General features: G+C 54.7%; 51 protein-coding genes, 2 pseudogenes and 1 riboswitch (1 of these 54 only partly in view). Of the genes and pseudogenes, 21 read left to right on the top strand and 32 right to left on the bottom strand.

The window, feature by feature from the left end; all coding sequences use genetic code 11:
- The 3 genes from HX790_RS01150 to HX790_RS01140 all read right to left on the bottom strand — a co-directional run.
- On the bottom strand, positions 1-1,631 hold a 1,631-nt coding region (locus HX790_RS01150; RefSeq protein ID WP_256351447.1), incomplete at its 3' end, for a DUF6531 domain-containing protein.
- A gap of 158 nt (positions 1,632-1,789) precedes the next feature.
- Entirely contained in the window at positions 1,790-4,873 is a 3,084-nt protein-coding gene (locus HX790_RS01145) for an efflux RND transporter permease subunit (RefSeq protein WP_176991137.1), read from the bottom strand.
- Positions 4,874-4,875: 2 nt separating this feature from the next.
- Positions 4,876-5,982 carry an efflux RND transporter periplasmic adaptor subunit gene (locus HX790_RS01140; RefSeq protein ID WP_176991136.1) on the bottom strand — a complete coding sequence of 369 codons (1,107 nt, stop codon included), beginning with the start codon at positions 5,980-5,982 and terminating at the stop codon, positions 4,876-4,878.
- Between the two features lie 101 nt (positions 5,983-6,083).
- Here HX790_RS01140 and HX790_RS01135 point away from each other — a divergent pair, with 101 nt between their 5' ends.
- Positions 6,084-7,286 (top strand): multidrug effflux MFS transporter, encoded by a 1,203-nt coding sequence (locus HX790_RS01135; protein WP_176991135.1) that lies wholly within the window; start codon positions 6,084-6,086, stop codon positions 7,284-7,286.
- Between the two features lie 117 nt (positions 7,287-7,403).
- On the opposite strand, the gene HX790_RS01130 is transcribed toward HX790_RS01135, so the two are convergent.
- The gene (locus HX790_RS01130) at positions 7,404-8,309 is read right to left on the bottom strand and encodes a LysR family transcriptional regulator (RefSeq protein ID WP_369683600.1); all 906 of its coding nucleotides are present in this window, start codon (positions 8,307-8,309) and stop codon (positions 7,404-7,406) included.
- Between the two features lie 109 nt (positions 8,310-8,418).
- On the opposite strand from HX790_RS01130, the gene HX790_RS01125 reads away from it, so the two are divergent.
- The 3 genes from HX790_RS01125 (at position 8,419) to HX790_RS01115 (ending at position 11,674) form a co-directional block, all read left to right on the top strand.
- Complete coding sequence (locus HX790_RS01125; RefSeq protein ID WP_017139688.1) at positions 8,419-9,285, top strand: pirin family protein; 867 nt, start codon at positions 8,419-8,421, stop codon at positions 9,283-9,285.
- A gap of 85 nt (positions 9,286-9,370) precedes the next feature.
- Positions 9,371-9,997 (top strand): isochorismate family cysteine hydrolase YcaC, encoded by a 627-nt coding sequence (ycaC, locus tag HX790_RS01120; protein ID WP_170038544.1) that lies wholly within the window; start codon positions 9,371-9,373, stop codon positions 9,995-9,997.
- A gap of 231 nt (positions 9,998-10,228) precedes the next feature.
- Positions 10,229-11,674: a mechanosensitive ion channel domain-containing protein gene (locus tag HX790_RS01115; RefSeq protein ID WP_138453491.1), complete on the top strand. Its 1,446-nt coding sequence runs from the start codon at positions 10,229-10,231 to the stop codon at positions 11,672-11,674.
- A 190-nt stretch (positions 11,675-11,864) separates the two neighbouring features.
- Here the strand turns inward: HX790_RS01115 and HX790_RS01110 are convergent, their stop codons facing one another.
- On the bottom strand, positions 11,865-12,563 hold the full coding sequence (locus HX790_RS01110) for an SDR family oxidoreductase (RefSeq protein ID WP_099548724.1): 699 nt from the start codon (positions 12,561-12,563) through the stop codon (positions 11,865-11,867).
- 107 nt (positions 12,564-12,670) lie between these two features.
- Here HX790_RS01110 and HX790_RS01105 point away from each other — a divergent pair, with 107 nt between their 5' ends.
- Both HX790_RS01105 and HX790_RS01100 read left to right on the top strand, forming a co-directional pair.
- Positions 12,671-13,105 (top strand): helix-turn-helix domain-containing protein, encoded by a 435-nt coding sequence (locus HX790_RS01105; protein ID WP_138453489.1) that lies wholly within the window; start codon positions 12,671-12,673, stop codon positions 13,103-13,105.
- 219 nt (positions 13,106-13,324) lie between these two features.
- Entirely contained in the window at positions 13,325-13,912 is a 588-nt protein-coding gene (locus HX790_RS01100; protein ID WP_017139683.1) for a LysE family translocator, read from the top strand.
- Here the strand turns inward: HX790_RS01100 and HX790_RS01095 are convergent.
- The 5 genes from HX790_RS01095 to HX790_RS01075 form a co-directional block, all read right to left on the bottom strand.
- Positions 13,854-14,747 carry an AraC family transcriptional regulator gene (locus HX790_RS01095; protein ID WP_176991134.1) on the bottom strand — a complete coding sequence of 298 codons (894 nt, stop codon included), beginning with the start codon at positions 14,745-14,747 and terminating at the stop codon, positions 13,854-13,856. The two genes, HX790_RS01100 and HX790_RS01095, sit on opposite strands and share 59 nt — an antisense overlap.
- Before the next feature lie 63 nt (positions 14,748-14,810).
- Complete coding sequence (locus HX790_RS01090; protein ID WP_176991133.1) at positions 14,811-15,230, bottom strand: GNAT family N-acetyltransferase; 420 nt, start codon at positions 15,228-15,230, stop codon at positions 14,811-14,813.
- Between the two features lie 193 nt (positions 15,231-15,423).
- A complete protein-coding gene (locus HX790_RS01085; RefSeq protein ID WP_176991132.1) occupies positions 15,424-15,969 on the bottom strand; it encodes a hypothetical protein in 546 nt (181 codons plus the stop codon).
- 175 nt (positions 15,970-16,144) lie between these two features.
- Positions 16,145-16,636, bottom strand: a complete 492-nt coding sequence (locus tag HX790_RS01080) for a GNAT family N-acetyltransferase (RefSeq protein ID WP_017139679.1) — start codon at positions 16,634-16,636, stop codon at positions 16,145-16,147.
- Positions 16,637-17,083: 447 nt separating this feature from the next.
- Positions 17,084-17,341 (bottom strand): hypothetical protein, encoded by a 258-nt coding sequence (locus HX790_RS01075; protein ID WP_017139678.1) that lies wholly within the window; start codon positions 17,339-17,341, stop codon positions 17,084-17,086.
- Between the two features lie 511 nt (positions 17,342-17,852).
- Here HX790_RS01075 and HX790_RS01070 point away from each other — a divergent pair.
- Positions 17,853-18,145, top strand: a pseudogene (locus tag HX790_RS01070) (transposase); the annotation flags it as partial.
- 117 nt (positions 18,146-18,262) lie between these two features.
- Here HX790_RS01070 and HX790_RS29480 read toward each other — a convergent pair.
- Positions 18,263-19,303 carry a hypothetical protein gene (locus HX790_RS29480; RefSeq protein ID WP_012723149.1) on the bottom strand — a complete coding sequence of 347 codons (1,041 nt, stop codon included), beginning with the start codon at positions 19,301-19,303 and terminating at the stop codon, positions 18,263-18,265.
- Positions 19,304-19,415: 112 nt separating this feature from the next.
- Here HX790_RS29480 and HX790_RS01060 point away from each other — a divergent pair, with 112 nt between their 5' ends.
- The 3 genes from HX790_RS01060 to istB all read left to right on the top strand — a co-directional run bounded on the left by HX790_RS01060 (position 19,416) and on the right by istB (position 22,215).
- The gene (locus HX790_RS01060) at positions 19,416-19,679 is read left to right on the top strand and encodes a hypothetical protein (protein WP_012723150.1); all 264 of its coding nucleotides are present in this window, start codon (positions 19,416-19,418) and stop codon (positions 19,677-19,679) included.
- A gap of 239 nt (positions 19,680-19,918) precedes the next feature.
- A complete protein-coding gene (gene istA / locus HX790_RS01055; RefSeq protein ID WP_032657045.1) occupies positions 19,919-21,469 on the top strand; it encodes an IS21 family transposase in 1,551 nt (516 codons plus the stop codon).
- The gene (gene istB / locus HX790_RS01050) at positions 21,466-22,215 is read left to right on the top strand and encodes an IS21-like element helper ATPase IstB (protein ID WP_012723152.1); all 750 of its coding nucleotides are present in this window, start codon (positions 21,466-21,468) and stop codon (positions 22,213-22,215) included. Before istA ends, istB begins: the two co-directional genes overlap by 4 nt.
- Positions 22,216-22,419: 204 nt before the next feature.
- Here istB and HX790_RS29760 read toward each other — a convergent pair whose 3' ends face one another.
- The 10 genes from HX790_RS29760 to HX790_RS01000 all read right to left on the bottom strand — a co-directional run bounded on the left by HX790_RS29760 (position 22,420) and on the right by HX790_RS01000 (position 30,331).
- Complete coding sequence (locus HX790_RS29760) at positions 22,420-22,509, bottom strand: DUF4113 domain-containing protein (RefSeq protein WP_311138688.1); 90 nt, start codon at positions 22,507-22,509, stop codon at positions 22,420-22,422.
- Positions 22,510-22,678: 169 nt separating this feature from the next.
- Positions 22,679-23,059, bottom strand: a complete 381-nt coding sequence (locus HX790_RS01040; protein ID WP_012723153.1) for a hypothetical protein — start codon at positions 23,057-23,059, stop codon at positions 22,679-22,681.
- Between the two features lie 121 nt (positions 23,060-23,180).
- On the bottom strand, positions 23,181-23,375 hold the full coding sequence (locus tag HX790_RS01035) for a hypothetical protein (protein ID WP_032657047.1): 195 nt from the start codon (positions 23,373-23,375) through the stop codon (positions 23,181-23,183).
- Positions 23,376-23,378: 3 nt separating this feature from the next.
- Positions 23,379-24,668 carry a cbb3-type cytochrome c oxidase subunit II gene (locus tag HX790_RS01030; RefSeq protein WP_012723154.1) on the bottom strand — a complete coding sequence of 430 codons (1,290 nt, stop codon included), beginning with the start codon at positions 24,666-24,668 and terminating at the stop codon, positions 23,379-23,381.
- Positions 24,669-24,671: 3 nt separating this feature from the next.
- The gene (locus tag HX790_RS01025; protein ID WP_046722265.1) at positions 24,672-26,129 is read right to left on the bottom strand and encodes a cbb3-type cytochrome c oxidase subunit I; all 1,458 of its coding nucleotides are present in this window, start codon (positions 26,127-26,129) and stop codon (positions 24,672-24,674) included.
- A complete protein-coding gene (locus tag HX790_RS01020) occupies positions 26,122-26,628 on the bottom strand; it encodes a hypothetical protein (protein ID WP_012723156.1) in 507 nt (168 codons plus the stop codon). Before HX790_RS01020 ends, HX790_RS01025 begins: the two co-directional genes overlap by 8 nt.
- Positions 26,625-26,987: a hypothetical protein gene (locus HX790_RS01015; protein WP_224265906.1), complete on the bottom strand. Its 363-nt coding sequence runs from the start codon at positions 26,985-26,987 to the stop codon at positions 26,625-26,627. Before HX790_RS01015 ends, HX790_RS01020 begins: the two co-directional genes overlap by 4 nt.
- Before the next feature lies 1 nt (position 26,988).
- The gene (locus tag HX790_RS01010; RefSeq protein ID WP_103388956.1) at positions 26,989-28,224 is read right to left on the bottom strand and encodes a molybdopterin-dependent oxidoreductase; all 1,236 of its coding nucleotides are present in this window, start codon (positions 28,222-28,224) and stop codon (positions 26,989-26,991) included.
- Between the two features lie 59 nt (positions 28,225-28,283).
- The gene (locus HX790_RS01005) at positions 28,284-29,276 is read right to left on the bottom strand and encodes a beta-propeller fold lactonase family protein (protein WP_012723159.1); all 993 of its coding nucleotides are present in this window, start codon (positions 29,274-29,276) and stop codon (positions 28,284-28,286) included.
- Positions 29,277-29,434: 158 nt separating this feature from the next.
- Positions 29,435-30,331 (bottom strand): LysR family transcriptional regulator, encoded by an 897-nt coding sequence (locus HX790_RS01000; protein ID WP_012723160.1) that lies wholly within the window; start codon positions 30,329-30,331, stop codon positions 29,435-29,437.
- 115 nt (positions 30,332-30,446) lie between these two features.
- On the opposite strand from HX790_RS01000, the gene HX790_RS00995 reads away from it, so the two are divergent.
- The gene (locus HX790_RS00995) at positions 30,447-31,616 is read left to right on the top strand and encodes a TDT family transporter (protein WP_012723161.1); all 1,170 of its coding nucleotides are present in this window, start codon (positions 30,447-30,449) and stop codon (positions 31,614-31,616) included.
- A gap of 8 nt (positions 31,617-31,624) precedes the next feature.
- On the opposite strand, the gene HX790_RS00990 is transcribed toward HX790_RS00995, so the two are convergent.
- Positions 31,625-32,233, bottom strand: coding sequence for a uracil-DNA glycosylase (locus HX790_RS00990; RefSeq protein ID WP_012723162.1), 609 nt, complete (start codon positions 32,231-32,233; stop codon positions 31,625-31,627).
- Between the two features lie 45 nt (positions 32,234-32,278).
- Here HX790_RS00990 and HX790_RS00985 point away from each other — a divergent pair, with 45 nt between their 5' ends.
- Positions 32,279-33,706: a cytochrome ubiquinol oxidase subunit I gene (locus HX790_RS00985; protein WP_012723163.1), complete on the top strand. Its 1,428-nt coding sequence runs from the start codon at positions 32,279-32,281 to the stop codon at positions 33,704-33,706.
- A 3-nt stretch (positions 33,707-33,709) separates the two neighbouring features.
- Positions 33,710-34,717 carry a cytochrome d ubiquinol oxidase subunit II gene (cydB, locus tag HX790_RS00980; RefSeq protein WP_012723164.1) on the top strand — a complete coding sequence of 336 codons (1,008 nt, stop codon included), beginning with the start codon at positions 33,710-33,712 and terminating at the stop codon, positions 34,715-34,717.
- 131 nt (positions 34,718-34,848) lie between these two features.
- Here cydB and ppa read toward each other — a convergent pair whose 3' ends face one another.
- The 8 genes from ppa to HX790_RS00940 form a co-directional block, all read right to left on the bottom strand.
- On the bottom strand, positions 34,849-35,400 hold the full coding sequence (gene ppa / locus HX790_RS00975; protein ID WP_012723165.1) for an inorganic diphosphatase: 552 nt from the start codon (positions 35,398-35,400) through the stop codon (positions 34,849-34,851).
- Positions 35,401-35,514: 114 nt separating this feature from the next.
- Entirely contained in the window at positions 35,515-36,798 is a 1,284-nt protein-coding gene (gene eno, locus HX790_RS00970; protein WP_012723166.1) for a phosphopyruvate hydratase, read from the bottom strand.
- Between the two features lie 73 nt (positions 36,799-36,871).
- Positions 36,872-37,213, bottom strand: coding sequence for a hypothetical protein (locus tag HX790_RS00965; RefSeq protein WP_032657050.1), 342 nt, complete (start codon positions 37,211-37,213; stop codon positions 36,872-36,874).
- A gap of 103 nt (positions 37,214-37,316) precedes the next feature.
- Positions 37,317-37,583, bottom strand: coding sequence for a hypothetical protein (locus HX790_RS00960; RefSeq protein ID WP_012723168.1), 267 nt, complete (start codon positions 37,581-37,583; stop codon positions 37,317-37,319).
- 42 nt (positions 37,584-37,625) lie between these two features.
- Positions 37,626-37,949: a DUF190 domain-containing protein gene (locus HX790_RS00955; RefSeq protein WP_012723169.1), complete on the bottom strand. Its 324-nt coding sequence runs from the start codon at positions 37,947-37,949 to the stop codon at positions 37,626-37,628.
- 83 nt (positions 37,950-38,032) lie between these two features.
- Positions 38,033-38,398: a hypothetical protein gene (locus HX790_RS00950; RefSeq protein ID WP_012723170.1), complete on the bottom strand. Its 366-nt coding sequence runs from the start codon at positions 38,396-38,398 to the stop codon at positions 38,033-38,035.
- On the bottom strand, positions 38,395-39,741 hold the full coding sequence (locus HX790_RS00945; RefSeq protein WP_012723171.1) for a voltage-gated chloride channel family protein: 1,347 nt from the start codon (positions 39,739-39,741) through the stop codon (positions 38,395-38,397). The genes HX790_RS00950 and HX790_RS00945 overlap by 4 nt, the downstream gene beginning before the upstream one ends.
- An 80-nt stretch (positions 39,742-39,821) precedes the next feature.
- A riboswitch (Fluoride riboswitch) is annotated at positions 39,822-39,894 on the bottom strand.
- Between the two features lie 95 nt (positions 39,895-39,989).
- The gene (locus HX790_RS00940; protein WP_012723172.1) at positions 39,990-40,313 is read right to left on the bottom strand and encodes a DUF190 domain-containing protein; all 324 of its coding nucleotides are present in this window, start codon (positions 40,311-40,313) and stop codon (positions 39,990-39,992) included.
- 167 nt (positions 40,314-40,480) lie between these two features.
- Here HX790_RS00940 and HX790_RS00935 point away from each other — a divergent pair.
- From HX790_RS00935 to HX790_RS00920, 4 genes and pseudogenes are all read left to right on the top strand, one after another.
- Positions 40,481-41,356 (top strand): annotated as a pseudogene (locus HX790_RS00935) (IS3 family transposase); the annotation flags it as partial.
- Positions 41,357-41,734: 378 nt separating this feature from the next.
- On the top strand, positions 41,735-42,622 hold the full coding sequence (locus HX790_RS00930; protein WP_176991131.1) for a TIR domain-containing protein: 888 nt from the start codon (positions 41,735-41,737) through the stop codon (positions 42,620-42,622).
- A 35-nt stretch (positions 42,623-42,657) separates the two neighbouring features.
- Positions 42,658-44,319, top strand: a complete 1,662-nt coding sequence (locus HX790_RS00925; protein ID WP_176991130.1) for a P-loop ATPase, Sll1717 family — start codon at positions 42,658-42,660, stop codon at positions 44,317-44,319.
- Between the two features lie 79 nt (positions 44,320-44,398).
- Positions 44,399-45,271 (top strand): restriction endonuclease, encoded by an 873-nt coding sequence (locus tag HX790_RS00920; RefSeq protein ID WP_176991129.1) that lies wholly within the window; start codon positions 44,399-44,401, stop codon positions 45,269-45,271.
- Here the strand turns inward: HX790_RS00920 and HX790_RS00915 are convergent.
- Entirely contained in the window at positions 45,261-45,656 is a 396-nt protein-coding gene (locus HX790_RS00915; protein WP_218174635.1) for a site-specific integrase, read from the bottom strand. The genes HX790_RS00920 and HX790_RS00915 overlap by 11 nt on opposite strands.
- Positions 45,657-45,881: 225 nt before the next feature.
- Here HX790_RS00915 and HX790_RS00910 point away from each other — a divergent pair, with 225 nt between their 5' ends.
- The 4 genes from HX790_RS00910 (at position 45,882) to HX790_RS00895 (ending at position 49,389) form a co-directional block, all read left to right on the top strand.
- Positions 45,882-46,493, top strand: coding sequence for a DUF6037 family protein (locus HX790_RS00910; RefSeq protein WP_176991128.1), 612 nt, complete (start codon positions 45,882-45,884; stop codon positions 46,491-46,493).
- A 138-nt stretch (positions 46,494-46,631) separates the two neighbouring features.
- Positions 46,632-47,096, top strand: a complete 465-nt coding sequence (locus HX790_RS00905) for a hypothetical protein (RefSeq protein ID WP_176991127.1) — start codon at positions 46,632-46,634, stop codon at positions 47,094-47,096.
- A gap of 436 nt (positions 47,097-47,532) precedes the next feature.
- A complete protein-coding gene (locus HX790_RS00900) occupies positions 47,533-48,747 on the top strand; it encodes an aldose 1-epimerase family protein (protein WP_176991126.1) in 1,215 nt (404 codons plus the stop codon).
- 231 nt (positions 48,748-48,978) lie between these two features.
- Entirely contained in the window at positions 48,979-49,389 is a 411-nt protein-coding gene (locus HX790_RS00895; RefSeq protein WP_176991125.1) for an ester cyclase, read from the top strand.
- On the opposite strand, the gene HX790_RS00890 is transcribed toward HX790_RS00895, so the two are convergent.
- Positions 49,381-49,840 carry the 3' portion of a MarR family winged helix-turn-helix transcriptional regulator gene (locus HX790_RS00890; RefSeq protein ID WP_176991124.1) on the bottom strand. 26 nt of this gene lie beyond the right edge of the window, so only the last 460 of its 486 coding nucleotides appear in the window; the start codon falls outside the window, past its right edge — the gene reads right to left on this strand; the stop codon is at positions 49,381-49,383. The two genes, HX790_RS00895 and HX790_RS00890, sit on opposite strands and share 9 nt — an antisense overlap.

The following is a 49,840-nucleotide window of genomic DNA, read 5'->3' as shown; positions in this document are numbered from 1 at the left end:
ACCCGCAACCGGTTGTCATACGCATCGCTGATGGCGGTCAGCACACCCTCTTGAAAGTGGTAGAACAGCGACGCCTGGGCCAGCACCAGTTCATCGGGCAATTCACCCAAATAGATCGCCGCTTCAGCCAAGCTATTGGTAATCGCCGGTCGATTAGCGGTAGGCAGCACAAACTCAGTACGACGATTCTCATGATCCGTCCACACCACCGAATCACCGGAAACACAAAGCCGCTGCGCCAGCGAATGGCTCCAGCCAAACCCCAACCCGCCATCCACTTCCACCGCACTGGTGCGATACAGCCGTGTCCACTCAAACGGCAAAACCCCATCCAGCGTGCCGTCTGTGAGCGTCAGCAATTCCTCGCCGGTGACCATCGACACCGGGCAGCCGTTGGTAACGGTTCTGTCGGCCGGAGCCGCCGCATCGCCATTAAGGTTCTTGCCCGAAGCCGGCACATCATCCACAGGTTCCTGGCGCACCAACGCGGTCTGCTGCGTCTTGCTGCGCACCGCCGGCACCGGGTTGGCAACCAACTGGTCCCCAGCCTTCAGCGGCGCAACCGGCACGGTCTTGATCGGCGTCGGGGCACTGCCCAGCAAGATCGGCTTGGCCGCCTCGACATGCTCACCCAAGCGAGATTTACCAAATTGCCCGGCCAGTTGCTCCAACCACCGGCGCGCACGCCGAGACTTGATGCCGCCCAGCACCTGGGCGCTCATGCGTATCGCAATCCCCATGCCGCCCGTGGCCAGGGCCAGCACCAGGTTAATCAGCACGTCGGCGCTGATCTCACCCAGCAACTCGTTCATGTATGCAGGCGGCAACAACCGCATCCAACTGACCATGGCCGACAGGTAGATAAACAGCAGCGGCTCATCGCTGAGCACCAACAGGCCTTTTTCAAGCGCCTCGGCGCTGGCATTCAGCAGCTGTTCAAACTCGGCCTGGGACAGATAACTCAGCAGCTTTTCAGCGTTATCCAACGGGTGTGCAAGCCACTCAAACAGCTGCTTGAGGCTGTCCCATAGTGAGTACAGCGCCTCGCCAAACCCTTTGGCGTAAGCCTGGTCCAGCATGAGATAACGCTTGAGGACATTGGCCTCGGAGTAGTCCTGCCACAGTGGCGCAAATGTGCCGCTCCACTCGCTGCGCAGCCAGCCTTCCAGCGGTTCGATGACCGACTGATAGGAGGCATACAACGCCTTGAAATGCGCAGGCGAAACGTCGGGGTAAAAGTTGACCCGGTACTGCTGGTTGCGATCACATTCGGTGATTTCGAGAATGCCGCTGGGGCCAATAGTTTTGCGGATCGGCTCGCCCAGTGGGCCGCCATTGGGATCTACGCGTTGCAGCACCACCGGCGTATTGCCGATGGGCACAAAGCGTGTGCTCTGGAACATATGCACCAGGGTCAACGTGCCGCTGGCCTGGCAGGTGGCGACGGTGGTGCTGGGAATGATCGAGCGGTCGATCGGCGCGACCAGCGCCACTTCGTTGCCGACCTTGAACACCTGCTCGACGTCCAGCGCCGAAAAGCTCAAGAAGCTCTGCGCCCAGCTGTCGTATGAACTCAAGCAACGCCGGAAATCGCCAAGCACGGCCTCGACGTCCCGCGTCTTCGAATCCATGGCGGCTAGCACCAACAGGCCAATAGTCTGGCCGGTGGCGGCGATCAAAACCAAGCCCCGACAACCGAGGCCTTAACCAGAAAAACCATCTGCAATCCCTCGCACTGTGTGATCAGGCGAAGGACTTTGCAGAGATTTTCAGGACAACTCTGTAGAGCTTATCCGGCGTTTACGTGGGAAGTTTCAACGGCCTTCGTGCGCTCCCGCCCAAGCACCAGGCTGCACAGCGCCGGCAGGAACAACAGAGTCAACACGGTGCCTACCAGCACCCCGCCAATCAGCACGTAGGCCAGGGACGACCAGAACACCGACAGCGTCAACGGAATAAACGCCAGCGCCGCCGCCAATGCGGTCAGGATTACCGGCCGCGCCCGGCGCACGGTGGCTTCGATAATCGCCTCGCGCACCGCCATGCCATGGTCCTGGTTCTGGCGGATCTGGTCGGTAAAGATCAGCGTGTTGCGCATCAGAATGCCGCCGATGCCGATCAGGCCCAGAATCGCGTTGAACCCGAACGGCTGGTTGAACAGCAGCAAGGTCGGCACCGCGCCAATCAACCCGAGCGGCGCAGTGGCGAAGACCATGAACATCACGCCGAACGAACGCACCTGGAACATGATCACCGTGAGGGTCAGCAAAATCATGATCGGGAACAGTGCCGCCAGCGCCACGTTGGCCTTGGCGCTTTCTTCTACCGGGCCGCCGATCTCGATCTGGTAACCGTCGGGCAGCTTGGCGATCAAGGGTTGCAGGTCTTTGTACACGGCCATTTCCACGTCGGGCGGTTGCACGCCGTCGATGATGTCGGCGCGCACTTCCACGGTGCTTGCACGGTTGCGCCGCTTGAGGATCGGCTCTTCCATCACCGCCTGGAAGTGCCCGACCTGGGCCAGCGGCACCGAGGTGCCGGCGCTGTTGGTGAGGGTCATGTTGTTGAGGTTACCGAGGTTCTCGCGCTGGTTGCCCTGGGCACGCGCGACCACCGACACGGTGCGGTTGCCTTCGCGCACTTCGGTGATCGGGTTGCCACTGAGCAAGGCATTGAGCTGGGATTTGACCTCGTTGGGCGTGAAACCCAGCAGGCGCAGGCGGTCCTGGTCCAGCACCAGCCGATAACCGCTGGTGCGTTCGCCCCAGTCGAGGAAAGCGTCCCTGGTCAACGTGTTGGCCGCCACGACGCGGCGCACGTCTTCGGACACCCCGCGCAGCACATCCAGGTTCGGCCCGGACACACGAAACACCACCGGGAACGGCACCGGCGGGCCAAACAGCAATTGCGTGACGCGCACCCGCGCGGCTGGGAACTCACCGGCGGCAATGCGTTCACGCATGCGCAGTTTCAGCGCATCGCGGGCATGCGAGTCGGGGGTTTGCACAATCAGCTTGGCAAACGCCGGGTCGGGCAGTTCGGGGTTCAGCGACAGGAAAAAGCGTGGCGCACCGCCGCCCACATAGGTGTCGACCAGGCTGGTTTGCGGTTCTTGCAGCAAGGCTTTTTCCAGCTGCGCCGCCACCGCTTCGGTGCTTTTGAAGGCGCTGCCGGGCGGCATGTACACCTCAAGGATCAGCTCGGAACGGTCGGAGTTGGGGAAAAACTGCTTCTTCACCACGCCCATGCCCAGCACGCACAGTACAAAGGCACCGACCACCAGGCCAGTGACCAGCCAGCGTTGGCGCACACAGGCTTCGACCAGGCTGCGCAGTTTCTGGTAATAACGGCCGGCGTAAATCGCGTCATGACCGCCTGGCACCGGTTTGATCTGCGGCAGCAACTTCACGCCCAGGTACGGCGTGAACACCACGGCCACCAGCCAGGACGAGATCAGCGCAAAGCCGACGATCCAGAAGATATTGCCGGCATATTCGCCGGCGCCGGAGCGCGCAAAGCCCACCGGCAGAAAGCCGATGATGGTCACCAAGGTGCCGGTGAGCATCGGCGCCGCAGTGGAACTCCAGGCAAACGTGGCGGCGTGAATCCGGTCAAACCCTTCTTCGAGTTTTACCACCATCATCTCGATGGCGATGATCGCATCGTCCACCAGCAAACCCAGGGAAATAATCAGCGCGCCCAAGGTAATGCGGTCAAATTCACGCCCGGTGAGCAGCATGATCACAAACACCACCGACAAGGTCAGCGGCACCGCGGCGGCCACCACCAGCCCGACGCGAAAGCCCAGGGCCAACAGGCTGATTACCATCACTACGGCCAGGGCGACGAAGAATTTGAGCATGAACTCATTCACCGCCAGGCTGATGTTTTTCGCCTGGTCGGAGACCTTGGCGAAGTTCACGCCCAGCGGCAGGTCCGCCTGGATTCTGGCTTCCTGGGCCTTGAGGCTTTTGTCCAGTTCCAGGCCGTTCCAGTGCTTCTCCATGATCACGCCAAGCATCAGCGCCGGGTCGCCCTGATGGCGGATGCGATAGCTGGGCGGGTCTTCATAACCACGGCTCACGGTCGCCACATCGGCAATGCGCAGTACGCGGCCGTTGACTTCCAGCGGTACGTTTTCGATCAGCGCCAGGCTGTCGAAGGCGCCGTCGATGCGAATATAGGCACGCGCGCCAGCGGTTTCGACAAAGCCCGACGGCGCCACGGCGTTCTGTGCGGCGAGGGCGGCGAAGATCTGGTCCGGCTTGATGCCCAGCGTGGCCAGGCGCTCATAAGAGAACTCGACAAATATCCGCTGCGCCTGCTCGCCGAGGATATTGACCTTCTTCACGCCCGGCAGGTTGAGCAAGCCCTGGCGCAAGTCTTCGGCCATCTGCACTTGCTGGCGATGGGGCAGGTGCTCGGCTTCCAGCGCATACAGGGCGAAATACACATCGGAATATTCGTCATTGAAGAACGGCCCGATCACGCCTTTGGGCAGTTTCGCCGCTTCGTCGCTGAGCTTTTTGCGGGTCTGGTAAAACAGGTCCTGGATCTCACTGGGGCGCGTGGATTCCTTGTAGGTCATGCGCATCGACACAAAACCCGGCTGGGCGATGGTCTCGACGCGGTCGTAGTAGTCCAGTTCCTGCAGGCGCTTTTCCAGGCGGTCGGCGACTTGCTCCTGCATCTCCTGGGCGGTGGCGCCGGGCCAGGCGGCGGTGATGGTCATGACCTTGACGGTAAACGACGGGTCTTCAGCGCGCCCCAGCTTGCCGAACGAGAAGATCCCGGCGGCGAGGATCGCAATGATCAGAAACAGCGTGACGGTGCGGTGCTTTACCGCCAGTTCGGAGAGGTTGATGCCGCGCATGCTCAGTGGTCCTGTTTACGGTTGAGGGCCAGTGCCTGGGCCGGCAGCAGGCGCACCGTGTCGCCGCTGTGCAGCAAGTGCGCGCCGAGGGCGACGACGATTTGGCCGGGCGTTACGCCGCTGTCGAGCAGCGCGTCTTCCTGGCCAAGGCTGGCGACGTTGACGGGGGCGAAGCTGACCTTGTCGTCCGCGCCAATCACCCACACGCCGGTGCCTTGCCCCGCATCCTGCAACGCGCCGATGGGCACGCGGGTTTGCTGGGCCTGGCCATTGCCTTGCAGGCGTACGGTGATGGTGGAGCCGAGGGCAAAACGGTCGACGGCGCCATGCAGCACGTAGCGTGCGCGGTAGGTGCGGGTGGTGGGGTCGGCGCTGGCCGACAGCTCGCGCAGGGTGGCTGTCACGGCCTGGTCCTGTGCGCCGAACGGGAAGGCCAGGGCTTTTTGCGCGGCTTGGTCGCGCTGGTTTTCCGGCAGGTTGACGATGGCTTCGCGGGCGCCGTCGTGGGCCAGGCGCGCCACGATCTGGCCTTCGGCGACCACTTGGCCGCGATCCACGCGCACATCGGTGATGATGCCGTCGCCGTCGGCCTTGAGCACCGAGTAAGTGCGGCGGTTTTCGATCTGGCTGGCATCCGATTGCGCCGCGGCCAGTTCGGCTTCGGCCACGCGCAGGTTGGTCGCCGACTGGTCGAAGATCTGCCGTGACACGGCGCCGGTACTGGCCAGGCGCTGGTAGCGGTTTTCGTCATCACGGCGCTGGCGCAATTGCGCCTGTGCCGCGTTGACGCGGTTTTTGGCTGAGCGCAGGGCCAGTTCGAAGTCGCCGATGTCCAGTACCAGCAAGGTGTCACCACGGGCGACATGCTGGCCGGGGTCGACCTTGCGTTCGATGACTTTGCCGCTGACCCGGAAGCCCAAATCGCTTTCGGTGCGCGCCGCGACCACGCCGGTGTAGGCGCTTTGTTGGGTGCCGGCGGCTTCTACCTTGGCGGCCAGAACGGGACGCGGCAGCGGCACTTCGACGGCGGTGTCGGCCTTGCTGTTGCAGCCGCTGAGGATAATCAACAGGCCCAGGGGCGTGAGAAGACGCAGGGGAAGAGGGTGCATGACGGGCTCCAGGGGTGGCCAATGGATAAAAAATTATGGACATAATTTTTTGCTCATATTATGGTCGAAATATAAATTAATCCAGCCCCCGGATATTCCTTATGTCGAACGCCCCGGCCCCGTCGCGAAGCCTGTTGTTTTTACTGGTGGCGCTCACCGCACTCGGTGAAGTCTCGACCCAATTGCTCATCCCCGGCCTGGGCGCTATCGAGCAGGCACTGGCGGCGCCAGCGGGTTCGGCGTTGCTGGCGTTGTCGGCATTTGTGGCTGCATTTGGCCTTGGGCAATTGCTGTTCGGGCCGCTGTCGGACCGCATCGGCCGTCGCCCCGTGCTACTTGGCGGCCTGGCGCTGTATGTGCTGGCAACCCTGTCGATGCTGCTGGTCAGCGACATTCAACAGTTCATTGCCGCCCGCGTGCTGCAAGGCCTGGGCGCCTGCGCCGCGCTGGTGCTGGCGCGCACGGTGGTGCGTGATGTGTGGAAGGCCGAAGCGGGGCCAGCGCTGGCGTTGACCATGATCGGCATGCTCTACGCCATCGTTGTGGCGCCGATGATTGGCGGGTTGCTGATCAAGCTGCTGGGCTGGCAGGCGCCGATCCTGCTGGCGCTGGTGATCGGCAGCGTGGTGCTGGTGTTGGCGCTGTTGTTCTTTCGCGAGAGCAATCACTTTCTGGACCCCAAGGCCGGGCATTGGCGCACCCTCGGCGGGCAATACCTGGATTTGCTCAAGGGCCGCCAGTATCGGGCGTACGCGGTTGCGTTGGCCTGCACCTACGGCGCGATGTTCGCGGTGATCGCGGGTTCATCGGCGGTGTTTATCAACTTGCTGGGGTTCAGCAGCCTGGAGTACGGGCTTAATTTTGGCCTGATCGTGTCGATGCTGATCGTGGGTTCTACCTACACCCGGCGCAATATCCTGCGCCTGGGGCCGCAACGCATTGTGTCGATAGGCGTGACGCTGGTCGCCATCGGCGGGATTCTAGCGGTGGTGATTTACGAGCTGTTCGGCCTGTCGGCGCTGGGCCTGGATATTCCGGTGGCATTGGTCACCCTTGGCGGCGGCCTGGTGTTGCCGGGCTCTGTCACGGGCGGGGTGATGCCCAACGCCCATCGTGCGGGGTTGGCGGCGGGATTGATGGGCTTTTCGCAGATGTTTGGCGCGACGTGCAGTGGCCTGTTGCTGAGCCATCTGCGTGATGGCAGTGCCACGCCGATGATCATGATCCAGGCGAGCTTTGCGGTTTCGGCGTTTGTGGCGTTCCACCTGCTGCGCCAGCGCCAAGCGCTGCTGGCCGCGGCTTGATCGTTCCCACGCTCTGCGTGGGAATGCCGCCCCGGACGCTCCGCGTCCCGCTCTGGCAGTCGTGACGCAGAGCGTCACTGGATGCATTCCCACGCGGAGCGTGGGAACGATCAGCGGTCAGGCCATGTCGCTGTGCGCGAATTCCTCGCCGAGAAAATCAATCAGGGTGCGCACCGACGGCAACAGCCCACGGCGCGAAGGGAAAATCGCGTGCACGATCCCGGTCCTTGGCGACCAACCCGGGATCAAGTTGACCAGGCGCCCGGCGGCAATGTCCTCGCGCACCACCACACTCGGCAGGTGCGCAATACCCACCCCGGCGCACACCGCGTGGCGCAACGCCAACAGGTCATCGGTGATCATCCGTGGGAAGTGTCGAATCACCGCGCTGGCACCGTTCTCGCCAAACAATTCCCACTGGTACTCACGCTGCGCCGAGCCCCAATACACGCTCGGCAACCCATTCAAATCCCCAGGCAACGGCGGGTTGGACAGGCGCGACACAAACGCCGGGCTGCCCACCAGGCACTGCGTGCTGTTGCCAAGCACATTCATCACCAGATCGGTGTCTTCCAAGGGCGGAAAGCGAATGCGCAGGGCGATGTCAAAGCCTTCGTGAATCACATCCACACGCCGGTTGGTGCTCTCCAGGTGCAACTCCACCAGCGGGTACTTGAGCATGTAGCGGGTCAGCATCGGCCCGACCCAGGAGTTGAGCAGGGCGGTGGGGCAGCTCAAACGCACAATGCCCTGGGGCTCGGAACGGTTGCGCTCGATCACTTCGGCGGCCGCTTCGGCCTCCACCCGCATGGCCAGGCAGCGCTGGTAATAGACCTGGCCGATTTCGGTGAGCGAACAATGCCGGCTGGTGCGGTTGATCAGGCGCACACCCAGGCGCTCTTCGAGCTCGCTGATACGCCGGCTGAGCTTCGATTTAGGCATGTCCAGCGCGCGGCCCGCGGCGGCAAAACCACGGTGCTCGACCACTTGGGTGAAGTAATAGAGGGTGTTGAGGTCTTCCACTATCGTTCTCCAAATAGAACGCTAAGGGTTATTTTTGCCGTCTAGCGCGGTAAAGGTAGCGGATTTAAGCTGTGTACATGCACTGCTTTCACGCCTTTGGAGAAACGCCATGAAAAATATCATCGGTATCTACACCAGCCCACGCAGCCATTGGGTAGGCGACGGCTTTCCGGTTCGCACGCTGTTTTCCTACGACACCATGGGCAAGCACATCAGCCCGTTCCTGTTGCTGGACCACGCCGGGCCGGCCGATTTCACCCCGACCCAAGCACGTCGTGGCGTCGGCCAGCACCCGCATCGCGGCTTTGAAACCGTGACCATCGTCTACAAGGGCGAAGTCGAGCACCGCGATTCCACCGGCGCTGGCGGCACCATCGGCCCAGGCGATGTGCAATGGATGACGGCGGCCAAAGGCATCCTGCATGAGGAGTTCCACTCCGCAGCGTTTGCCCAAAAGGGCGGCGCGCTGGAAATGGTGCAGTTGTGGGTCAACCTGCCGGCCAAGGACAAAATGACCGATGCCGGCTACCAGACCATCCTCGACGGCGATATCCCGTCATTACCGCTGGCCGACAACGCCGGCAGCTTGCGCCTGATTGCCGGTGAGTTTGCCGGTAAACAAGGCCCGGCCCGCACCTTCACGCCGATCGACGTGTGGGATGTGCGCCTCAATGCCGGTAAGTCTGTGACCCTCGACCTGCACGCCGGGCGCAACACCGCGCTGGTAGTGCTCAAAGGCACGGTGCAGGTCAATGGCCAGGAACTGGTGCGCGAAGGGCAACTGGCGTTGTTCGAACGCGACGGCGACCAACTCGCCCTGGAGTCGAACAACGATGCGATGTTCCTGCTGCTCAGCGGCGAACCCATCGACGAGCCTATCGTCGGCCACGGCCCGTTCGTGATGAACACCGAGCAAGAGATCCACCAGGCTTTTGCTGACTTCCAATCAGGCCAGTTCGGCCAGATGCATCACTGATTCACCCCCGCAACACCCAACCCAGATAGCCAGGCCGGTTTACCGGCCAAGGATGGCTGTCGCCCATGGAAAAGAGGAAGCACTCATGACTACTCCCTACAAACGTCTGGACAAGGACAACGCCGCCGTTCTGCTGGTTGATCATCAGGCTGGCCTGCTGTCTCTGGTGCGAGATATCGAACCGGACAAGTTCAAGAACAACGTGCTGGCCCTGGCTGACCTGGCCAAGTACTTCAAGCTGCCAACCATCCTCACCACCAGCTTCGAAACCGGCCCCAACGGCCCACTGGTACCGGAGCTGAAGGCACTGTTCCCGGACGCGCCGTACATTGCGCGCCCTGGCCAGATCAATGCCTGGGACAACGAAGATTTCGTCAAGGCGATCAAGGCCACCGGCAAGAAACAACTGATCATCGCCGGTGTGGTAACCGAGGTTTGCGTGGCGTTCCCTGCGTTGTCGGCTCTGGCTGAAGGGTTTGAGGTGTTCGTGGTGACGGACGCGTCCGGCACCTTCAACGAAATCACCCGCGATTCGGCCTGGGACCGCATGTCGGCCAGCGGCGCGCAACTGATGACCTGGTTCGGCCTGGCCTGTGAGCTGCACCGCGACTGGCGCAACGATATCGAAGGCTTGGGTACCTTGTTTGCCAACCATATCCCGGACTATCGCAACCTGTTTACCAGCTATAACGCGCTGACTGGCGCCAAGTAAGCGCAAGACCCAAGGGTTGCCACATACCCCCTGTGTGGAGCGGGTTAGTGTGGGAGCTGGCTTGCCTGCGATGGCATCACCTCGGTTTATCAGTCATACCGAGGTGTCCGCATCGCAGGCAAGCCAGCTCCCACACAAAGCCTGCTTCCACATTAAGCCTGTTCCCACATTTTGTTATTCAGTATTGCCGATTCATGCGATCTTCTCGCCACACACCCTGGAGTCGCCTGGATGCCCTCATTTATCGCTGATCACCCGATGCTGTGCGCCGTGGCGCTGATCTTTATCGACATCGCTGTGTGGCGGCTTATTTCCGCCAACCTCGCCAACTGGAAACTGGCGGCGCGCCTGGCGATCTTTGCGGTGTTCAGCGCCGTGCTGTTCAACGACGGCATGAACCCCATGCAGCTTGCGCCCTATGGCGACAACACCGCCTTGCACCTGGCGGCCACGGCGTTGCAGATCGGCTGGTGGCTGTTCGCAGCGCGCACCCTCACGGTATTGCTCGGCACGGTCATGATGAATCGCGTCGGGCACGGCGGGCGCTTGTTGCAAGACCTGCTGGGCGCAGTGATCTTCCTGATCGCGATCATCGCCGCCATGGCCTATGTGCTCGACTTGCCGGTTAAGGGCGTGCTCGCCACCTCCGGCGCGGTGGCGATCATCGTCGGCCTGGCGCTGCAAAGCACCTTGAGCGACGTGTTTTCCGGGATCGTGCTCAACACCACCAAGCCGTATCAGGTAGATGACTGGATCTCCATCGACGGCACCGAAGGGCGCGTCACTGACATCGACTGGCGTGCCACGCGCCTGCAAACCTCCCAGGGCAGCATGGCGGTGATCCCCAACTCCCTGGCGGCCAAGGCCAAGATCATCAACTTCTCACGCCCGGCGGACATGTTCGGCCTGGCGGTCAGCCTGCAAGTCAGCCCGCATGCGCGCCCGCAAACCGTGATCGAAGCGCTGGAGCGCGCGATGCAAGGCTGCCGGCCATTGTTGGCCAAACCCGCGCCCAGCGTGGCGTTCAAGACTTCGGCCAGTGGCGGCGTGGAATACGAGATCAGCGGGTTTGTGCCGGCCATGGGCCAAAAGCGGGAAGTGCGTAACCAGCTTTACGACCTGGCGTTCCGCCACCTGCAAGCAGCGGGCGTGGGCCTGCTGTCGGCCACTGAAAGCAGCGCGCCGCCGGTGATGTCCCACGCACGGGCATTGCTGGAGCGTTCGTCGATTTTCTCCACGTTGCGCCAAGAGGAAAAAGACACCTTCAGCCAGAACATGACCCTGCACACCTATCGTGCCGGCGAGATGATCCTGCCGGCGGGGGAGGTCAGCGACCATTTGTTTATCGTCGAGTCCGGCGTGGTCTCGGTGATGTTGATCAAGGATGGCCACACGTTCGAAGCCGGGCGCATGGGGCCGGGCGAGGTGATTGGCGAGTCGGGGATTTTGTCCGATCAAGCGGCGCTGGCGGACTTCACCGCCAAGACCTTCTGCACGCTGTATCGGATCGAAAATGAGTACCTAAAACCCTGCCTGGACGCGCGCCACGACATCAGCGAAGCGATGAAGGCACTGCTGGATTTCCGTGTGCACGCCGCGCAAGCCCTGACCCAGGACGCGCCGGTGGTGCCGGTCAAGAAAGGCTTTTTGCAATGGCTGCGTAACCGCGGGTTGTGAGGCCGTAACGCCATATCTTCGGGATATAACGCGATCTAAATGTGGGAGCGGGCTTGCTCGCGAATACGGTGGGTCAGTCGCCTATGCATCGACTGACACTACGCATTCGCGAGCAAGCCCGCTCCCACATTCAGACTGAGTTGTTTCAGTTGGAAGGTGCGCACCGGGTTCGGCGCGCACTGCTGGTTGCTCAATGACTCAAATACACCGGGCTGTCGGTGGACAGCGAAGCTTTTACCGCGTGGGTCATGTCGGTGATCAGCGCTTCTTCGCGGTCCTCACTTAATGCCTTGAGGGTAATGGCCACCACTTCCTGCGGGGTGCTTTTTGGCGCCTGCACATCCGCCACCATGTCAGTGTCGATATAGGCCGGGTGTACGCCGATCACCAAGGTGTTCTGCTCGCGCAATTCACCACGCAGGCCATTGGTAAGACCCCACTGCGCCGACTTGGAGGTGCTGTAGCCGCCGGAGCCGGGAGGGCTCAGCCAGCTCAGTACCGAGAGGATATTGATCAACGCGCCACCGCCGTGCCGGGCCAGGATCGGTGCAAAAGCGCGGCTCAGGCGCAAGGTGCCGAAGGTGTTCACCTCAAAGTGCTGCTGCAGGTTCTCGATGCTGTCTTCGGCCAGCAACGAGCCGTACTTGAGCCAGCCCGCGTTGTTGATCAACACGCTGACATCGCCGCACTGCTCGGCGGCGCGCTGCACGCTGGCCGGGTCGGTAATGTCCAGGGCAATCGGCGTGCTGCCGGGGATATCCACACTGGCCGGGTCACGTGCACCGGCATACACCTTGGCCGCACCCGCTGCCAGCAGCGCGGTGACAAACGCTTTGCCCAGGCCACGATTGGCACCGGTAACCAACACCACTTTTCCACGAATATCCATGATGCACTCCAGGCGACGAATTAGGTTTAATAATGAAACCGTTTTTATCTTGAGCCTGTTGGTCCTATAATGCAACCTAATATTTCTGATTGCCCGGAGGCCCGACGATGAAACGCAAATGCCTGGAAGGCGACTGTTGCCCGGTCGCCCGCGCACTCGACGTGGTGGGGGATTGGTGGACGCTGTTGATCATCCGCGACGCCTACGCCGGGGTGACGCGCTTCGGTGACTTCCAAAAACACCTGGGCGTGGCGAAAAACATCCTCGCCACGCGTCTCAAGGACATGGTCGAACAAGGCCTGTTGCAAACCAGTGAAGTGGGCGCGCGCAGCGAATATCAACTCACCGACAAAGGCCGCGCGCTGATGCCGGTGCTGGTAACCCTGGCGCAATGGGGCGAAACCTTCACGCAGCCGGCCGATGGCGCCACCCACTTGCTGGATGCGCGCTTGCTCAAGCCGCTGCGCAAGGTCGAGATCGTGTCCGAAGACGGCCGGGTGCTGGGCCTGGAAGACATCATCACCCAGATGCCGGCGGCATAACGACTGGGCCATTGTGGCGAGCAGGCTGTTGTGGCAAACAGGCTTGTTATGGAAAACAGGCTTGTTGTGGCGAGCAGGCTCGCCACAAAGGGAACATGGCGACCTGAAACGCTCTCAGGCAAAGCCTCCAAGACCTCAGGGGCATTTTCTTCAATACCACCGCCGTTCAGCCCTTTACCGTGAAGCCATCGTCACTCGGCATCACCAAAAGGAACTGCAATGAGTTTGATCATCTCCATGGCCGCCTTCGCTTTGGCCACGTCCATCACCCCCGGCCCGGTCAATGTGGTGGCGCTCAGCTCCGGCGCGCGCTTTGGCTTTGCCGCCAGCCAGAAACACGTAGTCGGCGCCGCCGTGGGTTTTACCTTGCTGCTGGTGCTGATCGGCCTGGGCCTGCATGAAGTGCTGGTGCGCTGGCCGATCCTCACCCAGTTGATCCAGTGGGGCGGGGTCGCCTTTTTGCTGTACATGGCCTGGAAACTCGCGGTCGACGATGGCCGACTCGACGCCGAAGGCACTGCCACCGCGCCCTCGATGCTCTACGGCGCGATCATGCAATGGCTCAACCCCAAAGCCTGGCTGGCCTGTGTGGCGGGCATGGGCTTGTTCGTGGCCGATGGCGATGCGCGCCAAGTGTGGCTGTTTGCGGCGCTGTACCTGGTGATCTGCTACCTGTCGGTGGCGTGCTGGGCCTACGCCGGCACGTTTTTGCGGCGCTACCTGAGCAACCCCCAAGGTGTGCGCCTGTTCAACCGCTCAATGGCCGCGTTGCTGGTGGCCAGTGTGGGTTATTTGCTGATGGCTTGAGCAAGTCGCGGTACTGGCCCGGCGTAGCGGCGAAATACAGTTTGAAGGTGCGCTGAAAATGCGCCTGGTCGGCAAACCCGGCGGCCAGGGCTACATCGGCGATCAGCTCGCCATTGCGCAATTGCGTGCGGGCAAACTGAATGCGCCGGTTGACCAGAAACGCATGGGGCGTGAGCCCGTAATACTGCTTGAACGCACGAATCAAATACGACGGCGACAGCTCGGCCGCCAGGCAAATATCCTCCAGCTTCAACGCTTCGGTGCAGTGCGCACGGATGTACTCGGCGGCGCGCTCCAGCTTGTGGTTGACCTCACGCAGCGGCGTCAAAGACGGGTTCAGGCGCTGCTGCACCTCGGTGAAATAACTCACCAGCGCACTCTCTTTCTGCAGCAACTCGGCCTGCTCATCCAACAGAATGCCGTACAGCTCGATCAGGCCGTTATACAACACCGTGTCGCGGGTATGCGGCGTATTGAACGGCCGATAACCCTGCTCGGTACTGAAACCCAGCTGGTATTGCAGGTCCGTCAGCCACGGTGTGTCGAGGTAAATCATGTGATACGACCAATGCTGGTCGTGGATCGGGTTGCACGCGTGCACATCACCGGGGTTCATCAACACCACCGTGCCGGCGCTGATCTCGAAGGTCTGCGCGCCATAGTGGTAATAACTGCGCCCGCGGGTGATGGCGCCGATGGAAAAATGCTCGTGGGCGTGACGGGTGTAAGTGACCTTGCGCCCGTCGGCGATGGTGCGTGCCTCGATGAACGGCAAGCGCTCGTCACGCCAGAAGCGTGGCGCGTGCGCGAGGTGAGGCGGGGTGTTCAGCGACATGGCGGTGGCTCCATCCCTTGAGGCGAGTTGCGATCATTGCACAGACCGCCGAAGGCGTCAGCTTCAAAGCTGTTTGGACAAAAACACCCGGCTGCTGCCTTCGGGCTGACAGGGTATTTCACCCAACCGCACCCACCCCTGTTTCTCGTAAAACCCCGGTGCCTGAAAACTCAAGGTGTACAGCACCGCATGCTGGCAGCCCCGGCGCCGCGCCTCGTCTTCGAAGGCCTGCAGCAACTGGCTGCCCAGGCCCGAACCGCGCAGGGCGTCGGGCAAGTGGAACAGGTCGAGGAAGGCCATGCCCAAGGTGGTTTTGCCCGTGATGCCACCCAGGATTTCCTGAGTGTCCGGGTCTTTGAGCAACACCATCAACGGCCGACGATCATTGCCGCCGGTGACGGCCTCATTGAACGCGGCAAGGCCATCGCCCAGCAGGCGCTCGGCGTCGGGGTTGGGTTGGTCGCTGATTTCAATCATGCTCATGCGTTCTCGCTCCTCAAAGCCGCTGGCGCACCATATGCAGCAGCCGTTCACCCACCTGATCAAACCCTTTGTTTTGCGCCACTACCTGCGCGCCTTCCATCAGCAGAGACAGCTCCTGCGAGCGGCCGAAGGTGTGGGCCGGGTCCGTCTAGCGCTTAGAACACCCTCCACGGAGCCTAACACCGTCAGCGACTCACACTCGCTGCCAGCCGCCCATGTTGTCGGCCTTGATTTCGAAATCGATGGCTTCGCGGTAAGCGTCGCCAAGATTGGCGTGCAGCCCCCCGCCGAGTGCTTGGGTAGGCTGCCATGTTTGTGTCTCTGGATCGAACACTTCGGCATCGTCACCGGCAGTGTCATCCATCTTGTTGCGCAAGGGCGTGTCGCTATCAATTCGGTGTTCGAGGCTGGCCCAGAGTTTGGTATTCGAATTGACCAGCGGGAAATCTGCCTGGTTTTCCGTCTTGCCCCTTGGGGACATGCTTGTATGCGAGGCCTGGGGCTCGCGATCCAAGGGAGCACGGTGAGCTGCTTCATGCATGTGTTGGATGTGCGAAGGGGGAGTGTAGGGTGTACGGGTGATTGGAAACATGGACGTACCTCGGCGATCTTTAAGAAAACGTATCGCCAGAACCTGATCCGGCGATTCCCTTCGAAAACTACAGAGCCCTGCCAAGGCATTCAATAAGGTGATTTTTTGCAGATGTAACTGCTCAAAACTGCTGGTGACTGCGTTCATGTAACGATGGGTGCGGTCTATCGGCCGTGGCTCAAAACCGCGTATGACGTTTCAACTTGGCTGTCAGAAAAGGCAATAGAGGCGCGCTTCTTACCTGTTGCAACACAGTTGCCCGTTCAATGATGGCTGACGGGGCTAAATCCCGTTACATAAACACGACCAGAAAGTTAACGGCCTAAAGGCCCATCACCATCTCATGCCACGCCATCCCGCCATGCTCCGACGGCGACGGCTGCACATAGCCGTAACCCATGCGCGTATACAACGGCACATGCTGCTCCTTGCACATCAAATGAATCGTTTGCTTGCCCATCGCGCGCATGCGCTGCACAAACTCAGTCATCAGCAGTTTGGAATAGCCCTTACCCTGCTGCGCCGGGTCGACCACCACCGACATGATCACCACATTCGGCGCCTCGGCCGCATGCCCCACCAACTCCTTGAACGCCTCATCCGACATCACCACCTGATGGGCGCAGCCACAATTGATAAACCCCACCACCGCGCCATCCGCCTCCAAAATCAAAAAGCCCTCGGGGTACTGCGCAATACGCGTGGCGATCTTCTCCAGCGTCGCCGCTTCATCGCCTTCGTAGGCGCTGGTTTCGATTTCAAAGCAACGCGCGGCGTCGGCGGGTAGGGCGTTGCGGAAGGTGAGGGCGGGCATGGGAGGTTCCTGGGGCATTAAGCGAAAGGCCACATCATAAAGAAACATCCAGTGCCTGACACAGATTGTGATGATGGCAAACAAGCTCACCGTGGCGAGGGGGCTTGCGCTAATGCCAGTCAGTTAAGGCATAGCCGGTAATTGTGGTGAGGGAGCTTGCTCCCGTTGGACTGCGTAGCAGTCCCATTTTTGGGGCCGCTTCGCGCCCCAGCGGGAGCAAGCTCCCTCGCCACAGAAGCCGGGTTTTCCAACAGCCATTTCCGCCAATAAAAGAGGGGAGTGTGAATCGAGCATCACGCCTATCACCGCGTACCTTAGTCGAGAATACAAGCGCCAGTTTGGCGAGCCGCCTAGAAAGAACGTTGTGAACATCAAGACCGCCAGGCAGTAGCCGCCCCAAAAACCAGAAAACCCGCCAAAGCGGGTTTCCTCACAGCTCACATCACCTCAACTCACAGCAGGCACATCAAACCCGCGCCGCTCCATCACCGTAAACACATCCGACACGTCCTGGATCATGATCCGCGCGGTATTGGCGACGGTATTAACGTCATGCTCAGCATAGTCGGACACATTGGAACAGGCCATCAGGTGAAGGTAGGCGAGGGCCGCATTGAGACGCTCGCTGGCGCAGGCATGGAGCTCGCTGAGCGGGGCGTCACTGTCGATGAGCAGGACAGGGTATTCGGTTGCGGTTTGGGACATGGGGGTGAAGCGGCGGGGCGGGTGTTGAATTTTCAAGGTAGAAATCCCTAAGAAAGAAAAATATTAAATAGCCGTAGAACAAGGCATCACCGGGAATCGGCTCTGTCTGGTGTAACGGTTTTTGGTGTGATTCTTTTTTAGGGCTGCGAATCCCATCGCCGATCAAGCTGGCGATGGGGTGGACTATAGTTGGCGAGTTTTGATGAGGCAACGGGGGGCTGTTGAGGTTCTGGGTCGGTTTGCGGAAGCAGTGGCTATTTTGATTGCCCTGTAAATCTGTATTGATGTGCTCTATGCCGAAGGTTTACAGCAATGTGTGCTGAGGGTGGGATTGGTGTACGAGAGGGCTCCTTCGATTTCGTCAGAAATTTCTGACTGTCTTTTAGGGCGGTCTGGTTGGACTCACAAACCAAACTCACGGATTTGCGTGTGCCTAGCCAGTCATTTTGTAGTGGTCTAATGAAACCGGACACCCATTTAGGCGAGAATGCTCGCCAGATCGAGGTGTCAGATGACCAAACAACGCCGCTCCTTTACTCCTGAATTCAAGCGCGAGGCTGCCGACCTTGTGCTCAAACAAAACTACAGCTACATCGAAGCCAGCCGTTCACTCGGCATTGGTGAATCGGCATTGCGCCGCTGGGTTGACCAGATTCAGAAAGAACATAAAGGCGTTACCCCGCAGAGCAAGGCACTGACTCCGGAACAGCAAAAAATTCAGGAGCTGGAAGCCCGGATTGCTCGGCTTGAGCGAGAGAAATCAATACTAAAAAAGGCTACTGCGCTCTTGATGTCGGAAGATTGGGAAATTGCAACCCATTTGACCAGCCATTTGCATTCGACTTGACCAGTCGTTTGCATCGGAAGTGACCAGGCATTTGCATTGGACTTGACCACTCGCCTAGCGAGTCATTTGAAAGGCTAAAGCAGCGGTACTGGTGGCACTGTCTGTGGCGCGCCATCGATGATGCACATCCATCCCCAAGTTCTCAGTGCCGACGTCTTCTTAAACTCCTCGACCAGCTCGGCCGCAATTTCCCCTATGTCCGTCCGCAACTCGAACTGAGGGCGCATTGCGTGCAAAACGTCAATTCCCATGTCCCCGGCAAGCAGCTTGCACATCAGCTTATTACGAAGCTTCCAAGGTAGGGCTTTTCCGCGCCTTTCCGGATGCTGGTAAACCATGGTGTTCAAATGCGCCGACGCGTGGATGTAGTCAGCGCTGCTCATCCAGATATGCAGATGGGCAGGCACTCCAAGGGGTAGGACGTTGAACACGAGCCAATCGATTAGGCCAACGGCAACACCGCGCGCTTGAAGCTCCATTGCCAGCATCAGAAGTACTTTGTGCAAGGTGCCTGCTGCCTTGATAGCAACGGTTTTTCGACCTAGGAGATCTGCTTCGACCACTATCGCGATCAACGCAGCGAGGGCATCCAAGCTTGCCCTGCGTTCGAGTTTTTCGAGTAGAACTTGAGTGATTGGTTCGCGCTGAACACTGTCCCAAATCATGTTGCTGGTGCTGCGATAAAGCACCAGTTGGACATCGGTATTTAACGCACGGAAGTAGCTGTCGAAGCTGATTTTCTGTTGCCGGGAGATCAGCTTCATCAAAGTCCATATGGGATGATTCAGGTCGCGGGACGATCCAGGTGCTAGCAGTTCCACCCTACTCAAGGTCTTGGCCTTGGGGGAGATCATTTTCTGTTCGTACCTAGACCACTTGCTTCGGTAATGCCGGATCGTGCCATTCGTATTTCTTCGAAATGACTCTTTTTCGAAATACAGCTCAAGGGCATAGGCAGTTTTGAGGCCTGTCCGCTGCCTCAGTCCTTCGAACCAGTAGCCCACTGCGAGCATTTCCACTGTGTTGCTTCGGGGGCGGCTATTTTCCGGAATTTGTTCGCGCAAGCTGCCTGCGAACTCCGAATAAATGTTTGCAATTCTCTTAAAATCAGACACTTAAAAATCCCCGAACGATCTTTGTACCGTAAAAAATGTAGAAGTCTTACGGCTGGAGCGCAAGGGGGCGGTTTATTACTATCAACTGTGACCAAACCGGACATTAAGTGCGATGCGCGAGCCCCTTGAAATCCAATTTCTGTCATTCGAATTAGAGCTCGACCTCAAACAGCGATATGGCCTGATGGTGGGTGGCAGCGCGCTGTGGAGAGAGTTGGGTTACACATCGTACGACGCGTTTCGTAAAGCTAAACAGCGAGGGACAATTGAGGTGCCGCTATTTGAAGTGCCTAATCGTCGGGGGTTCTTTGCTCTGTCCAAAGAGGTCGCTTGGTGGATTGCTACGCAGCGCTGCGCACGGCAGCAGGCCGTATGAACTAAGCATATGAGGAGTATCACAATGAGATCAGGATAGGAGCTAGCCGGTGGATTTGGAGCACAAAAAAGCCCAGGGGTGGAGCCCTAGGCTTTTTTGATGGTGTTAGGTTTCAGCCCTACGCGCCGTCATTCTGTGTTCCCTCGCGTTCGGCGTCAAGTCGATCACATTCCGTTTGTCTGCAATTTTCACACGGCGCGACCTGTGAGGTGTTCACACACCTGTCGCGAGGAGAACATATGAGGCTGCCAATAAGTACGCAGCGCGAGGTGCTACGCCTTACGAGCGACCCCAAGCTGTCGAATAGGGCTATTGGCCTATTAGCCAAAGTGTCCCATAACACTGTTCGCACCATTCGGGATCAGTTGGCACAGTGTGGACAAAGCTGGGAAGAACTGAAGCACCTTGACGACAAAGCGCTGGCGGAGCGTCTGCATACCCAGCCAAAAGTCTCATCTCAAAGGAAGGCTTACCCGTCATGGCCTGCCATCCATGAACAGCTAAAACTTCCTGACATCACCTTGGAACTCCTATGGCAAGAGTTTCGTACAAGCGAGCCAGAAGGCGTGTCTTATGCTCAGTTCACACGGATTTATCGTGAATGGGTCAATAGGCAAAAGCTGAGCATGCGACAGACTCACCTCCCCGGAGACAAGTGCTTCGTGGACTTTTGTGGCAGGACAATGCCTGTGACCAACCCGGATACTGGAGCAATCAGCCAAGCTCAGGTGTTCGTGGCAACGCTAGGTGCCTCGGGATACATTTTTGCCACCGCCGTGAGAAGTCAAACGATCCCAGACTGGCTCAGATGCAACATTCTGGCCCTGGAGTTCTTCGACGGGGTTCCACGGTTCGTTGTGCCTGATAATTTGAAGTCAGCAGTGACGAAAAACACGAGAGATGTGGTGACCCTAAATCGTGCCTACGCCGAGTTTTCTGAGCACTACGGATTTCAAATTTACCCCGCCAGACCGCGTAAACCGCAAGACAAGTCGCTAGGTGAGATTGCTGTTCAACTGGTACAAAGATTCGTTCTCGCAAGGCTGAGAGCGAGCACCTTTTTTTCCTTAGAAGAGCTCAACGAGAAAATCAGCTACTGGGTTGATGAGCTAAACAGTCGAATCACTCGAACGTACCCTAAGAGCCGAACCAGCCGCTTCCTTGAGCTTGACTATCCAGCCCTCAAGCCGCTCCCAGAACATAAGTACAGCTACAGCAAGTGGGTGTATCAGGTTAGGGTAGGCAGCGACTACCACGTACAATTTGAAGAGCACAGCTACTCGGTTCCTTACCACTTCGCGAATCTTCTTGTCGATTTGCGCGTGCGAGACGATTGGCTCGAAATCATTCATCAGCGCCGTCTCATCGGCTCGCACAAGCTCAATCGTCAGCGGGGCACTAGCACTCTCAAAGAGCACTTGGCCCCGAATCACAGATATTTCCAGGACTCCCAGCCGGAAGCTCTGATTGTCTGGGCTGAGACTATTGGGCCGGAAACGCTCCGTTTCGTGAAGGACAACCTCAACCTGCGGAAAGATTTCTCGACCGGTTTGAAGGTCGTTGTTGGCCTGAAACGTGACGTTCGCAAAGGGGCAATCACACCGTCACGCCTTGAGTCCGCGTGCGGCTATGCGAATAGCTTGAACATCCTAAGTTCTGAGCGGCTGCGTTCGATCCTTCGGAACGAATCTGACCTGCGCCCCAACTACCGAAGATCCGCCCCCTTGGTCGAACACGCCAACATACGTGGTGCTGAATACTACGCCTCACAGGGAGATGAGCCGCTATGAAGTCAATCCTCGATACTGCCCAAAACCTTATGTCTCTTGGTCTGCACGGGATGGCAGCAGCCTACGAGCGTCAGCTTGAAACACCGGCGCTGCTGAAAGAACCATTCGAAACAAGGCTTGGTTTAATGATGGATGCCGAAAATAGCGAGCGTGAGAGCAGAAAGGTTGGACGTTTGCTAAAGAACGCAAGGCTTCGTGAGAATGAAGCCACAATAGACAGCATTGAATTCAAGGCGTCTCGAGGCATAGACCGCAATACGGTCATGTCCCTTGGTGAGTGCGAGTGGTTAGCGCGACGTCAGAATGTGATCATCACGGGCGCTACGGGCACTGGCAAAACCTGGCTCGCTTGCGCACTCGGAAACCAAGCCTGCCGCCTTGGGCGAGCGACGCTGTATCGCACTGCCACGAAGCTTTTTGAAGAAATCTCACTTTCTTACGCTGACCACACCACGCCTAAACTACGTCGGCATTTGATCCGCGCAGAATTATTAGTCATAGATGATTTGGGCATCGGTGGCATTGACGCCCAGTTGGGCCCGTTCCTCCTGGACGTTATCGACGAGCAGTCACAGAACGGCTCATTGTTGATTACAAGTCAGTACCCTAAAGAAAAATGGTATGACCTGTTCTCCGACCCCACGATTGCCGATGCAATTCTTGACCGTATCGTTCACAAGTCCCACGTTATAGAACTGAAAGGCGAATCAATGCGAAGGATCAAAAGTCGCAAACGGTTGCAATAGGATCCGGTGTTTATCCAGGTGGGCAATACGAATGCAATTGGTCAAATTGAATGCAAGCAGTTGGTCAAATGCAACGCAATCACCTGTTTTTTCAATAATGTATAATTGGCGGGATTAAGATTTTTGCTATGCTCTTTGAATCATCCTACCTTAATCAGATCTGAGGGTTGAAACCTTTAGTAAGTCCCAGCCCCAGTGCTAGCCCTATTTAAATTTAACAGTCCAGAGGTGATCCAGCTGGGTTGTGCAAATGGGGCTTAGCATCTGGCGCTTCATACCCCAGTATGGCGTTATGGGAACATCTCAAGAGCGTACGGTGCCTCGGCCCCATTTTACGTTGATCTGATCCATCATGCTTTGTGAGGCGCAGCGGCCGCACGTTGGCGGAACTATCAGGTAGTTAAACTTCTAGTTTGCGCCACTGACAAAGCCAGGGCGCATGCTAGCCTGTTAATTAATGAGGTTACGGTTTAGCAACGTGCCAGACTTGGTTGACACCGTCGCCGGTTGTATCCCCTGGCTTGGTATCTTTGACCCAGCTGTAAAGTGGCATGCCTTTGTAAGCCCATTGTTTTGTGCCATCGTCTCGAGTGACGACAGAATAATCATGATCCGCTTTGGCGTTTGCCGACACTGCCAGAGGTGGCCAGTTTGCAGCGCATGGCCCAGTGCAGACCGACTTGCCCGAGGTGTCCTTACCGAACGTGTACAGAGTCATTCCTTTCGCGTCTACGAGTACTTTTCCCTTGTCTGTTTCAGCAACCTTGACTGGCGCGTCGGCGAACGCAAAACCAGATATGCAGCAGACGGCAACAGCAGCGGTGAGGATCATTTTTTTGAACATACGTATTCCTTTGGTTTTTGTGAATTTTTGTAGGCTCGCCTGCTATTTGAAATAGTACGCGACCAGACAGTAGACGAACGCCAGACAGTTCTATTCCAGTTCCGTAAAAAACTTCCCAATATTATGTTTTACCGGAACCCTGATCTTTCCCCCCCTGTTGATCCAATGGCGTTCTTATTTGAGCAAAACGACGTTCACGCTCAAGCATCACGAGCTTGGGCGCCTCACTCCACAGCCGAAGTTCAGGGCTGACCCACCAAGCTACAACGAATGCAGAAACGATCAGGGTCATCACAATTACCATTGAAGCAAACATGATTCACTCCTGCTCGGTAGGTTGGTATAGCGTACGCAAATAGGTAACTACAGCAGTTCGTTGTTCGTCCGAGAGCACTGCTTTCCAGGGAGGCATTGCCGTACCTGGTATGCCTTCACGCAAGACGTTCTCCAGATACGCCGTGTTGCCTTTCTTCTCCCAGAAGTTCGCGGGGCGTGGGGAGAGCCCGCGAGATGCAGGCCCATTGCCCTGGCCACTGGCACCGTGGCAGCTAGCACAATTGGTGGAAAATAGAGACTGCCCAAGCGCTACGTCGCTAGACGGCAAGGCGCGCTCGTCCGCTGTATGCAGGCTTTGCACATAAAGCGTGAGTGCCACCAGCGTTGAGTTATCAAGGTCTCTCCAAGCGGGCATTGCTGTCCCGGGCCTGCCGTTCCACAAAACATCGGCTAAATGCCGGGTTGTAAATTGTGCATCGCGCAGGTTAGCCGGACGTGGCAGCAACGTCGGCGCCGCTAAGCCATCACCTGTTCCACTCGGACCATGGCACCCGGCGCAGTTCTCCGCGAAAGCCGCTTGTCCCAGACGTAATGCGATCGAGCGGTCATTTGCGTTAGTAGGTATCACAAAGCCAGGCACTGGCCCATCCAAGCGAGGTCGCGCGGCGATTGCATCTTGGCTTACATTGAGTGACGCCGACATTTCTTCATCTGCCATGCTGTCGTGCGACATCGCGTTACTGCTCTTCTGGGTTGATTGTTGAGCGTCAACCTGCGCCTGAAGCGGATCGTCATAACCCGAAACTTTTCTAGCTCTACCAAGCGTCTGTAAGTAGGCAACGAGGTCAATTCCATCCGATGTCGGTTTGTTGGCATCACCTTTAAACAACCAGGGATAGCCAGGCATTACAGAGTCACGAACGACATATCGAGGATTGAATAGGTGGGTCAGATGCCAATCATTACTTCGTACCTCGGTTTCCCGAGCTAAATCAGGACCAATGCGGCGAGTCCCCCAGAGTTGTGGGTAGTCGTATTTCGTTTCCCATGCTTCAGTGGGCGCCCCCCAGCGACTGACGTCCTGAGCTACGAATCGTACTTGTTGAGTATGACAATAACCGCACCCTTCGCGGGCATATACAATGCGCCCTCGTTCTTCTTTCGCGGAATACTGTTGCATGTTGGCAGGTGCACGGGCCTCGATTTCCTTTTGCAGTTGCTTCCCAGGCAATATCCCGAGCAGCATAAACGACAAGATAAAGAAGCCGATACCGGCTACAAATATGATCAGATAGGCGCTATTGAACAGGCGATGCTTGGTAACCGTTTGCATACCTTAAACTCCCGCTAACGTAGGGTGAATGACGGGAGAGGTACTTACGGCAGCACCGTTGTTTCGGGCTCCTGTAGTTAGGCCCAGGAAAAACGCGATGAAGCCTGCCAGAATCGGCAATCCGCTTAGGTCTCTGATCCACCAGTACGCCAGAGATGCGCGTACAGAGTCCATCCACGGCGCGGTGGTTTCCCATATTTGTGCCTGTACCAAACCGCCGGCCGTTAGTGTGGTGAACATGGCCAGTAGGCCGATAGTTATCAGCCAGTAAGCCCAATTCATCGCCGCTGCGCTGTAGCGGTTGTTTGGTATACGCTGCCAGGCATGGGCAATCCCGCCAGCGGCAACGAAGGTTGCAAAACCCAGCATCGCGAGATGCGAATGGCCAATTACCCAATCGGAAAAGTGAGTCAATCGGTTGACCGGCATCAGAGCCTGGAACGCGCCCTGCAAACTGACGATTAAATAGAACACCGTGCCCGTCCAGACAAACCTCAGAGGGACATCGCTTGCGACTGTCGAAGCTTGGCCTCGCAGTGACATCAGTTGGTTGAATACAACTAGTATCACGTCCATGCCCAAATACACGGAGGCGATAATGGCCGCCTTCTGCGCGTCCATGGGGATAGCCGAATAGACGTAATGGTGAGTGCCATTGAGCGGATAAAAAAAGAATAGAAACCAGAAACCGATCATTGACAAAAAGTGGCTATAGATAGGTCGATTGGTGGCGGCCGGAATAATGTAGTAAGAGATCGCAAGTACAAATGGCGTAACGAACAAACCCACTGCGTCGTGAATCCAAAGCCCGCTGAATGCAGCACCTTGCGCGCCGGGGATAAATGCAGGCGCGAAATTTCCTACTGGATATGCAAGCAGCGTAAATACGGCTCCGCCGATCAGGTACCAAGCCGAAATATACAAGCCTCCTCGTTGCCGCTTAAGCAAGAAAGGCCCCGCGAATTGGGCACATACCAAAATCAGACCGAGTACTACCACTAGGTCCACGATCATTGGGAACTCCGCCCATTCTAAAGACTGTATTGCGAACCATGGGCTATCGAGCCCGAGGGAAATAAGTAACCATCCGGGCAAAAGGACACCAAGATTCCAAATATAGAAAATGACCCAGCCCAATCTGCGACTGAACACCGGGCGATCAGCCAGGCGCGGGACCATGTGGTAACAGAACGCAAAGAAAGCATTGGCAAGCCAACCAAAAAAAATACCTTGTGTGTGATCGAACCTCAGGCGACCCCAGGTCAGCGCTGCGTGGCTACTCAGCAGATCGGGCATTGTCAGCTTCAGAGCAACAAGCAGGCCCGCAAGAGCTGATAGAAACAGTGTGATCACTGCTGCATAACCGTGGGCTTTGATAAGATCGTAATCAATGCGCGGCAAAATATCCGAGGGTTGATTCGCGTCTAGAGCATGCTCTGTTCCAGCTATCAGTCTACTCATGGCTTAGCTCCTTCAACGAAACGGTTTTGGAGCGGCTTAGAATCCATGCTGCCGTTCCTGATCGCTCCTCCGGCGTCAGTGTTATGTCCGTAGGCCCTGCAGAATAACCATCCCATCCTGGTTGGGGATGGGAAATGGCAGCGACCATGACAGCCAATGCTTCGTGATTAAGCGGCTTCGTCCCAATTACAGATTTATATCGTGCAAGGACTGCATTCCAGCTAGGACCTACCGAACGTTGAGTCGCGTCATGACACCCTGCGCAACGCTGTTGGACCACAATTGCGCCTGCGCCGACCAATGCAGTGGTCAACTCGACCTTATCTGTTGAGTCCACTCGCGACGGGAGAGCATCTCCTCGTCGGGTGATATCCGAGGCGCCGTGGGTGCCGATGACCTTCCAAGATATCAACGTGCCGAGCGCCAATACACCAATCAACATAGCCAATGCAGTTCGGGAAATCCCATGGGCCGATGTGTCGCGAACAGGATCACTCATGGTGTCTCCTTGCCATTGAAGAACATCAGATAATCGATGATTGGTTGTACGGCTTCGTCGGGGATGGGCGCTCCATATTCGTCGCGCATTTTGGCGACCTCAGCCGCCCAGGTTTTACGCGGAAATGCAGGTTGGTTGGTAACGTAACGAGGAGAATGGCAGATCACGCATTGTGCCAGAAATTCGCTGCGCCCCGGACCGTCCGGCAAGTAGGGCTCGTCGTGGGGAACAGTGATTGAGTGCACGGGAGCACCAAAATCGACCTTCGGTTCCTCGGCCGCAAAGGCGCTTGGTATCCAAATAGGTAGGCTACACATCAAGGCAAAAAAGAGCATTCTAGGCTGGAGAAATGTCGTCATCTCACACCACCATTCCAGTGGTTTGTTCGATAACCCGGCGCGCATAGCCTCCCCGATTCCACTGGGTGGTCAGTTGACCTTGCCCGGCGCGGTTGGTGGCGCGGACCTTGAACGTGTATCGGCCTTTGTCAAGGGGGGTCCATACGAAGCGCCACCGACGCCAAGAGAACCGGCCGATCTCGGGGTCGAGCGTCGCATCTGCCCAAGTACGCCCGCCGTCAACTGAAACCTCAACCCGAGCGATACCATCGCCGCCATCATTGGCTAAGCCCTCTAGCATGTATGGATGATTTACAAGCAATAGTTCTTCGGGTTCTGGACGTACGAATACGGAGTGAGTGACAAAGCGGTTGATGGGTACCGTTTTCTTGGAGAGGTTTCCTGGCTCCTCGTTGATCTCTGGATTATCAGGAATTCGGTAGGCTTGGTTCATCCAAATATTGCTTAAAGGTTTATCTAGCACCTCAATGTGAGCCAATGATTTAATCCAGTAAGTCGCGTACCAACCGGGTACCACTAAGCGCAATGGAAAGCCATTGAGCATCGGCAGTGGTGCGCCATTCATTGCGTATGCAACCATCACATCACCATCATTGGCATGGTCAAACTTCAATGACTTCACGATCTTTGGCAAGCCTGGCATTGGCGACTCATCCAGCCCAGAAATTGCCACCTCGACTGCTCCTGCTTTAACACCTGCACGATCAAGGAGGTCCTTGAGGCGAACGCCTGTCCACTGTGCATTTCCCATCGCGCCAAATTGCCATTGCCCACCAGGAGGTTTAGGACCAAACAAGCTTCTGGCATTGCCTGAACATTGGTTCATGGCCACCAGTGTCACGGGCTCGAACTCGTTGACCAAGGCATCAAGAGAAAAAGACTGAGGATTGGCAACCTGGCCATCGAGACGCAGTCGAAAGGTTCGCGTATCGACCTGAGTTGGATACCCCGACAGATGCCACCGAACAAAATAGGCTTCGTTAGGCGTCAGGTCCTGGCGAAAATAATGCAGCGGCGTTTCCAACTGCGGCGGACGATCAGTAATCAGAATCAGTCCCGTTTTCTCTGGAAAACGTACAAGGCGTCGTTCGGACTCTGCGGATTCGATCCTATCTAGTTGCGCCAAGTCCGTTCCAGAAAGGGCTTGGCGCGGAAGCAGGCTAGCGAGACCAGCGCTAGTGGCCAACCCGAGTAAACGACGGCGATTCATCATCCAGAACTCATCACTTCCATTCATTATTATTCACCAGGTCGTGGAGTATCAGCAGGCCCTCGAGAAGGCCTGCGTTGTTTCGATCAGTCAGCCTTGAGCGTCGATACCACCTTGTTGCTGGCGAGATCGACGGTGGAGATGCTCAGGTCCTCGTTGAGGACATAAGCCTTCGACTTGTCTTTGGTGAAGACAATGGCCTGGCGGGGTGCCTTCAAACCGGTCACAGTGGTCGTCACTTTCAGCGTTTTGGTGTCTATCACTGACAGGGTGTTGTCACCCAGGTTACCCGAGTAGACGTGCAGTCCGTCTGGAGTCAGGGCTGCACCGTAGGGGTCTTTGCCCACCATAACGGTGGTTGTGATAGCGCGTTTTTGAGTGTCGACAACTGCGATGCTGTTACTGCCGCTGTTAGCCGCGTACAGCGTATTGCCGTCGGCCGATATGGAGATGGCGCGCAACTTGTTGAAGCCAGTGATCTCACCTTCGATCTTATTGGTCTTGCTGTCGACCAGGGTGATTTTGTCGCCAAGAAAGTTGGTGACATAGACGGTTTTGCCGTCAGGGCTTACTCGGATGCCTTGGCGCGGTTGGGAGAAGCCAGGTACCACAGCTACTGGTCGTTGGTGATCAAGGTCAATAACCGACAAGGTGCTGGCGGCCTCGTTGTTGACGTAGAGCAGGCTCCCATCCTTGCTGAGCGTGGTACCAAAAGCACCTGCACCTAACGGAAGATCTGCGATGACTTTTAATGTTTTGGTGTCGATCTTACGAACGACCCCTAAGCTGCTGTCGGAAAGGTAGAACACATCGCCGTTTGGAGAAAAGACAATGTTGCGTGGCGTGATATAGCCGGTGAGAACCTGACGAACCTTGCCGGTTTTCAAGTCGTAGACCACCACGTCAGGACGCTGACTGTAGGAGACTACGGCTGTCGATTCGTCAGGGCTGACAGCCAGTGAGTTGTTATGAATATCACCATCGAAGGTCCAGCGATCTTCCGCTGCCGACGCACTCATTGATGCGGCGAGCGCGATACCCAACGCCAGTGCAGTCACTGTTTTCTTGATCACATTCATCAGAGGTTCCTCACAAGGGGCAGCCAGGCGTGAGATTGCGCCTTGGCAAATGCAGCTCGCTGATTGCTGCTAGACAATGAGTTGACCTTAAGCGCTTGGGATAAATTCCGAAAACAAGTTGTTGTGGTAGTAGTTACCTACTTTTCAAATAGATTTCGTTAGCTTTGGCTCGCAAACTGAGTGCAACTTTGCCAGAACCGTTCAAGTCCGGACGAGATGAATTTTTCCCGGTGGCGGATCAGAAAAAAGCGCCGGCTCAGCCCAGGCAACGCATGCGGCAGTTCAATCAGGTCTTGAGAAGTCAGCAGATCCCGAACGACCCTGCTCGACAGGCAACTGATGCCGATGCCTTGTGCAAGGACGTGTTTGATGGCTTCTGAGCTGCCGATCTGGCGGGTTTCAGCGAGGTCGTGCAGGTGACGCAACAGCAACTGTTCGACTTCCTCCCGAGTGCCCGAGCCAGGTTCGCGGAGAAGCCACTCAGCAGTACGCAGGTCATCAAGGGTGACCTGCGACTTGAGTGCTAAAGGGTGACGTTGGCCCGCTACAATGAGCAGTTCATCTACAAGCCAAGGTTCGGCACTCAGTTCGGGCAAGTGGCACGGTCCCTCAATCAGTCCCATATCAATCTCGAAATCTGCGACCTTCCGGGCGATAGCCATGCTGTTGGCCATATCAACATCGACCCGCAGGTGCGGAGCCGATTGGCGTAACTCGCCAAGTATCAATGGCAAAACATAGTTGCCTATAGTGGTACTACAGCCTACCCGCAAGCGAGTCTTCAGCTCTGCATGCCCTGGAAGGAAGCTGTTTTCTATCTGCAACGCGTTCTCAAGCATGCTTCTGGCCTGGGGCAGTAATGCTTGGCCGTTATTGTTTAACACCAAGCGTTTGCCTACGCGATCGAAAAGCCGGGTATCCAAGGCGCTTTCCAACTCGTTGAGTGCGGCGCTGGTGGCCGATTGCGAAAGTGACACAGCGATGGCCGCGCTGGTGGTGCTGCCCTGTTGCGCAATGGCGCAGAAGATTTGCAATTGACGTAGGCTTAACTTCAATTTTCTACCTCTTTAACAGGTAACGTAAACCTATACTATCCGTTTAGCCGCTAACCTCATCAAGCTATACTTCAGGCAAGTCACATTGAATGAACACTGAAGCGGGAGCGCGAAAATGAGTGATACACGACTCGCAGCGATTATGGGCGGCAGCCATCCACTGGCAGCATTGTCCAATCCACGAGAAGCGATCCGGCAGTTCACACCTAACTGGTTCGCCGCCACGATGGGCACCGGGATTCTGGCTCTGGCTTTGGGCCAACTGCCATTTGCCGCGCAGTGGCCCAAAGTGTTAGGTGAAGCCTTGTGGTTTTTCAATATCGCGTTGTTTTGCCTCTTTACGGTGTTGTACGCAAGCCGCTGGGCCCTGTTCTTTAATGAAGCCAAACAGATCTTCGGTCACTCCACCGTGTCGATGTTTTTTGGAACCATCCCCATGGGGCTGGCGACAATCATCAACGGATTTCTCCTTTATGGCTTGCCACGCTGGGGGGATGGGGTTGTCGCTTTAGCTGAAGTCCTGTGGTGGATCGATGTCGCCATGGCGTTGGCGTGCGGGGTTCTGATCCCGTTCATGATGTTTACCCGCCAGCAGCACAGTATCGACCAGATGACAGCAGTATGGCTGCTACCTGTGGTTGCGGCCGAGGTAGCCGCCGCCAGTGGTGGGCTACTGGCGCCGCACCTTGCTGATGCGAGTGCACAGTTCACCCTGTTGATCACCAGCTACGTGCTATGGGCATACTCAGTGCCCGTTGCCTTGAGTATTCTGGTGATTCTGCTGCTGCGCATGGCATTGCATAAATTGCCTCATGAGAGCATGGCGGCATCGAGCTGGCTTTCATTAGGGCCCATTGGTACTGGTGCGTTGGGGATGCTGGTACTCGGCAGCGACGCTCCGGCGATCTTCGCCGCTCATGGAATGGCCGGCATCGGAGGCGTTGCCGAGGGCATTGGCTTGATCGGTGGTGTGCTGTTTTGGGGGCTTGGATTGTGGTGGATGGTTTTGGCGCTGCTGATTACCGGTCGCTACTTCAGGGAGGGTATTCCTTTCAACCTCGGCTGGTGGGGTTTCACCTTTCCGCTAGGCGTGTATGCGGTGACTACCCTTAAATTGGGCTCCATGTTGCACCTCGCGTTCTTCAATTTTGTGGGCGTGGTACTGGTATTGCTGCTTGCGATCATGTGGATCATCGTCGCGGCCAAAACTTTGGTAGGCGCGTATCGCGGCAACTTGTTCATCTCGCCCTGCATCGCCTCGCTGAACAAGATGAGCAAACCCTGAACCTTTGGCTACTCAATCGACTGTTTGGCGTCACGCAGCGTGGATAGGATGCGTTGCCGAACACTCGGGTGAGTGCAAACAGAAAGCGGGCTGGGGTGTGGCATCTCGAGCAATGAGATATCGGGAAAGGCGTGTCGAACCCGCAGCATCGCCTGCTGAGCGACACGTCCGGCAAATACGACAGTCGCGAGATCAGGAAAATGCGGAAGCAGCGTGATTAGCTTCTCAATTCCCTCCTCAATTTGCGCCCTGCGGAGCGACGCCTTGGGCTTTTCAAGATCGGGCAGCCAAGGATATAGATTCCAGATAACGGTCTCTCGGCGTTCCAACCCAACCTGTTCCATGAAACTTTTGAGGTTGCGTTGTGCAGGCCCCGGATTGTCTCGTGAGACATACCGTGCACGACTGACCGTTCGCGCGGGTGACTCTAGCAATATCAATATTTTGGCGTAGACGCCGCCATCCAACGGATCGAAATACGGCAAGGTTTTGTCGCCCGTGGACTGGGAAATCACCCAGCGCGTCAGTTGCGCAACGTTCGGCATCAGCAGAAAAATTTCTCGCGCTTCAAGCGAAATCCCGAGGGGGGCGGTGCCTTGGTGAGTCGACACTGACAAGACGCTTCCTCTATTGATACGAAATTGCCATTAGGAGGCCACGATATGTTCGATCTTCAAGCTCTTGACCTCGCGCGAATGCAGTTCGCTTTCACCGTTTCATTCCACATCCTGTTCCCGGCAGTTACCGTCGGGCTGGCTGCTTATCTAGCAGTGTTGGAAGGTCTTTGGTTGAGGACGCATGACAATACCTATCGGACCTTATACCACTTTTGGATCAAAATCTTCGCAGTCAACTTCGGTATGGGTGTGGTGTCAGGATTGGTCATGGCGTATGAGTTCGGTACCAATTGGAGCAGATTTTCGTATTTCGCCGGCCCTATAACGGGGACCCTACTGACCTACGAGGTACTGACGGCTTTCTTTCTTGAAGCTGGATTCTTGGGTGTGATGCTTTTTGGTTGGAGTAGAGTCGGCCGTGGCCTACATTTCTTTTCTACCGTGATGGTGGCCGTTGGCACCTTGGTTTCCTCGTTCTGGATTCTCGCCTCTAATAGCTGGATGCAAACCCCACAGGGCTTCAAAATTGATCATGGTCAAGTGATTCCGATGGACTGGCTGAAGATTATCTTCAATCCGTCTTTTCCTTACCGCCTGGTGCACATGTCGATTGCTGCCTTCGTGGCAACGGCGTTCTTTGTCGGCGCTTCAGCAGCCTGGCACCTGTTGGGAGGTCGCGATAACCCGGCCGTCCGTCGAATGTTATCAATGGCGATGTGGATGGCGTTGATTGTGGCGCCGATACAAGCCGTGGTGGGCGATGCTCACGGGTTGAACACTTTGGAGCATCAGCCGGCAAAAATTGCGGCAATAGAGGGCCACTGGGAAAACGTGGGCAATGAGCCGACGCCGTTGATCCTGTTTGGCTGGCCCGATATGAAGGCTGAGAAGACCCGGTTTTCCGTCGAGATTCCCTACTTGGGCAGTTTGATCCTTACCCACAGCCTGGATCGTCAGATTCCTGCCTTGGCATCCTTTGCGCCGGAGGATCGCCCCAACTCGACTATCGTGTTCTGGTCGTTCCGTATCATGGTTGGCTTGGGAATGCTGATGATTTTCACTGGACTGTGGAGTCTATGGTTGCGAAAGCGCGGCACGCTCTACCGGTGCCGCTCGTTCTTATACTTCCTGATGCTTATGGGGCCGTCAGGGCTGATCGCCCTATTGGCCGGCTGGTTTACCACTGAAATCGGTCGTCAGCCTTGGGTAGTGTATGGACTGCTGCGCACTGCCGATGCTTCGTCGAACCATAGCGTGGCGCAGATGAGCATTACCTTAGTGCTGTTTGTCCTGGTTTATTTCGCGCTTTTCGGAACCGGCTTGGGCTACATGATGCGCCTGGTACGTAAAGGACCCCAAAATCACGAAGGCGACGCGCTTAGCCACGGTGGGCCTGGCCATCTGCGAACACCTGCCCGTCCTCTATCTGCCGCCCACGGTGGCGATGCTGATAGCCATCACAAGGGGCATTGACTCATGGGCATTGATCTTCCGCTGATTTGGGCCGTGATCATCATCTTCGGCATCATGATGTACGTAATTATGGACGGCTTTGACCTAGGGATTGGCATTCTTTTTCCTTTCATGAAGGGCTCGGGCGATCGCGACGTAATGATGAACACGGTCGCGCCTGTCTGGGACGGCAACGAAACCTGGCTCGTGCTTGGCGGCGCGGCGTTGTTCGGCGCCTTCCCGCTGGCCTATTCGGTGGTCCTGTCGGCCCTGTACCTGCCGCTGATTTTCATGCTGTTCGGGCTGATTTTCCGCGGCGTGGCCTTCGAGTTCCGTTTCAAGGCCACTGACGAGAAGCGCCACATCTGGGACAAGGCCTTTATCGGCGGCTCCCTGGTGGCGACCTTCTTCCAGGGCGTGGCGTTGGGCGCCTACATCGACGGCCTCCCGGTGGTCGATCGCCAGTACGCCGGGGGCGGCCTAGACTGGCTGACGCCGTTCAGTCTGTTCTGCGGCGCTGCGCTGATAGTTGCGTATGCCTTGCTTGGCTGCACCTGGCTGATCATGAAAACTGAAGGCGTGCTGCAAAAAGCCATGCATAACCTGGCCCGTCCTTTGACGTTGGCACTGCTGGCTGTGATCGCCGTGGTCAGCTTATGGACGCCGCTCGCCCATGGCGATATCGCTGCACGCTGGTTCTGCCTACCGAACCTGTTCTGGTTCCTGCCGGTGCCAGTCCTAGTGTTGGTGACTATGTGGGGGTTGTTCAGGGCCGTGGCGAGCAGTGCTCACTACGCGCCTTTTATCTTGACCCTGGTATTGATCTTTCTGGGTTACAGCGGCCTCGGCATCAGCCTGTGGCCGAACATCGTCCCACCGTTGACGTCGATCTGGGATGCCGCAGCCCCCCCGCAAAGCCAAGGTTTTATGCTTGTAGGTGCTCTGCTCATTATCCCGATCATTCTGGGCTACACCATTTGGAGCTACTCCGTGTTCCGAGGAAAGGTTAACGATCAGGCAGGCTATCATTGAGTGAACTGACACCCTTTAAATGCCTCGGGAATCTCTAGTCCGTTCAGGAATGCAGTCCTTGGGTTACTTCGCCATCAGTGACATTATTGCAGTGCTTGGAGCGTAGCTCGGTACACAGGTGGCCACATCCTTTAATGTGGCGAGTGGTCCCCCTTTTTTGGTTTATACGTAGCTACCGATTTGCGAATCTCTTCTCGGGCCTCATCTGCGCTCCCCCAACGGCCCATCTTTACCCACTTACCCGGCTCCAATGCCTTGTAGCTTTCGAAGAAGTGCTGGATCTGTGCGAGGAGTAATGCAGGGAGGTCAGAGAATTCCTTTATGTTGCTGTACACAGAGCTTAGTTTTTCATGAGGCACCGCGATCACCTTGGCATCCGCTCCAGCTTCGTCCGTCATGTACATCACGCCAACCGGGCGACTACGAATGACAACGCCAGGCGATACCGGGTAAGGGCAAATCACCAAGACGTCCAACGGGTCTCCGTCATCGCTCAACGTATTTGGAATGAACCCGTAGTTGGCCGGATAGAACATGGGCGTGCTGAGGAAGCGGTCTACGAAAATTTGTCCACTCGGCTTGTCCACCTCGTACTTGATCGGCGAGTGGTTTGCAGGAATCTCGATAACGGTGAAGAAGTCATCGGGGATCGCGTTACCAGCTGGAATATCCGTGTAGCTCATGCTCATATCTCCAAGCGTCTAGGAAAGGCCAATGCCACTGACGTTTTTGCCAACAGCGATATGTGGTTCGTTTTTTACGGTAACCAGTACAACAGGTTTACCGGCTATAGGCCGTCAGCGCACGAATGCATCATGTCCTGCATAAAACGCATGGCTGCCAAGATGCTCTTCTATTCTCAGAAACTGATTGTATTTCTCGACCCGCTCCCCTCGACATGGAGCGCCCGTCTTGAGATGGCCAGTACCCATGGCAACAGTCAGATCTGCGATGAAGCTGTCTACAGTCTCCCCGCTACGATGAGAAACCATAGCTCCCCAATTTGCCCCGTAAGCCATTACGATGGCGGCTTTGGTCTCAGTCAGGGTTCCGATTTGATTGGGTTTAATCAGTACAGCATTGGCGACGTTTTCTTTGATGCCTCGTTGAATCCGTTCGACGTTGGTGACAAACAGGTCATCTCCAACCAACTCGATCCGGTTACCCAGCGCAGCATTCAATTGCTTCCAGCCCGACCAATCGTCTTCCGCGAGGCCATCTTCCAGTACCGCAATCGGGTACTTGTCGACCCAGGAGGAATAGAGACTAATCAGCTCTTGAGCATCGACCTTACGACCTTCAGAGCGCAGATGGTAAAGACCGTTCTCATAGAAACCGCTGGATGCTGGGTCGATAGCGATCTCGATCTGAGATCCAGGGGTATAACCGGCCCTTTCAATTGCCTTAATGATCAGCTCAATGGCATCTGAGTTTTTCTTGAGCGTCGGCGCAAAGCCGCCTTCATCTCCGACCGCTGTTGAGTAGCCGGCGTCCTTAAGCACCGCTTTCAGCTCGTGGTACACCTCAGCGCCCCAACGCAAGGCTTCCTTGAAACTGCCAGCCCCTGTAGGTGCAATCATAAATTCTTGGAAGTCAGGGCCTTGCCAGTTTGCGTGAACACCGCCATTGAGAATATTGAACATTGGGACGGGCATTCTTGCTGCTTGCTCGCCGCCCAGATATTGGAACAAGGGCACTTTCATCGCAGAAGCCGACGCTCTGGCTACGGCGAGGCTGACGCCCAAGATGGCGTTTCCTCCAAGCCTAGACTTATCAGGTGTTCCATCCAGCTTAATCATCAGATGATCAATCTGTTCCTGGTCAACTGCATCCTGGCCTCTCAGAGACTCAAGTATTTCGGTATTCACATTGCTAACGGCCTTTAACACTCCTCTGCCGGAATACCTCTTTGGATCATGGTCACGCAACTCAACAGCTTCGTGAGCGCCTGTAGAGGCACCGGACGGGACTGAAGCCCGGCCCAGTGTTCCGCACTCCAAGGTGACGTCGACTTCAACGGTAGGGTTACCGCGTGAATCGAGAATTTCACGTGCATGAATAGCCTGGATTTGCGTTTTCATTGATTTTCTCCAAGGGACGATTCGGGAACGTCATTAACCATGTGAATAAGTCGAGAGGCCTCGATTTCGGAAGTCAGCTCTCCATGAGTATTCTGAACAGCTGCACTGCCGACACCGCAATTGCGGGAACCAAGAAGCCTCCAATAATTAGCTCAGGAATCTCTCCCACCAAGGGCATGAATTGCCCTCCCTTTGCCATCTGGAAAAGCTCCAGCATTTGGTTTGACGCAACCATCACAGAACAGCAGTACGCAGTCTGGGCTTGTAGCATGGCCCGCCTTTGATCTAGCAGATGAAACGTCAGCAACGACACTCCAATGCTTACGATGAAAAGCGCGACGAATTCATAGACGGATCCTGTAAAAAGCCTGCCCATCACAAGCCCGAATACGATGCTCAGCATCACTGCGCTCATGTGGTATCCCATTTCTCTAAAGTGGTTTTGATGAGCCGACGTCGGTGAGTTCCATTTCGCAATCTCATCTTTGGATTGCCCACCACCATCGCGCTCGTAACGTTCAACGTTGCTGTGCTCTCAGCTCGTAGCCAGGTACGCAGGTGATGGTCACGTCTGCCTTGCAGGATTTCTCACTGGGCATGCGCATCGTGACCAAGGCGCCTTCGAGCGAGGTGACGATGTACCAACCCTCGCTCGATACCTTTTGGCTGCCTGCAATGCCCGCCAAAAAAAGCGCCCAAAAAACCAGTCCTACGAGGAGCGGCCTGTTGTCACGAGCCCAGTTGACGGGGGCTGGCTGTGGACGCAGGTTATAAATTCGGTACATGGCGTTTATCCTTTTTACTGGTTGTCCAACAAACCGTGGTTTTCAGCTTTTCGCCTGGCCCACTCGACCGTACTCGATGGGCAATTTGATAAAGCTCAGCGAAAACGCCTCCTTGGCCAATGCTTCCAGCAACTTCTCGCACCCGGGCTCATCAGTGGATATCGTCACTGTGACCGGATGATCAGCACCGCTGAGGAAATGCGCGGTATGCAAATGTCCTAAATGATCCAGGCCTTCCGTACCGCTCACCAGCGTCGCTCCCAACATGCCCTCTCGTTTGGCGAACTCAACCAGCCACTCCCCGAGTGGAAGATGCTGGTAGTTGGTACTCTGTTCAGTGAAAAACGTCAGTTGAAAGCCATTCATGGCAACATCCTCTAATGTGGCGAGAGCGACCAACGGTTAGTCGGCTATGCCTCTTCATTTGCGAACTGTTTCTTCGAACTGAATTACAAGGCTTCACTGAGCGGTAACTCGCATAAGAGAAGAACTGCTCGCACCTTGCGCAACTCGTCAGCGTGGTCGCGCAGGAAGGTGCGCAGCTTGACCTCTGTATCCAGCAATTCCAGACACTGCGGATGACGCATATCACCAAGCTCCGGGTGATGATGGGAAATGCGATGGCCCGTCAAATAGCCCGCAGAAATCGGTTTGAGCATGACCTGATCAATCTTGGCTTTCTGCGCGACTTTAAGAAGGTGTTGGGCAAGTGCGGGCGCACTCAGGTGATGCCAGAAATTTGTAACTCGAGCCCGACTAGCGCCAGGGAAATAGAGCTGCAAAGCTGTCAGGCGATCTTGGCGATGTTCGGTCATTTCTCTTCCCCAATAAAAGTCACTTTGCGCTCGCTGGCGGATTCACTTTGAGCATGAAATTGCTTGATATCGGAGAGCCGGATTTCCTTCGGCAGAGGACGGTGATGCTTGCTGTGACCGACGCGCTGGGCGTGATAGATCCCGGTATGCCCGGATACGAGGTAACTTGCGATACAGGCAATGGCTGCAAGCGGAGCAATTTCAGGCCCGAAGAGCTCCATGGCCATGACAATGGTTGCCAGTGGCGTATTAGCTGCACCAGCGAAGACAGCGACAAAACCGATACCAGCCAGCATGCCGAAGGGAAGATGTAAGAGGGGCGCTAGCGCGTTCCCCAAGGTGGCTCCAATGTAAAACAGCGGAGTGACTTCGCCGCCCTTGAATCCAGTCCCCAGGGAGACAACGGTGAACAACATCTTTCCAAGCCAGTCCCAAGGAGCCATTGGCATTTGAAAGGATTGGACGATGCTCGGAATCCCCAGTCCGATGTACTTATCGACATCGGTGTAATGGTTGCTACCAAGCGCCCACACTGCCACTGCGATCAGAAGGCCGCCGGCGAATGGTCGTAATGGCGAATAGGAGATAAGTCGTTTAACGAAAGCCCCTAGCTTATGGGTGGTCGTCGCGAATAGCAGGCCAGTGAGGCCGAAGATAATCCCAGCGGCGACCACAGCCATGACGCTCCAGAGCTGCACGGGAACCACTTCGCCAATGACGTAATGCGTATGAACCACTCCCCAGGCTTTCCCCACCTGGTCAGCAACGATTGCCGCAACCACGCAAGGGAAAAGCGCGTCGTAACGCATGCGTCCGATGGCCAACACTTCAAGTCCGAACAAAGCCCCGGCAAGAGGGGTGCCGAAGACGGACGCAAAGCCAGCACTGATACCGGCCATGAGAATCACCCGGCGATCTTCGCGGCGTAGCCGAAAGACATGCGTCAATTGATCCGCAAGAGCGCCGCCCATCTGCACCGCCGTTCCCTCACGTCCCACAGATGCACCGAAGAGGTGGGAAACCACGGTTCCGATTAGCACCATCGGCACCATGCGCAAGGGAATAGTCTTTTTAGGATCGTGGATCTCATCGATGATCAGGTTGTTTCCGGCATCAACTGGTTTGCCTATCAGGTGATACGCAAGTCCCACGGCAAAGCCAGCAACTGGCAGGAGCCAGAGCACCCAGGGATGGGCTTCTCGCCACTGGGTGGCATGATCCAAAGAAAGGAGGAATAACGCAGAGGCAGAGCCTGCCAAAAGAGCTACAAGACCAGCAAGCGCAAGCCATTTCGCAATATAGGGCAGTAAGTCGAGTTGTTCAGGTCGTCGAAATTTAGACATTTGGCCAGCCACAAAAATGTAAGTGGGCCTGACCAAAAAGGGGATTCTGGGCGCGAACGCCTACAGACCTGGTTGATCAGGTTTCTGTAGGCATCATCAGCTGCTACGGGCACAGCGGTTGGTTAATGGAGGAATGCCATCTCCAATGAGCCGATCTTAGCGAGCTCTGTCCAAAATGTAAAATCGTGTTTCGGAGCACGAGGCAAGCGTAGGCGTCTTCGAGTCACCGCTTATGAAAGCAGGCCAGACTAGGTGACTTCTGTTCCGGCGAAGCCCATCTCAACTGGGGTTTTTATGTAAAATAACGAGATATCTTCAAGCTCCAATCGCTTGAATAACTGCACAGATTCGTCCTCGGTAATGGCCATACGAATTTCGGTAGGCTGATCCGCTAGTTCAAAAAAATGCGAGGAATGCAGCCGGCCGGTATGCCCAAAGCCTTCGATACCTGTGGACAGAGTCGCACCCCGCAGTCCCATTTCTTTCGCCAAATCAACGATCCAGTCGCCGAGCATCTTTCCCTGATAGCGACGATTCTGTTGAGTAAAGAAAGTGACCAGAAAACCTTTCATGTTCCTCTCCTAAGCGCGTGCTGATTATTTGATAGGACAGAAGCCCGGCAGCCGTCATTGCCACCCGGGCAGGATTCACACTGGCATCATGCGCACTGGTCAAGTCGGATGCAAACGACTGGTCAAGTCGAATGCAAATGGCTGGTCAAGTTCATGCAATTGCCCAAAGATCACGAGCGTTCGCGCTGATTGACCAGTTGAGCGCCCATGAGCCGGTTGATTGGCTGTGCAAGGTGTTTGACGTCACTCGCTCGTGTTACTACGCCCAGCGCCTGCGGCGCCGCACGCCGGATGTTGAACGGCTTCGATTGCGTAGTCGCGTCAGTGAGCTGTTCTCGCAAAGTCGCAGCTCTGCGGGCAGTCGCAGCATCCTGTCGCTGATGCGTGAAGACGGTGAGCAACTCGGTCGATTCAAAGTGCGTAGCTTGATGCGCGAGCTTGATTTAGTCAGCAAACAACCCGGCTTCCATGCCTACAAGCGAGCAACAGTAGAAAGACTGGATATCCCGAACACATTGAACCGCGAGTTCGACGTGCCAGCGCCCAATCAAGTCTGGTGCGGCGATATCACCTACATTTGGGCGCAAGGAAAGTGGCATTACCTGGCTGTCGTCCTGGATCTTTGTACGCGTCGGATCGTGGGCTGGGCGCTGTCGGAAAAGCCAGACGCTGAGCTGGTGATCAAAGCGCTGGATATGGCTTACGAGCAACGTGGCAGGCCTTCGGACCTGCTATTTCACTCGGACCAGGGATCGCAATATGCAAGCCGACTCTTTCGTCAGCGGTTGTGGCGATACCGCATGCGCCAGAGCATGAGTCGACGAGGAAACTGCTGGGATAACGCACCGATGGAGCGCGTATTTCGCAGCTTGAAAACAGAATGGATACCGACCGTGGGCTATCGAACTGCACAGGAAGCACAGCGCGACATCAGCCACTTTTTGATGCATCGCTACAACTGGATTAGGCCTCATCAATTCAACGATGGGTTGGCTCCAGCGCGGGCCGAGGAAAAACTTAACGTCGTGTCCGGGATTAGTTGACCACTACATTTGCATTAGGTTCTACAGCGGTTTGCGGACATTTTTGACAAAAAGTGGTCGACGTCTGTCCCGAATTATGAGGCTCAAATTCCCGGCTCCACCGAACTTGAGCGGCAGCAAACGGCCAATAGCGGACGACTGGCAACGCTTGAAAAAACAGGCTAAACCTTCCAGCGCGGTACCGTTTTTTTCACTTGGCCAATGTCCAGAACTTTGTCAAAAGGTTAACTTAGAAAAAAACACGTACGTAAATTTCTGAAATAAGTATCTAACTCGTTGAAAATAAATAGCTTTTTTTTAAGGTAACGAGTCTATAGATTAGGTGATGTCAGTTTGCTAGTGTGTTGAAGTCTTACTGCTTCTCTCTCAAGGAAAATCATGGCCACAAAGCGCGTAACTCAACAAGCCACTCCTATGCCTTTAAAGCTAATTCAACCGCGTGACGAAGCAAAAAATAGGTTGGGAGAGCGAATTGAAAAAGGTCTAGCACTCAAGCAAAGGAAAGTTGACACCCGAGAAGCATATGACTTGTTATTGAAGGACTATCAGAAATGGGATGCTTTCAATAAAGAATTATTGAAGCAACTCTTCAGTACTGACGAACTAGCGAAAGAGTATAGCCATTATGGTGTGGCGGCGATTGCCATGCGAGAATCATCGCTAGGTGAAAAAATCGCGGATGCTTTCAAAAGAGTTGATAACAAGATTCATCGGGTCGACTCAATTATTGAAAGAATAGAGTTGATCCCTATCGACGAAACCAAAGCTTCTGATTTGAGTACGCAAAGCGATATCCCCTCTGAAAAACAGACTCGAACTAAAAAAGTATTTGTAGTTCACGGTCGTGATGAAGTCTCCAAAACCAGTCTCGAAGTTTTTTTGCATGAAATAGGTTTGGAACCTGTGGTACTTCACAGGCAAGCTGATGAAGGGATGACGATTATTGAAAAATTTGAGAAACACAGCGATGTCGGCTATGTATTTATTTTGTTGACGCCTGATGAAGTTGCATACCTAGTTGCTGATGAGGAAAAGCCCGACTCGGAGCGCAGTAAGGAATTTAGAGCTCGCGCGAATGTAATATTTGAGTTTGGTTACTTTATAGGTAAATTCGGGCGCTCAAGAGTTTGCTGTCTATACACAGGTAATGTTTCACTGCCAAGCGATGTCAATGGAATTATTTATAAAAAATTTGACAAAGGTATCGAAGAAGTTGCTTATAGTATAATTAAAGACTTGAAAGCATCAGGATATACTATTTCTTAACTCTTTCGAATAACTAAAAAATAGGGTTGAGTGTCATGGATGAAAAGAACTTGAAAATAACAAGAAATCTCAAAGTTGGTGCGCTTGATGCAGAGGCCGACACTGACCTGCTCAACAAGTGTTTTGTAGATAATGGCTATTTAGCGCAGATCATGGATGTCGACTCCCCTGCATCCATTGTTCTCGGACGAACTGGGTCGGGAAAGAGTGCTCTTCTTTATAAAATTGCCCAGACGACACAGAAGCATGTGAGGCTGGATCCAAATGATGTATCGATTAGGTTTTTGGAAAGTTCTGATATTGTTCAGTTTTTCGACACTTTGGGCGTAAGTCTTGATTTGTTTTATCGCCTCCTATGGCGGCATGTACTTACAGTAGAATTTCTTAAGCTTCGATATGACATAAAATCCGAGAATGATAGCAAAGGCTTTATCGACGGCCTTTTCAATTCATTCAATAGAGATGTTACAAAAAGAAAAGCAATTGAATATTTTAACGAGTGGGGGAATAATTTCTGGTTGGACACCGATGAGCACTTAAGAGAGATTACAAAAAAACTCGAAACTGATACGAAAAGCTCAATAGGTTTGAAGTATGCCGGAATTAATCTTTCGTCCGATGGGGCGTTAAAACTATCTGAGCAAGAACGCACGGAAGTTAGGCAGAGAGCCAGTCAGGTAGTAAGCAGCTTACAAATCAGAAAACTTAATGAGATTCTGGAATTATTGTCAGAGCATTCTTTCTCGGATCCGCAAAAGAAATTCTTCATCCTTATAGATCATTTGGATGAAGAGTGGGCCGCAACTGAGACGAGAGTTAGATTTATTAGGGCGCTGATAGAGGAAATTAAAAGCTTTAGAAAGATAAGGCAAGTCAAGGTAATTGCAGCGTTGAGAGAAGACCTGTTAGATCAAGTTTTTGATAGAACTCGAGACTCAGGATTTCAGCAAGAAAAATATGAGTCTTACTTGATGAGTCTTAAATGGTCGGCTGAGGACTTGGCTAGAATGGTTGAGTTGCGAATAAACGAGGTGTTTAAAAGTCAATATACAAAACAAATGGTAACCATTAATGATCTCTTTCCTAAGCCGAGAAAAGGCGGCGGGCAAACAGCAATTGATTTCATAATTGAAAGGACCCTAAGACGGCCCAGGGATGTTCTTCAATTTATTAACGAATGCTTCGCGATTGCTTACGAACGCGAGAGAATATCTTGGAGAGCTCTACTTGCAGCCGAAGCCCAATACTCTGAAAAGCGGCTGAAATCTTTAAAAGAAGAATGGGGGAACGTTTTCCCGAGTTTTGATGAAACAGTCGAAGTCCTACGAAACATTAAAGCAACTTTTTCCAAATCTATGGTAAAAGATACGGTTTTAGAAGAGGTAATGATCGGATTGAGTGCCGGAGACCTTCGAGATCCGTGCGTTACAACAGTAAAGAAGTATTACGAACCTAACAGTAATATAAAAGAATCTGATTTACTAATCGCTATGCTTTCATGTTTATATAGGGTTGGAGCAGTAGGTTTGAAAGCAAGCTCCGTGGATACCTATATTTGGTCTTATGTAGACCAATCGTCCGCTACAAGGGGTGAAATAAAAAGAGCGGAACATTTCAAGGTTCATAAAATGCTCTACCGATCTCTTGATATAATTGTTGAGCAGCATGAGGTTTTCGATCAAGAGTTGATTGATTAAGAGTGAATGGTGCTGATCAGTAGCCATTTTTAGAGGCATTACATAGTATAAATCTTAATATATTTTCATGAGCCTTGACGTGACAAATAAACTGTTTCCCATCTTTGAATTGAGCCCGCAAGACTTCGAGAAACTTTGCCTCGATGTGTTTACTGCGGAGGGTGGAAGCTATCGTTTAATCCATGATGATAAGAACCGATGGTTTGATGTTTTCGGCGAGAAACCAGTTGCGAGCGGAATATGCAGCACGGTGGCCGTCGAAATTAAACATAGGAAAGCTTTTCATCCTGAAATTGTTGATTTTTTTGTTGATAGCCTCTCCAAAAGCAATTTACATTTTGATGAGTATGTTTTCGTTACGTCTGCGCCTATTACTGCTGAGCAAAGGCGAGCAACCCACGCTGGAATTATTAGCGATTCTAAATTCAACATACAGTTGCTAGGTCAGCAAGAGGTGTTTCAGCTGCTCCTGAAACACCCTAAAATAGCTAACAGATATTTTAAGAGCGTCTCCCAGAAAATTTTTCAGCGTCGTGTAGCTGTTGCAACTAGCTTCGCAGGGATACTCGCATCAGTATTATCACTACTATTTACCATGATTCCACTTGTCGAGGAGAAAGAGAAAAGTTCGTTCGAGAGTCAGATTCAGTCTGTTGAGACTAATTTACAAGGCCTCAAGCAAATGGAGCGTAACTTAGACGCGTTAAAGAAAGAGCTGCAGGCCACATCCGACGAATCCGCGCAAATAAAACGTGATTATGAGGCTGCGCTCAAACTAAAAGCGATTACATCTGAGCAGCTAGAGCAAATAAATAAAGCGGTGAATTCACAAACTGCAACGGATACCGCTCTAAACTATTTTTTTGGTTTTTTATTCGGAGTAGCAGGATCAATATTGGCAACGGTAATCACAGACCGTTGGAAGGCGAGACGTGAGTTATCTAGTCGCTAGCAGTATGGTGTTTCGCTTCGTTGAAGGGTGAGACAAAGAGAGACTGAATGTCCGCTTCTGGCCGAGAGTGGACGTTTACGGATGACTTGAAACCGTTTGGAAGCAAGGTACTATTAAATAGCTCCTTGCTCCCAGCTCCAAGATGAAACGGGTGAAGACTGAGGGCCAGCCAGGTAAGAAACTCGCTAACTTCCGCTGGCCCCATCTCCAGAGGGTGACGCCTCCGATGGTAGCGCAGGAAATAGCGTATCCAGTACCAGTAGGTCTTCTCGGTGCGAATGCTGTAGTGATTTACCCCAATAACGTTAAGAAACTGTTCTCGCAGGCGTGTCTTGTCTATATCGCATTCATGCTGTATTTTTTTTGCATAAAAAGAAAAAGTCAAGCGAATACAGGTTGCATGCAATAGCAACAAGATAACTAATTGTTTTATAGAGAGAATTTACGTATTGAATCCACCGGGCGAGGTGTTGTTATGAAGAAGTCACTAATATGCAATCATAAAGCCGTCGACCCACTCAACTGTCATATTCCATAGGAATCGTGCCACCTACTAATAGGTGTATTCTATTCTGTACAGTAGGTCTAATTGATCAATAAGAGTAAAAAGATGAGTGTATTTGAAAATTTTAATTTATTAAAAACGGACATGATTGAAAACGGCTGGACTATAGAAGGCTTCCCTTTCAATTACAAAAGCCGCGACTACATTGTCTTAGCAAAATTGTACGAAAAAGGAGAAAGAAGGCCGAAATACGCTCTGATAAAAGTAGAGATTCTGAAGAGTAAAAACATTAATGAACGACTAGTTTCAGCTGTTAATGCAAATGGTTTTCTTATTGGGTTGAAACTGTTGAGAGAGTTTTTTAATATAGAGTATGGTGAAAACCTTGGGGATATATTGAGTCAGTTTAATGAATACTTTGCTCAATTTATTCCAGCTCACATAAATTTAGGTAAACCACCCCGGATTGAGGATGCAATGGTTGAGTCTCTATCAAAGAGTGATAGCCAAGATCCTAAAAAGCGCTACTGTTATGGTGTTATGAGAAATCAAGATGGGCGAACAAGAACAGTGTTCAATGACAATAAAACTAGACTTCTAAGACCTACTTTGTACCAGGAGTTCAGTGGAGATCAATCGATAAGCTTTTGCTACTCAATCGACACTAATGATCACAAGTCTGATGCAGTAATAATTCAGAATTTTTCTAACAGATGATTTCGAGATTTTGAATATAACAATGCCATCAAGAGCGGACGCAAAAGCTCGGCTTGCGCTAATTTTAGCCAAGCCTTTTTCGCAACTTATGACGGCGCTAGGCTCTCAGGGCAACCAGAACACCCGCAAACTTTTACCATGCATATTAAATTGATGAGAACAATTCGTCTCATAGCACTAGCATCAACCACCTTACTATTTTTCGGCTGCGTAGGCTATGAACCCGAAATTTGGACAATTCATGGGCCGGTCACAATTGACGCAAGTAAAACAGATCTAATCTACTATTATGAGGACGCCAACTTTATCAATGGCGAGCGCATTGTCGGTACGCTTCGTAGGGAACCAACCTCGGGCTTCTGGATGCAAGGTGAACCTGTCATTAGTTTTGGTCCGTGGAATCGTAAATTTATGAAGGCACTTATTAGCGAGACCACTCAGAGTATAGAGCTGAGCTACGAAGGAAAACCTGTATTACTGAAATGTTCTCCCGTTCTTAATGAGAGCAATACAGAGACGGATCGAGATTGTATAGTAACCATTAGCGAACAGCACTTGGCATCCGCAAAATTTATTTTCCAGAAACTATCAACGGCAAAATAAAAGAACTTAGTAGAGCTCAGGTTAGGCGAGTCTAACAACTGGTTTAAACCGCTTGCTTCGCTCACCGGAATGGGCTAAAGCCCGCCCCTTAACCAAACGTTAGTATTTCAACAGGCAGCAGAAAGCGCCACTTTCTGGAAAGTCATGGAGGGCAGGCAAAAGGAACTTATAAGCAATAAATCAGAATGACTTTAGATATGCAATCGCATGCTAAGAGCATTGAATATCGGACTAAGCCAGAACCGCGCCAGCGGTCTGCTCTTGGCCGATTGCTGACTGTAAAGAAGGGCTGCAAGCGGCTATCAGCGACATTACCGCTTTTTGCCTTACGCCCACTGCACGCAGCCAACCTCATCGGCGTTAACCCTATTTTTAGCTTGCTGAAACGTTTCATCAAGTTTATAAAAATGGCACAACTCCAAGAAAGGCTGTCGCCATGACCCCGCTCAAACTCTTCGTTGCCCTCAGCGCACTGTCCGCTGCCTCCCACGCCATGGCCTGGGATTACGTTCTGCTCGACACCGACAAAGCCGCCCAGAGCTGGCAGATCACCAGCCAGCAACTCGGAATAAAAACCGACAAGCCCTTCAGCGTTACCCTGCGCACCTTGCACGGCGGTCGGCAGGAGGGCGTCAGCATCGTCGACATTGATAACGGCACCATGAAACTCTCGGTAGTGCCGACTCGCGGCATGAACGTCTTGCAGGCCTCGGTCGGCAGTGTGCGCATGGGCTGGGATTCTCCGGTCAAGGAAGTGGTCAATCCGTCCTTCATTGAACTCAATGGCCGCGGTGGTCTGGGCTGGTTGGAAGGTTTCAATGAACTGGTCGCCCGCTGCGGATACGAATGGGTCGGCCACCCCGGCGTCGACAACGGCGAACTGCTGACCCTGCACGGTCGGGCCGCCAACATTCCTGCGAATAAAGTCACCCTGCATATCGACGAAAAACCACCGTACTCCATCACCCTGCGCGGCGAATTGAAAGAGCAGGCGTTCAAGAAGGTCGACTTCTCGGTCGCGACCGAACTGGTCACCGAACCCGGCAGCGTCGTGTTCGCGCTCAACGATACCCTGACCAACAACGGCGACTATCCGAAGGAATACCAGGCGCTGTATCACAGCAACTTCAGCACCCCGTTCCTGGAGCAGGGCGCTCGTTTCGTCGCGCCGGTGAAACAGGTGTCGCCGTTCAACGACAAGGCCAAGGGCGATCTGCCCGACTGGCAAACCTACCGCGCACCGACCAAGGACTACGACGAAACGGTTTACAACGTGGTGCCGTATGCCGATGCCAAGGGCGATACGTTGACCGTGTTGCATAACAAGGCCGGCAGCCTGGGCGTTTCGGTCGGCTTCAATACCCAGACACTGCCGGTGTTTTCCCTGTGGAAAAACACCGATACCCAAGGCCAGGGCTATGTCACGGGGCTGGAGCCGGGGACAAGTTTTTCCTACAACCGCCGTTACCAGCGGCCACTGAACCTGGTTCCGACAATTGGGCCCAAGGAACACAAGCAGTTCCGCATCAGCTACAGCTTGTTAGCGGATAAGGCCGCGGTGGATAAGGCCTTGAAGCAGGTGAGCGAGATTCAGGATGGGCGGGAGACTGAAGTGCGGCAGACGCCGTTGGTTGATCTGACCAAGGAGTGACACCGGCTGGAGCATTGTCGGCCGATATTGCAGCTCCTCGGCCAAGTGTCGCGTCTGATTCCGTTGGCTTGTTCAAGGTCCGCCCGCGAGCGCGCGACCTTGGGCCTGCGACTGGCAGCAATAGATCAATGCCCTGCGGATGTCACCGGACAGCGCTCACTGATGCTCTGGATATGTACAGTCTAACTGTATATATTCGGGATTCTACGCATTCAAGCATCAGGTGGCGTTATGTCAGCAGTGAACAAAGCTATCGTCCGTCGTTTCAATCAGAAGGTTATTGAGAACTGCGACCGCCACGAATTTGAAGTGCTCGTGGCGCAAGATTTCATAAACCATTCAGCGGCGGCGGGGCAAGACGGCGGTCGGGAAGGTCTATGGCATACCTTTCACAATGTTCTGCATCCGGGCTTGTCCGACCTCCAGGTCGAGGTGCTGGATCAGGTCGCTGAAGAAGACAAGGTGACGACCCGAAAGCGCATTACCGGCCGCCACTCCGGGGTGATTGCCGGTATACAGGCAACGGGACGTGCAGTGTCCATTGATATCATCGACATCGTTCGCATCCGCAACGGCCAATATGTCGAGCACTGGGGCGTCAATTCGTTGCCGAGTGTGCTGGCGGCTTTGCGCTCAGGTTGATTGACCGTTTGGGGCGGCGGCAATCAATTGCTCCAGGATTCTGACCGCAGCTTCGAGTGTTTGCAGCTGTGACGCGGTGGTTTTTTCCTTAAGCTGGCGTGCCAGCCAGTCACTGCGCTGAAGACGACTGTGTTCAAGCGCAGCTCGACCAGCGTGCGTCAGCTCAAAGAGCTGCTTTCGTGCATCGCTCGGATCAGGACCTCGTGTAACCCGCTGCTGCTGCTCCAACTGGGCGATAACCAGCCGCATGCTTTGATGCTTGACGTGACGATGTGCAGCAAGCGCGCTTATGCTCGCGGGGCCATGACGGTCAAGCAAACCTAGCGTTTCAGATTGTGCCGAGGACGGTGTGTCCGACCCACTGCGCACTTCCCGGACAAGATTGCCGACTACTCTTCGCAGATCTTCGGCTAACTGTTCAACGGTCTCTTCAAAAGAAGCAGAGTGATGA

This window comes from Pseudomonas sp. IPO3747 (assembly GCF_013385245.1).
GTDB classification, from domain to species: Bacteria; Pseudomonadota; Gammaproteobacteria; order Pseudomonadales; family Pseudomonadaceae; genus Aquipseudomonas; species Aquipseudomonas edaphica.
Note: the sequence above shows the minus strand (reverse complement) of the source record. Positions and strands in the feature narration are given on the sequence as shown.

What these genes read in the sequence shown, in the direction of transcription:
- cydB (WP_012723164.1), top strand. Translation starts at nt 33,710, where the DNA reads ATGGGCATTGATCTTCCGCTGATTTGGGCCGTGATCATCATCTTCGGC.
- ppa (WP_012723165.1), bottom strand. Translation starts at nt 35,400, where the DNA reads ATGAGCTACACGGATATTCCAGCTGGTAACGCGATCCCCGATGACTTC.
- HX790_RS00985 (WP_012723163.1), top strand. Translation starts at nt 32,279, where the DNA reads ATGTTCGATCTTCAAGCTCTTGACCTCGCGCGAATGCAGTTCGCTTTC.
- HX790_RS01115 (WP_138453491.1), top strand. Translation starts at nt 10,229, where the DNA reads ATGCCCTCATTTATCGCTGATCACCCGATGCTGTGCGCCGTGGCGCTG.
- HX790_RS01095 (WP_176991134.1), bottom strand. Translation starts at nt 14,747, where the DNA reads ATGTCGCTGAACACCCCGCCTCACCTCGCGCACGCGCCACGCTTCTGG.
- HX790_RS01080 (WP_017139679.1), bottom strand. Translation starts at nt 16,636, where the DNA reads ATGCCCGCCCTCACCTTCCGCAACGCCCTACCCGCCGACGCCGCGCGT.
- HX790_RS00905 (WP_176991127.1), top strand. Translation starts at nt 46,632, where the DNA reads ATGCATATTAAATTGATGAGAACAATTCGTCTCATAGCACTAGCATCA.
- HX790_RS01110 (WP_099548724.1), bottom strand. Translation starts at nt 12,563, where the DNA reads ATGGATATTCGTGGAAAAGTGGTGTTGGTTACCGGTGCCAATCGTGGC.
- istB (WP_012723152.1), top strand. Translation starts at nt 21,466, where the DNA reads ATGAAGTCAATCCTCGATACTGCCCAAAACCTTATGTCTCTTGGTCTG.
- HX790_RS01135 (WP_176991135.1), top strand. Translation starts at nt 6,084, where the DNA reads ATGTCGAACGCCCCGGCCCCGTCGCGAAGCCTGTTGTTTTTACTGGTG.
- HX790_RS00925 (WP_176991130.1), top strand. Translation starts at nt 42,658, where the DNA reads ATGGATGAAAAGAACTTGAAAATAACAAGAAATCTCAAAGTTGGTGCG.
- HX790_RS00955 (WP_012723169.1), bottom strand. Translation starts at nt 37,949, where the DNA reads ATGAATGGCTTTCAACTGACGTTTTTCACTGAACAGAGTACCAACTAC.
- HX790_RS00960 (WP_012723168.1), bottom strand. Translation starts at nt 37,583, where the DNA reads ATGTACCGAATTTATAACCTGCGTCCACAGCCAGCCCCCGTCAACTGG.
- HX790_RS01020 (WP_012723156.1), bottom strand. Translation starts at nt 26,628, where the DNA reads ATGAGTGATCCTGTTCGCGACACATCGGCCCATGGGATTTCCCGAACT.
- HX790_RS00950 (WP_012723170.1), bottom strand. Translation starts at nt 38,398, where the DNA reads ATGACCGAACATCGCCAAGATCGCCTGACAGCTTTGCAGCTCTATTTC.
- HX790_RS00945 (WP_012723171.1), bottom strand. Translation starts at nt 39,741, where the DNA reads ATGTCTAAATTTCGACGACCTGAACAACTCGACTTACTGCCCTATATT.
- HX790_RS00940 (WP_012723172.1), bottom strand. Translation starts at nt 40,313, where the DNA reads ATGAAAGGTTTTCTGGTCACTTTCTTTACTCAACAGAATCGTCGCTAT.
- HX790_RS00910 (WP_176991128.1), top strand. Translation starts at nt 45,882, where the DNA reads ATGAGTGTATTTGAAAATTTTAATTTATTAAAAACGGACATGATTGAA.
- HX790_RS00965 (WP_032657050.1), bottom strand. Translation starts at nt 37,213, where the DNA reads ATGAGCGCAGTGATGCTGAGCATCGTATTCGGGCTTGTGATGGGCAGG.
- HX790_RS01085 (WP_176991132.1), bottom strand. Translation starts at nt 15,969, where the DNA reads ATGAACGCAGTCACCAGCAGTTTTGAGCAGTTACATCTGCAAAAAATC.
- HX790_RS01060 (WP_012723150.1), top strand. Translation starts at nt 19,416, where the DNA reads ATGCGCGAGCCCCTTGAAATCCAATTTCTGTCATTCGAATTAGAGCTC.
- HX790_RS00895 (WP_176991125.1), top strand. Translation starts at nt 48,979, where the DNA reads ATGTCAGCAGTGAACAAAGCTATCGTCCGTCGTTTCAATCAGAAGGTT.
- eno (WP_012723166.1), bottom strand. Translation starts at nt 36,798, where the DNA reads ATGAAAACGCAAATCCAGGCTATTCATGCACGTGAAATTCTCGATTCA.
- HX790_RS01075 (WP_017139678.1), bottom strand. Translation starts at nt 17,341, where the DNA reads ATGTCCCAAACCGCAACCGAATACCCTGTCCTGCTCATCGACAGTGAC.
- HX790_RS01030 (WP_012723154.1), bottom strand. Translation starts at nt 24,668, where the DNA reads ATGCAAACGGTTACCAAGCATCGCCTGTTCAATAGCGCCTATCTGATC.
- HX790_RS01010 (WP_103388956.1), bottom strand. Translation starts at nt 28,224, where the DNA reads ATGAATGGAAGTGATGAGTTCTGGATGATGAATCGCCGTCGTTTACTC.
- HX790_RS00930 (WP_176991131.1), top strand. Translation starts at nt 41,735, where the DNA reads ATGGCCACAAAGCGCGTAACTCAACAAGCCACTCCTATGCCTTTAAAG.
- HX790_RS01040 (WP_012723153.1), bottom strand. Translation starts at nt 23,059, where the DNA reads ATGTTCAAAAAAATGATCCTCACCGCTGCTGTTGCCGTCTGCTGCATA.
- HX790_RS01100 (WP_017139683.1), top strand. Translation starts at nt 13,325, where the DNA reads ATGAGTTTGATCATCTCCATGGCCGCCTTCGCTTTGGCCACGTCCATC.
- istA (WP_032657045.1), top strand. Translation starts at nt 19,919, where the DNA reads ATGAGGCTGCCAATAAGTACGCAGCGCGAGGTGCTACGCCTTACGAGC.
- HX790_RS01145 (WP_176991137.1), bottom strand. Translation starts at nt 4,873, where the DNA reads ATGCGCGGCATCAACCTCTCCGAACTGGCGGTAAAGCACCGCACCGTC.
- HX790_RS01140 (WP_176991136.1), bottom strand. Translation starts at nt 5,982, where the DNA reads ATGCACCCTCTTCCCCTGCGTCTTCTCACGCCCCTGGGCCTGTTGATT.
- ycaC (WP_170038544.1), top strand. Translation starts at nt 9,371, where the DNA reads ATGACTACTCCCTACAAACGTCTGGACAAGGACAACGCCGCCGTTCTG.
- HX790_RS01005 (WP_012723159.1), bottom strand. Translation starts at nt 29,276, where the DNA reads ATGAATGTGATCAAGAAAACAGTGACTGCACTGGCGTTGGGTATCGCG.
- HX790_RS01015 (WP_224265906.1), bottom strand. Translation starts at nt 26,987, where the DNA reads ATGACGACATTTCTCCAGCCTAGAATGCTCTTTTTTGCCTTGATGTGT.
- HX790_RS01105 (WP_138453489.1), top strand. Translation starts at nt 12,671, where the DNA reads ATGAAACGCAAATGCCTGGAAGGCGACTGTTGCCCGGTCGCCCGCGCA.
- HX790_RS01090 (WP_176991133.1), bottom strand. Translation starts at nt 15,230, where the DNA reads ATGAGCATGATTGAAATCAGCGACCAACCCAACCCCGACGCCGAGCGC.
- HX790_RS01125 (WP_017139688.1), top strand. Translation starts at nt 8,419, where the DNA reads ATGAAAAATATCATCGGTATCTACACCAGCCCACGCAGCCATTGGGTA.
- HX790_RS00900 (WP_176991126.1), top strand. Translation starts at nt 47,533, where the DNA reads ATGACCCCGCTCAAACTCTTCGTTGCCCTCAGCGCACTGTCCGCTGCC.
- HX790_RS01025 (WP_046722265.1), bottom strand. Translation starts at nt 26,129, where the DNA reads ATGAGTAGACTGATAGCTGGAACAGAGCATGCTCTAGACGCGAATCAA.
- HX790_RS00995 (WP_012723161.1), top strand. Translation starts at nt 30,447, where the DNA reads ATGAGTGATACACGACTCGCAGCGATTATGGGCGGCAGCCATCCACTG.
- HX790_RS01035 (WP_032657047.1), bottom strand. Translation starts at nt 23,375, where the DNA reads ATGTTTGCTTCAATGGTAATTGTGATGACCCTGATCGTTTCTGCATTC.